This is a genomic window from Laspinema sp. D2d (assembly GCF_025370755.1).
Classification (GTDB): domain Bacteria; phylum Cyanobacteriota; class Cyanobacteriia; order Cyanobacteriales; family Laspinemataceae; genus Laspinema.
This window is the reverse complement of the sequence record NZ_JAMXFC010000013.1, coordinates 115343-155843: the sequence shown is the minus strand read 5'-3', so window position 1 is coordinate 155843 and position 40501 is coordinate 115343. Positions and strand designations below refer to the sequence as shown.

The 40501-nt window shown below is 48.0% G+C and carries 33 protein-coding genes; 11 read left to right on the top strand and 22 right to left on the bottom strand.

The window, feature by feature from the left end; genetic code table 11:
• Positions 1 to 88: 88 nt before the first annotated feature.
• The gene (gene acs / locus NG796_RS11455; protein ID WP_261206783.1) at positions 89 to 2056 is read right to left on the bottom strand and encodes an acetate--CoA ligase; all 1968 of its coding nucleotides are present in this window, start codon (positions 2054 to 2056) and stop codon (positions 89 to 91) included.
• Between the two features lie 160 nt (positions 2057 to 2216).
• On the opposite strand from acs, the gene NG796_RS11450 reads away from it, so the two are divergent.
• Positions 2217 to 3506 (top strand): FGGY-family carbohydrate kinase, encoded by a 1290-nt coding sequence (locus tag NG796_RS11450; RefSeq protein WP_261206781.1) that lies wholly within the window; start codon positions 2217 to 2219, stop codon positions 3504 to 3506.
• 72 nt (positions 3507 to 3578) lie between these two features.
• Here the strand turns inward: NG796_RS11450 and NG796_RS11445 are convergent, their stop codons facing one another.
• The 3 genes from NG796_RS11445 to pcrA form a co-directional block, all read right to left on the bottom strand.
• On the bottom strand, positions 3579 to 4595 hold the full coding sequence (locus NG796_RS11445) for a WD40 repeat domain-containing protein (protein ID WP_261206779.1): 1017 nt from the start codon (positions 4593 to 4595) through the stop codon (positions 3579 to 3581).
• A gap of 88 nt (positions 4596 to 4683) precedes the next feature.
• The gene (locus NG796_RS11440) at positions 4684 to 5124 is read right to left on the bottom strand and encodes a hypothetical protein (protein WP_261206777.1); all 441 of its coding nucleotides are present in this window, start codon (positions 5122 to 5124) and stop codon (positions 4684 to 4686) included.
• 109 nt (positions 5125 to 5233) lie between these two features.
• Entirely contained in the window at positions 5234 to 7567 is a 2334-nt protein-coding gene (gene pcrA, locus NG796_RS11435; RefSeq protein ID WP_261206775.1) for a DNA helicase PcrA, read from the bottom strand.
• 251 nt (positions 7568 to 7818) lie between these two features.
• Here pcrA and NG796_RS11430 point away from each other — a divergent pair, with 251 nt between their 5' ends.
• The 3 genes from NG796_RS11430 (at position 7819) to NG796_RS11420 (ending at position 10361) form a co-directional block, all read left to right on the top strand.
• Positions 7819 to 8364: a hypothetical protein gene (locus NG796_RS11430; protein WP_261206773.1), complete on the top strand. Its 546-nt coding sequence runs from the start codon at positions 7819 to 7821 to the stop codon at positions 8362 to 8364.
• A complete protein-coding gene (locus tag NG796_RS11425) occupies positions 8348 to 9487 on the top strand; it encodes an OmpA family protein (protein WP_261206771.1) in 1140 nt (379 codons plus the stop codon). Before NG796_RS11430 ends, NG796_RS11425 begins: the two co-directional genes overlap by 17 nt.
• 154 nt (positions 9488 to 9641) lie before the next feature.
• Positions 9642 to 10361, top strand: coding sequence for an SIMPL domain-containing protein (locus NG796_RS11420; RefSeq protein WP_261206770.1), 720 nt, complete (start codon positions 9642 to 9644; stop codon positions 10359 to 10361).
• Between the two features lie 24 nt (positions 10362 to 10385).
• On the opposite strand, the gene NG796_RS11415 is transcribed toward NG796_RS11420, so the two are convergent.
• Positions 10386 to 10769, bottom strand: a complete 384-nt coding sequence (locus NG796_RS11415) for a YkvA family protein (RefSeq protein WP_261206769.1) — start codon at positions 10767 to 10769, stop codon at positions 10386 to 10388.
• Between the two features lie 530 nt (positions 10770 to 11299).
• On the opposite strand from NG796_RS11415, the gene NG796_RS11410 reads away from it, so the two are divergent.
• From NG796_RS11410 to NG796_RS11400, 3 genes are all read left to right on the top strand, one after another.
• On the top strand, positions 11300 to 11692 hold the full coding sequence (locus NG796_RS11410) for a hypothetical protein (RefSeq protein ID WP_261206768.1): 393 nt from the start codon (positions 11300 to 11302) through the stop codon (positions 11690 to 11692).
• Positions 11693 to 11905: 213 nt separating this feature from the next.
• On the top strand, positions 11906 to 15355 hold the full coding sequence (locus NG796_RS11405) for a tetratricopeptide repeat protein (protein ID WP_261206767.1): 3450 nt from the start codon (positions 11906 to 11908) through the stop codon (positions 15353 to 15355).
• A gap of 79 nt (positions 15356 to 15434) precedes the next feature.
• On the top strand, positions 15435 to 16637 hold the full coding sequence (locus NG796_RS11400) for a hypothetical protein (RefSeq protein ID WP_261206765.1): 1203 nt from the start codon (positions 15435 to 15437) through the stop codon (positions 16635 to 16637).
• 180 nt (positions 16638 to 16817) lie between these two features.
• Here the strand turns inward: NG796_RS11400 and NG796_RS11395 are convergent, their stop codons facing one another.
• From NG796_RS11395 to NG796_RS11340, 12 genes are all read right to left on the bottom strand, one after another.
• Positions 16818 to 17072: a hypothetical protein gene (locus NG796_RS11395; RefSeq protein ID WP_261206763.1), complete on the bottom strand. Its 255-nt coding sequence runs from the start codon at positions 17070 to 17072 to the stop codon at positions 16818 to 16820.
• Between the two features lie 168 nt (positions 17073 to 17240).
• Positions 17241 to 18413, bottom strand: coding sequence for a M20 family metallopeptidase (locus tag NG796_RS11390; RefSeq protein ID WP_261206762.1), 1173 nt, complete (start codon positions 18411 to 18413; stop codon positions 17241 to 17243).
• A gap of 217 nt (positions 18414 to 18630) precedes the next feature.
• Positions 18631 to 19248, bottom strand: coding sequence for an alpha/beta hydrolase (locus NG796_RS11385; RefSeq protein ID WP_261206761.1), 618 nt, complete (start codon positions 19246 to 19248; stop codon positions 18631 to 18633).
• Positions 19249 to 19363: 115 nt separating this feature from the next.
• On the bottom strand, positions 19364 to 20080 hold the full coding sequence (locus NG796_RS11380) for an alpha/beta hydrolase (protein ID WP_261206759.1): 717 nt from the start codon (positions 20078 to 20080) through the stop codon (positions 19364 to 19366).
• A 652-nt stretch (positions 20081 to 20732) separates the two neighbouring features.
• The gene (locus NG796_RS11375) at positions 20733 to 22604 is read right to left on the bottom strand and encodes a DUF3352 domain-containing protein (RefSeq protein WP_261206757.1); all 1872 of its coding nucleotides are present in this window, start codon (positions 22602 to 22604) and stop codon (positions 20733 to 20735) included.
• Between the two features lie 425 nt (positions 22605 to 23029).
• On the bottom strand, positions 23030 to 24286 hold the full coding sequence (gene metK, locus NG796_RS11370) for a methionine adenosyltransferase (protein ID WP_261206756.1): 1257 nt from the start codon (positions 24284 to 24286) through the stop codon (positions 23030 to 23032).
• Between the two features lie 70 nt (positions 24287 to 24356).
• Positions 24357 to 25097, bottom strand: coding sequence for an HAD family hydrolase (locus tag NG796_RS11365; protein ID WP_261206755.1), 741 nt, complete (start codon positions 25095 to 25097; stop codon positions 24357 to 24359).
• Between the two features lie 371 nt (positions 25098 to 25468).
• The gene (locus NG796_RS11360; protein WP_261206753.1) at positions 25469 to 26575 is read right to left on the bottom strand and encodes a 30S ribosomal protein S1; all 1107 of its coding nucleotides are present in this window, start codon (positions 26573 to 26575) and stop codon (positions 25469 to 25471) included.
• Positions 26576 to 27290: 715 nt separating this feature from the next.
• Entirely contained in the window at positions 27291 to 27884 is a 594-nt protein-coding gene (gene nrdR, locus NG796_RS11355; RefSeq protein ID WP_261206752.1) for a transcriptional regulator NrdR, read from the bottom strand.
• A gap of 316 nt (positions 27885 to 28200) precedes the next feature.
• A complete protein-coding gene (locus tag NG796_RS11350) occupies positions 28201 to 28296 on the bottom strand; it encodes a photosystem II reaction center protein T (RefSeq protein ID WP_261206751.1) in 96 nt (31 codons plus the stop codon).
• A gap of 132 nt (positions 28297 to 28428) precedes the next feature.
• Positions 28429 to 29955, bottom strand: coding sequence for a photosystem II chlorophyll-binding protein CP47 (gene psbB, locus NG796_RS11345; protein WP_261206749.1), 1527 nt, complete (start codon positions 29953 to 29955; stop codon positions 28429 to 28431).
• A gap of 402 nt (positions 29956 to 30357) precedes the next feature.
• A complete protein-coding gene (locus tag NG796_RS11340) occupies positions 30358 to 30699 on the bottom strand; it encodes a hypothetical protein (RefSeq protein ID WP_261206748.1) in 342 nt (113 codons plus the stop codon).
• Between the two features lie 278 nt (positions 30700 to 30977).
• On the opposite strand from NG796_RS11340, the gene NG796_RS11335 reads away from it, so the two are divergent.
• Positions 30978 to 31604 (top strand): hypothetical protein, encoded by a 627-nt coding sequence (locus tag NG796_RS11335; RefSeq protein ID WP_261206746.1) that lies wholly within the window; start codon positions 30978 to 30980, stop codon positions 31602 to 31604.
• An 80-nt stretch (positions 31605 to 31684) separates the two neighbouring features.
• Here the strand turns inward: NG796_RS11335 and NG796_RS11330 are convergent, their stop codons facing one another.
• From NG796_RS11330 to holA, 3 genes are all read right to left on the bottom strand, one after another.
• Positions 31685 to 32251, bottom strand: a complete 567-nt coding sequence (locus tag NG796_RS11330) for a Uma2 family endonuclease (protein ID WP_261206744.1) — start codon at positions 32249 to 32251, stop codon at positions 31685 to 31687.
• 220 nt (positions 32252 to 32471) lie between these two features.
• Entirely contained in the window at positions 32472 to 32927 is a 456-nt protein-coding gene (locus tag NG796_RS11325; protein ID WP_261206742.1) for a DUF4168 domain-containing protein, read from the bottom strand.
• A gap of 141 nt (positions 32928 to 33068) precedes the next feature.
• Positions 33069 to 34067: a DNA polymerase III subunit delta gene (holA, locus tag NG796_RS11320; RefSeq protein WP_261206741.1), complete on the bottom strand. Its 999-nt coding sequence runs from the start codon at positions 34065 to 34067 to the stop codon at positions 33069 to 33071.
• 193 nt (positions 34068 to 34260) lie between these two features.
• On the opposite strand from holA, the gene NG796_RS11315 reads away from it, so the two are divergent.
• The 3 genes from NG796_RS11315 (at position 34261) to cbiE (ending at position 37128) form a co-directional block, all read left to right on the top strand.
• Complete coding sequence (locus tag NG796_RS11315; protein WP_261206739.1) at positions 34261 to 35043, top strand: DUF1868 domain-containing protein; 783 nt, start codon at positions 34261 to 34263, stop codon at positions 35041 to 35043.
• Between the two features lie 48 nt (positions 35044 to 35091).
• Positions 35092 to 35706 carry a cobalt-precorrin-8X methylmutase gene (locus NG796_RS11310; protein ID WP_261206737.1) on the top strand — a complete coding sequence of 205 codons (615 nt, stop codon included), beginning with the start codon at positions 35092 to 35094 and terminating at the stop codon, positions 35704 to 35706.
• 132 nt (positions 35707 to 35838) lie between these two features.
• The gene (gene cbiE / locus NG796_RS11305) at positions 35839 to 37128 is read left to right on the top strand and encodes a precorrin-6y C5,15-methyltransferase (decarboxylating) subunit CbiE (RefSeq protein WP_261206735.1); all 1290 of its coding nucleotides are present in this window, start codon (positions 35839 to 35841) and stop codon (positions 37126 to 37128) included.
• 150 nt (positions 37129 to 37278) lie between these two features.
• Here the strand turns inward: cbiE and NG796_RS11300 are convergent, their stop codons facing one another.
• Positions 37279 to 39651, bottom strand: coding sequence for a tetratricopeptide repeat protein (locus NG796_RS11300; RefSeq protein WP_261206802.1), 2373 nt, complete (start codon positions 39649 to 39651; stop codon positions 37279 to 37281).
• Between the two features lie 254 nt (positions 39652 to 39905).
• Positions 39906 to 40472, bottom strand: coding sequence for an S-layer homology domain-containing protein (locus NG796_RS11295; protein WP_261206734.1), 567 nt, complete (start codon positions 40470 to 40472; stop codon positions 39906 to 39908).
• Positions 40473 to 40501 lie beyond the last annotated feature (29 nt).

Genomic DNA, 40501 nt, shown 5'->3' with positions numbered 1-40501 from the left:
TGCCAAGGGGAGCCTAGATGCAAGTCGGGCTCCCCTCTTTATTGCTTTCGTGTCACTGGCTTAGTCTAAACTCCAGTGGAGGAGGGTTTTAGCCTCCGCTTCTGAGTTTGTCTAGTACACTGCGGTCTTGTAGGGTTGAGGTATCTCCGGCGATTTCTTCACCCGCTGCGAGGTTGCGGAGGAGGCGGCGCATGATTTTGCCCGATCGCGTTTTGGGTAAGTCTTCCGTAAAGCGGATTTCTGTCGGTCGCGCCAGAGCCCCAATTTCATTGACGACGTGCTGTTTTAGGGCTTTTTCCAGTTCTGGACTGGGGTCATATCCGTTTTCTAAGGATACGAAAGCAACGATCGCCTCGCCGCGTACTTCATCGGGTTTGCCTACTACGGCAGCTTCGGCAACGGACTCATGGGAGACTAGGGCAGACTCGATTTCCATTGTCCCTAAACGGTGTCCGGAAACGTTGATCACGTCATCGACGCGACCCATGACCCAAAAATAGCCGTCTTCGTCACAACGTGCGCCATCTCCAGCAAAGTAGAGGTAATGGCCGTCTTTGGGGGCGATATGTTCCCAGTAGGTGCGCCGGAAGCGGTCCGGGTCTCCGTAGACGGTGCGCATCATTCCCGGCCAAGGGTGTTTAATGACGAGATATCCCCCTTCATTGGCGGGGACGGGACTGCCGTCTAGGTCTACAATTTCGGCCAAAATTCCAGGGAAGGGACGGGTTGCAGAACCGGGTTTGGTGGCGATCGCACCGGGTAAGGGGGTAATCATAAATCCGCCGGTTTCGGTTTGCCACCAGGTATCGACGATTGGACAGCGATCGCCACCAATCACATGAGCGTACCAGATCCAGGCTTCGGGGTTAATCGGTTCGCCGACGGTGCCCAATAATCTCAGGGAAGACAAATCCCGGGCGTTGGGATGTTGGTCCCCCATTTTAATAAAGGACCGAATCGCGGTGGGGGCGGTGTAGAAGATGGTGACGCCATATTTTTCGATGACATCCCAGAAACAGCCCGGGTTCGAGGGTCGCGGTGCCCCTTCATACATGACCGTAGTTGCACCGTTGGATAAGGGTCCATAGACGATATAGCTATGACCCGTAATCCAACCCACATCAGCGGTACACCAATAAACATCGGTTTCTTGCAGGTCAAAGGCCCATTGTAGGGTGATATGGCTGTACAGGTTATATCCCGCCGTGGTATGAACGACGCCTTTAGGTTTGCCGGTAGTCCCGGAGGTGTAGAGGATAAAGAGTAAGTCTTCGCTGTCCATTGGTTCTGCGGGACAGTTGGCGGACGCGGTGGGTTGGAGTTCATGCCACCAGCGATCGCGGTCCGGTGTCATGGCGATTTCTTGTCCAGTCCGTTTGACAACCAGAACGTGCTCGACGCTGCTGGCCCCCAGTTCTAGGGCTTTATCAACTTGCTCTTTCAGGGCGACAATTGACTCTTTGCGCCACCCGCCATCAGCAGTAATCACCAATTTAGCTTGGGCATCAACTAGGCGATCCTTGAGAGATTCGGCGCTGAATCCGCCAAAAACTACGGTATGGGCGGCCCCGATGCGCGCACAGGCCAACATCGCAACGACTGCCTCGGGAATCATTGGCATATAGATACCAACGCGATCGCCTTTTTTGACCCCCATATCTTTGATGACGTTTGCCATTTGGCAGACTTCCCGGTGCAATTGGGCGTAGGTGAGGGTTCGGGAGTCTCCTGGTTCTCCTTCCCAAATCAGGGCCGCTTTATTTTTGCGGTGGGTGGTGAGGTGGCGATCGAGGCAGTTATAGGAAATATTCATCTGACCCCCGACAAACCATTTAGCGTTAGGGGGTTGCCAGTCGAGGACTTTATCCCATTTTTTAAACCAGTGCAGTTCTTTCTCCGCAAGCTGTTCCCAAAACTGTTCAGGATTGGCGGCAGCTTGGTCATAAAGCGCCTGGTACTCTTCTAAACTCTTGATGCGAGCATTTTTGGAAAATTCCGCTGATGGTGGAAACTGCCGTTTTTCGTTCAGAATGGATTCAATCGTGGGCTGGGACATTGTTGTTACAGTCTCTAGGTTTGCGCTTATTTATTATTTTTGATCCAGAAGGTCACTTCAAACCTAGAGATTTTTTAAGGGGGGAGTCACGGAAACCTAACCCCAAAGGACCAACAACATCGCCTAAACTAGAGGATGGTAAGCGTTAAGGGGTATTCCTATGACCCTCTATCTCGGCATAGACTTCGGGACTTCTGGTGCTCGTGCAGTGGCGATCGATGACCATGCAGGGATTCAGGCACAGGCGGATTTTCCCCTGGACCGACAAACTCCGGAACTGTGGCAGGAAGGGTTATGGGCGTTACTGGACCAACTGCCTCGGTCTGTACGCCAGTCCATCGGCGCGATCGCCATTGATGGGACATCTTCGACGGTGTTGCTGTGCGATCGCAGTGGGACTCCGGTGGCGGAACCGATTCTCTACAATGATGCCCGGGGGATCACGGTGATGGAGACATTACGGGAAATCGCCCCTCCCAATCATCCGGCGATCGGGGCAACTTCCAGTTTGGCAAAGCTGTTATGGTATGCCCGTCATCCCAAATTGTATCCTGATGCCCTGCATCGGGTGGCGACTACGGGGCTGTTCTTCCTGCATCAAGCAGATTGGCTAAGTTTTCAACTCCACGGACAAATTGGCATCAGTGACTATCACAATGCCCTGAAATTGGGGTATGACCCAGAGCATTTATTTTATCCCGAATGGTTGCGATCGGCCTTGCCGCAACTGTTTACCCAGTTTGTCCCCTATTTGCCTCATGTGGTCAAACCGGGAACTCCCATCGCCCCAATCACGCCCGAAATGGGCGATCGCTTTGGATTACCGGAGAATTGCGTAATTTGCGCCGGAACTACGGACAGTATTGCCGCATTTCTGGCATCGGGTGCCAGGGAACCGGGAGAGGCGGTGACGTCCCTGGGTTCAACCTTGGTACTCAAGCTACTCAGTCGCGATCGCGTGGATGATGCGCGTTATGGGATTTATAGTCATCGTCTCGGCAATTTATGGCTAACTGGCGGGGCATCGAATACCGGAGGCGCGGTCCTGCGTGAGTTTTTCAGCGATCGGCAACTGGCAGAATTCAGCGAAAGCATTGACCCTAACACCGAAAGTCCTCTGAAATATTATCCCCTCCTCAAACCCGGGGAACGCTTTCCTTTAAATAATCCGGAACTTCCCCCACGATTAGACCCTCGTCCTCAGTCCGATGTCGAATTTTTGCATGGATTATTAGAAAGCATGGCCCGCATTGAAGCGCGGGGATATGAACTGTTACAAGAGTTTGGGGCCACGGGACTCAAGCGGGTTTATACCGCTGGTGGCGGGGCAAAAAACCCCATTTGGAGCGCAATTCGCCAGCGTCGTTTAAATGTTCCGGTCACTACGCCAACTCACACAGAAGCGGCCTATGGTGCCGCATTACTAGCCCGGATGCAGGACCGAGTATAAAGGGTGGACACTAGCCCTGTTTTGTAGGGGCGCAATGCTTGCGCCCCTACAAAAACCCCGATTTGTCGTCAATTAACGACCTAATTCCCAAATATTAATCGTATTATCATTCCCCCCAGTCGCCAATCGGCTGCCATCGGGTCTAATTGAAATAGAAAAGATGGATTTTTCATGTCCGGTGAGGGTTTCGATTAATCTGCCACTGGCGATATCCCAGAGTCGGACTGTGCGATCGTCGCTGACGGAGGCAACGGTGCGTCCATCGGGGGTAATGGCAATCTGATACACCGGGAAGGAGTGACCCGTCAGGGTGCGTAACAATTGTCCCCGATTCACATCCCAAATTTTCACGGCATTATCATAACTGCCAGTGACGAGGGTCTGTCCATCGGGGGTAAAGGCAACAGAACTCACCCAATCCTCATGGGCGGGAATAGTGGTGATTAACTCTCCAGTATTCAGGTTCCAGAGTTTGACATTGTTATCCAGTCCCCCGGATGCTAAGGTTGCACCATTGGGACTAAAAGCCACCGTCTCAACCCCGTCCTCATGGGCGCTTAAAGTGCGAATAATTTGCCCATTCTCGACGTTCCAGAGTTTAACGGTGTTATCCCAACTCCCCGTAGCAAGGGTTCGTCCATCGGGACTAAATGCTACGGTTTTCACCCCTTTTGTGTGACCGTAAAGGGTATAAATCAACTGTCCAGTTTCCATGTTCCAAAGGTTAGCGGTGTTGTCATCGCTACCACTGGCGAGGATTTGACCGTTGGGCGAGATATCCAAGGCCCTCACGTCATCTAAATGAACAGAAGCGGTATAGTTCAGTTCTCCGGTTTCGGCATTCCAAAATTTGATGGTATCTTCATTGCTGCCACTGACGACGACTGAGGTTGTCGGACTATAAGCAACGGCAAAAATGGGGAAAGCGCGATCGCCAATGGTTCTTAACAGTTGAGAACTGGGGGTGCGCTGTTGTGCGAGCAATGGGGGGGCGCTGGCGAGAAAATGGAGGTCGATCGCTCCCAGGGTGGCGATTCCAGCTACGGCTAAGGCACTAAATTTTTTCCAGGACGAGGGCTTTAAGGGCATATTGGCTTTATTAGAAAATTAATTGTTCACCTAGGATCTAACACTATTTTAGAGTTTAGATTCACGGATTTTTGAGGAAAAAGTTGACTTAATTCACCGTCCCCTCCTGCCACTTTTGCCACTGTTGTTGTAAATATTTTGTCCATTCCACGGCGATCGCCACTTCGGTAAAGGGAATCTGCACTGACTGTTTTGGGGATGGAAACAAAAATTCTAAGGCAATGGTCTTGGCTTTGAGATTCTCCGGTAGGGCATCGACTGCCACGGGTTGTTGATTCACCAGCAGGTGCAATGACTGTACCTCTTTTAAGGAGAAGGTTTGTACATTCACCGGACCTTTGCGCGTGGGTTTTCCCCAAGTCAGGCAATCTCCCTTCTCTCCTAATACCGCATAAATATCATACTTAGTGCGATCAAACCCCTGGGCCCAAAGCCTATAGGCTTCGACTTTTTGATATTCGTTCCATCCGGCCCAGGCGAGTCCTATAAATAGGGCCAGCAAGGGTAACCACATCAGTCCTCTTTCCATCTCTTTTATCTCTGCGATCGCGATATATAGTCGGGTATGTGAGTCACGCTTCTCCAGTCCAAAATCCAGGCGTTCTTCAGACGGTTGCTTGGATTTTTAGTTCCCGGAATTAATTTAATTTTTGCATCGGGGCCGTTTGCGGGTCAATAATTTTTTGACCTCCTCGCATAAATTTAATCGCTAAGGACATCTTAGTAGCCGATCCAAAAACGTGAGACACTTCCCCAGGACCAAAGGTATCATGAACCACCATATCCCCCACCAACCAAGTCTCCTTAGCGGCTGCCCCTTTTGCCGTTTTTGCCGCCCCGGAACTGCGGCGAGTTTTTTCCTTGGGAACTGAATTTCCTTGTAGTAAATCCCGGGGTAATTCGGCTAGAAATCGTGAGGGTTGAGCGCGTTCATAAGACCCCCACAAGCGCCGTTCTAAGGCATGAGTTAAAAAGAGTCGTTCTTGGGCACGAGTAATTCCCACATAGCAGAGTCGCCGTTCTTCTTCCAAACTACGCGGGTCATTTACACTGCGGAAATTGGGGAATAAACCCTCTTCCATTCCCACCAAAAAGACCACAGGAAATTCTAATCCTTTGGCAGAATGAATGGTTAACAATGATACGGCTTGTTCCCCTTCTTCTAAATTATCTAACTCTGAAGCAAGAGAAGCACTAGAGAGAAATCCCGTTAAAGAATTGTCTTCATTTTCTTCGGCATATTGCATCGTTGCACTATACAACTGCTCAATGTTTGCCATGCGGTTTAAGGCTTCATCGGTGTTTTCCAGTTTCAGGGATTCCATATACCCGGATTCTTCCATAATCCCTTTCAGGACTTCGATCGCCGGTAAGGTTTCTACTTGCCCTTGCCATCGGGATATTAATTGAGAGAATTCCAGAACTTGTTTCACCGATCGCCCTGCGAGGGTTTTCACCGATGTATCATCACTGAGAATTTCCCACAGGGGGACGTTTAACTGTTTTGCTGCTTCATCGAGACGATCTAAGGTCGTTTTCCCGATACTGCGTTTAGGAGTATTAATAATCCGCCGCAAACTAATCGAATCCGCAGGGTTAGCGATCGCCCGCAAATAAGCAACGGCATCCTTGACTTCTTTGCGATCGTAGAACTTCAAACCCCCCACCACTCGATAGGGGACATTCATTTTCACTAACACATCCTCAAACGATCGCGATTGAGCATTAGTCCGATACAAAATTGCAAACGAACCCCAATCCAACTCCGGATGCTGATTTTGCAACATCCGAATTTGATTCACCACATATTGCGCTTCATCTAAATCATTTTCGGTGCGATAACAGATAATCGCTTCCCCTTCCCCCCGGGTGGGACGCAATACTTTATCAATCCGTTCTGTATTATTCTCAATCAGTTTATTAGCAACCTCTAGGATATTTTCTCGCGATCGATAATTCTCCTCTAATTTCACCAAAGTTTGGGTCTCTTCATCCTCTAATCCATCTCCAAAATCTTGCTGAAACTCCAGCAAAATGGTATAATCTGCCATCCGAAATGAGTAAATCGATTGGTCTACATCCCCCACCACAAACACTGAGCGATTTTCCCATTTATCAAAGGATTTTGCAGCTTTTCCATTGGTGACTAACATCCGAATCAAATCATATTGAGTGCGGTTCGTATCCTGATATTCATCCACCAAAATATGCTGAAACTTACGATGCCAATAATCTAAAACTTGAGCATCCTGGCGAAACAGTTCCACGGGAATCCGAATCAAATCATCAAAATCTAGGGCATTATTCGCCGCCAAAGTATCCTGATACCGATTATATACCTCTGCTACCTTGCGATTGCGGTAATTCGTCGGATCACTCGCCTCTAAATCATGAGGAGACCATCCTTTATTTTTCGCCCCGCTAATTTCATACCGTATCTTGCGAGGCTCAAACTTTTTGCTATCCAAATTCATCTGTTTGAGGACAATATCCTTAATGGCTGTTTGAGCATCAGACTCATCAAGGATAGAGAATTTGCGGGTCCATTGCCGCCCATTTTCATCTTTAAATTTTTCAATATCGTAGCGCAAAATGCGGGAACAGAGGGAATGGAATGTACCAATCCACAGGGGTTTAATGCTGTTTCTCCACACCTGCGATCGCACCTGAGTTTGTTCCGCTGGTTCTAAAGCTGAAAACGGTTTATCATACTTTTGTTCCGCCACAGTATCGGCAAAAATCTTCTCAATCCGTTCCTTCATTTCCCGGGCCGCCTTATTCGTAAAGGTCACCGCCAGGATATCGTCAGGATGGACTTGATTACTGCGGATTAAATTAGCAATTCGATAAGTTAGCGCCCGAGTTTTGCCCGAACCCGCCCCGGCAACAACTAACAAGGGGCCACAGAAATGTTCTGCCGCACGACGTTGGTTTGGGTTCAGATGGGCCAGAAAGTCAAGGGTTGAAGTCATGGTTGAACGAGGCAAAAGCGGTAAGGGCTGAGTCTAGGTTAGATTGGCTTTCTAATTTTACCAAATTTGGGGACTGTTAGAACTAATAAAGGCAACAAAGTCACTCTTTCTGCTGACTTGGGCATTTATCTTTATAATTTTCTGTTGGAAAGTTCAAGACCCCAGACCTTAATAATTCTTTAATATTAAACAATTAGCTAATTCCCTCATATCGAGTACAATAATCAATTAATATTCAAAACCGCGTATCTATGAACCTTCGTCTGTTTGCTGCGATCGCCTTCCTATCCTTGGTCTGTGTGGGGTGTGATTCTAACCCCTTGGCACAAAAACTCCCAGGAGGAGGCGCACCCGCCACCACTGAATCCCCTCGCCGTCCCCGCATCCTAACCGAAAGTTATGATGATTTACAAGTGAATGCAAGCGAATTGGTGATGCGCTTGACAGAAATCACCCTAGCTGAGGATAGTACCATCGCGACGGTATCTATCACCAATGGTCGCCGTGAAATTATCAATATTAATACAAAAAAAGAGAATATCATTCTCTATGATGATGAAGGGAATACATATCGTCTAGCCATCCCTCCAGATAATCCACTCATTCAAATTCAACCGGGTACAACTCTTAACGGCAAATTTGTGTTTATTGGTCGATTATCCCCCGAAGCTGCTTATATCAGACTCAAAACAGTAACTTATTACGAAGACCAACTTTATTCTCGCACAAGGGGCATAACATTAGAAATTAAAAACGTTAGAGTTCCTCGGGAGGGGCAAAATGCACCTAGAAATTAAACGGCTACAAGTTGCGATCGCCTCTAGCTTGCTGCTGATTGGCACCGCTTGCCAAAATCGCTATCAAGACTTACCGAAAGTTACCACATTTGAAATTGTCCCCGTTCCTGTCACTCAATTAGAAATAGCAACCGTTGAACAGGTGACTACAAGCACCTTTGATGTTCAATCACCCACCACTACAACCACCACGGTTGATCCATCTATTGTCAGTACAACTCAAACCGAACAAACGGCAACACCTTCGAGTTCTACTTCTGTAGAAACGGCAACGCCTTCGAGTTCTACTTCCGTAGAAACAACACCACAACCGAGTTCAGCAACTACAGAGACTTCCCCTCCGGCGACTTCAGTTCAAGTAGAACCGCCACCGGAACCGACTATAGTAACTTCGGAAGAAGACCCGACTGATTCAACCCGAATTATGGTAGAAACGGTGTTGCCAACGCCAACGGAGGTAGAACAGACCCTCACGGAATTAAATGCGGAAACCACTATTGAAGGGATTAAATTCAATCTTTCCGATAATATTTTATTTGAATTTGATAAATATCACGTCCGGGCGGCAGCTAAACCAACCTTGGAAAAAGTCAATCAAGTGCTGACCCATTTTAAGGATGCCCAAGTCTTGATTCATGGACATACAGACAGCAAAGGAACTGACGAATATAATATAGAATTGTCGCAAAAAAGAGCAGCGTCAGTGAAATATTATTTTGTCAATAACTTTCAAGCGGAACCAACCCGCATCCAAACCAAAGGGTTAGGAAAAAGTCAACCGATCGCCCCGAATACCAATCCCGATGGTTCCGATAATCCCCAAGGACGGGAAAAAAATCGGCGGGTTGAATTTACCATTCAAACCGAAACTCGAACTGTTGAAATTGCGCCCAATTCTGACCCCTTTGGGGAAGCAGTTAAGAAGGCAACGAGTGCAGCAACCTTGACACAAGCAGCCAAAACTCCCGAACAGTGGTTACAAGTCGCCAAACAATGGCAAGAGGCGATCGCCTTCCTGGAGGCAGTCCCCCAAACTAACGCTAATCATGGCATGGCTCAAGTTAAGATTGTAGAGTATCAAAAAAACTTGCAGTATGCTCAAAAAAATGCGGGATTGATTTAATTTCAATCCCAAGCTAAATTCACTTGAATCCCCGAGGGGAGGGGGTTAAAAAAAATTAGTTTCCAAAACGGTAACCAATTCCTCAACTGCTTGTTTAAAGTGTCAGACTATCAATAGATGAATCCAAGAAGAAACTTTACCCATGAATCGATTAATGCCTACAAAACTGAATGTTTGGAGTCCGATCGCCGCTGCTGCTCTCGCTTTGGGACTGTTTAGTATCCCTCCCAGTCTCAATGCTGTTTCTGCCCAGGAACAACCCGCGCGTAATCTCACCGTTACGGGACAGGGAACCGTAGGTATTCCCACCACCTTAACTGAGGTGAGATTAGGGGTGGAAGTGCAGGGAAAAACCGCCCAAGAGGTGCAACAAGAGGTAGCAAGGCGATCGCAAGCCGTGGTAGAACTGTTGCGATCGCGCAACGTGGAGAAACTCCAAACCACCGGCATTCAACTCAACCCGGTCTATCGCAGTAATGACAACGCAGCGCCTACGATTATTGGCTATGCTGCCTCTAATATTGTTAGCTTTCGTCTCTCCACCGATCGCGCTGGAACCTTGTTAGATGAGGCTGTCAATGCCGGTGCAACTCGCATTGATGGAGTCAATTTTATTGCCCCAGATGAAGCAATGGAAACCGCCCGTCAGCAAGCCATTCGGGCAGCGACTCAGGATGCCCTTACCCAAGCAGATACCGTCTTATCAGCCCTCAATTTCACTCGCCGCGAAATTGTGAAAATACAAGTCAATTCTGCTATGCCTTATCCACAAACGATGTACGCGATGAGGGATTCTGCTCCTAATTTTTCCACCCCAGTCATGGGAGGTGAACAGGAGATTTCTGCTACAGTTACGCTGGATATTAGCTATTAAAATAGGATAGCATAGTTACCCCTTTTACGAGTTTAAAAGGCTACCAATCCAGTGGAAGACTAACATTCCCAATAATATCCAGAGCAGGACAATAATGGTAGCAGCTACCCAATTTTCAGGAGTTCCCTGCTGGTTAGCTGCTTCTGCCTGTTCTCGACATTCAGCAATCACCTGGGGAGGAATCATTTTTAGCACAATCCAAATTCCCAGGGGGACTAAAATTAGATCGTCTAAATAACCGAGAATGGGAATGGCATCGGGAATTAAATCAATGGGACTAAAAAGATAGGCAACGACCCCAGCAGCCAGCACTCTAGCATACCAAGGAACGCGGGGGTCTTTACTGGCTAAATACAGGGCGTAGGTTTCGGTTTTGAGTTTATGGGCGAACTGTTTTAAGGACTGCATAGCTTCAGGGTCAGATGGGTTTTTCGTATTATATCTGCGATCGCCCTCACTCGATTGGTTTACCCCTTGCAACCCGCCCGAAATATGAGGGGAATTTCAGGGAAGAACCGCCCAAGGGGTTGAACAAAAAGAGGCGATCGCAAGCAGGGGTGGAACAGTTGCGATCTTATCTGCCCTTAATCTCACTTAGCGAGAAACAGTCAAAATCTAAGTCAATTTAGCCGCACCCTATAGCCGATATTCTCACACCGGGAAGCGGCAACCGATTTTTCCACCCCAGTTGTTACTAAGAACTGAAGAACGACTCAAACCCTTCCTCACACCGGCACTCTATCTCCGGTCCCCCCCTCAAGATATCGGGGAGGGGTAGAAACAGGTCCCCCCAACGGCGGGATTTTTTAAAACCGCATGATAACATATTAAGAACCTGAAATCCGATAAATTTTAATTCTTCATCAGTAATTCGCTATGTTAAGATAACATCATACTGGTTGTCTGCAAGAAAAACAACGGATAGCAGCTAAATTAATATGCCCCAAAACACGCTTACGAAAAATCGCCGGTTAACTCAGGTGGGATTGCTACATTTAGGCCGATACCTGCGTTGGCTTAGACATTATCGGGGTTGGACGTCAGTCCATGACCTGGGGCAGTACATTGCAACCCAAGAATCGATGTTGCTGAAAGAACGAGGGAAGGACCTCTATATCGACCCGGAACTGGTCCCGGGGATATCGGGACCGCAGATTAATCGGATTGAGGGGGGTAAGATTACGCGTCTGGCGATCGATCAGTTGATGTTGCTGATTGATGTGCTCGAACCTGTGCATCCGCAGTCGATGGATACGATGAGTTTAGAAAGTTTGCTGGATATTGCGACAGGAGAGGCAACGATTGAAGTGCCGCCCCTGGGGAGTGATTAAGGCAACGCCTCGGAGAATTTAGGGCAATCTCCGGGGAGTCTTAGGGATTCGTTGGGATTGGTCCTGATTGGGAGATAAACCAGCGTTACGTTACATTGACTCCTGGGCAATGAATTGAATTCGATTGCCACAGGAGGATAACTCCCAGGGTAAAATTGACCGCATATATCAGAAAAATCCTCATACAAACCAAACATCGGCCTCTCCATTAAAATGACTAAGCGAAGTTGGCTAGAAATTCTGGAATATTTATCCGTGGCGGGTTCCGTGGCGGGTTCCGTGGCAGCGATCGCGACGCAGCAAATTGTTTATGCTGCAACGCCGCTTTCCCTGTCGGTGGTCCTCAATTTGGCTAATCGCCGTCGATTAGCGCAGGAACCGTCCATTGGAGGCAATGACATTGAACTCCGGGATAAACTTGCCCGGGAATTAGGGATATTGCGCGAACAAGTGCAGGGATTGCCGACGGATTCGGATTTTAATCATGTTCAGTCGGCAGTATCGAAACATTCGGAAGAATTTGAAGAGGTTAAGCGACAGTTAGAAAAAACTCTGTCCCTAGCGCAAGGGTTAGAGTTGAATCCCTTGCGCCAAGATATTTCGGTACTCCGGGAGAATTATGCCGGGGTCCAGGAAACGTTGGCGGCCCTGAGTGCTCAACTCAGTGGGGGAGACTCTTCCAAAAGTGGACATGGGGTTGAGCGGTTGGAGAGTGCGATCGCCCAGATTAATAGCAAAATTGCCCAATTTCAAAATAAACTCTCGAAATTGGAAACCGGCGGTGGGACTCCAGATTTAAACCCGGTTTTGTCAGAGATTGCTCAAATTGAACAGCGACTGGAAACGGTTCGGGCGAGTGCTAATCAAGCGATTGAGCAGGAAATTGCGGAGTTGCGGGCGGATCTCGAAGCGCGAGTTAGTGCCGGAAATCCCCTGGAATTTGGGGCGGAACAGGTGAGTTCCCTCAGTTCAGAGATTGCCAAATTGCAGGAACGGCAGCAAGCATTAGAACAGGCGATCGCCCCGGTGAGCGAGTTGCGGATTCAATTGGAACAACTGAATCAGAAGGTGGCAGCACAACCGGATTTCGAGCAAGTGGAACGCTTGAGAAACGCCTTATCCCTGGCGATCGCCTTGATTCCTCAACTGGAACAGCAGTTAGATTTAGAACGCCTTGGGGTTTCCGCCCGTGGTAACGAGGAGGCGGTAGATTTAACCGGAGTCGATGAAGCACTCCGGAAAATTGCCGAATCTGTCAGCGAGGCGATCGCCGAAATTGATACGCGGTTAGCCCCCTTAGAAGCGGTGAATCTGCGTCGCATCCAAGAGGATTTGGCCCTGCAAACTCGGGAATTAGAACAGTTAACCAGCGGATTAGCGGCCCTGCAACAAGAACAGGGGTCTTGGCAAACTGCCCTTCTCGGATTACAAGAGAAAATCGACGGATTACCCTTACTCATCGCCCCAGAAGCTCTGGAACCGTTGGAAACCGCCCTCACTACCCTCAAAGAACGGGTGGATCTTCTGGCGGGATTTCCCATTCCCGAACTACAGGACCAGCTTGAACAGTTAGCCGATCGCGTGAATAATTTACCCGAAGCGATCGCCTCACAATCCGATGTGCATAAACTGAATCAAGCACTGCTGGAAGTTACCGCGAATCTAGCACAAGTGCGACAACTCACGACTTCCCTGGAAAACCAGAGTGAAGTGAGCAGTCGCCTCAGTCAACTGGATAGCATGGTAAGCGAACTCAGTTCCCGCCTGGATGAAACCTTGCCCCAAGAACGGGATGCCTTGCGCCAAGAGGTGCAGAGTCTGCGGGAACAACTAGAATGGCAAGGGAGTGGCGTTCCTAATGCGGTCTCAAGTGAGGTAACTCACCAAATCCACGAACTTCTCGAACAGTTCAACTCTCGTCCCGAATTGGAGCAAATCGAGACCCTAAGTGCCAATGTCAGCGAACTGGATCGGCGACTGGAACAACTGCCCAATAGTCCCTCTTCCGCTGAGGAACGGGATGCAGAAGTAATTGATGTCCTCCGGCTGGAAATCTCTGAGTTGCGATCGGCCCTAGCGCAAGTGAGCGAATCCATCGGTCACTTATCCGATGTGACCCCGGAGAGAATCGAACGGTTAGAAGTGGCATTAGGACGACTGGAAGGACAACTGGAACAGTGGCGGAATCGTCCTGGACAAGTTTCAGTGCAGCCGCAAATTGAGCAACTGAGTCAGCAGCTTAAAGCCCTGGCAACCCATCCCGAAGTACCTCACAATACCCCGGGAAGCGGTCATCTGCAATCTCTGATTTCTCCGGCGATCGCCCAGCAACTGTATCAAATCGAATCTTTACTAGAAGGGATTAAAGCCCATCAGTATGAGTTGGTATTTGACCGACCCTCGATTAGAGCACAACTGGAAGAGGCGATCGATACCGCTCAACATCGTCTGATTTTAGTTTGTCCTTGGGTCAGTCGTGCGGGGTTGGATGGTAATCTGCTGCAAAAGCTGGAAGGACTGCTGCAACAGGGTGTTCAAGTCGAAATCGGTTGGGGACATCTGCGGGATATTGAAGCCGGAGAATTCCCGATTCGGATTAATGAACATTGGCAATTAGACCCGATGGCGAAACGCGGGTTATATGATGCCTTGAATGATTTGGAACATCTGCGGACTCAATATGGCGATCGCTTGCAATTGAAAGTCCTCGGCACTCATGAGAACTTTTTGGTGTGCGATGACAAGTGGGCGATGTTAGCCACCCATCATTTCCTGAGTAGCAGTGATGCGCTACCGGAACGGGAAGTGGGATTACGGACTACCGATCCGAAGATTATTCACGGGTTAATTGAGCGCTTTAGCGAACCCTTGCTGAATCCTGCTAATGCCAGCGCCTACTACAATCGCGGATTTGAGCGGTTGGATATTGGCGATTACCAAGGGGCGGTTGAGGATTATACTCGGGCGTTGCAGATTGATGGCAATCAGCCAACGGCGTATAATAATCGCGGATTAGCGAAGTTCCAAATCGGCGATTTTGCCGGTGCGATCGCCGACTATACGCGATCGCTGGAACTGAATGACAATGAAGCGGTGGTATATTTTAACCGAGGATTTGCCCGGTTTAATCAAGGCGATTATACAGGAGCAATTGGCGATTACACTGAGTCAATTCTGAAAGCGCCAGAACAGACAAGCGCGTATTTCTATCGCGGAGAAGCCTACGGACGCTTGGGGAATTATCAACAAGCGGCAGAGGATTATACTCGTGCGATTCAACTGAATCCCCAAGATGCGGTAGCGTATAACAACCGAGGATTAGCCCGGTATAACCAAGCGGACTATGCGGGGGCGATCGCGGATTATACAGAAGCGTTGCGCCTGAAACCCGATGATGCCGTCGCCTACTTGAATCGGGGGGTTGCCCGGTCCGCCGGGGCCGATTATCATGGAGCAATCGAGGACTTTACCCAAGCCCTGAGTCTGAATGAGAAGTATGCCAGTGCCTATAACTATCGGGGTCGGGCGAGGGCAGAAATGGGCGATCGCCAAGGGGCGATCGGGGACTTACAAACCGCAGCAAACTTGTTTTCTCGCCAAGGAGATACCATCCATCACCAACAGGCGATCGCGGCCCTGACGGCGTTGGCGAGTGCAGACTAAACCCTCCCGGTCCCCTGAATCTCAGGGGACCCGAAAGCCGGTTTCTAGCCTAGAGTGATTCCAAATGGATCAAGAGTGAGTGAAGAAACCCCATTGTTTTTCTAATCCTGAAAAACGTCCTAGCGGGAATTTTTATTCCCGCTTTTTTGTGGAAGTGACTATAATTGGTGCAAAACCGGGCGTCCTACCACCAACCATGCAAACGATAAAACCTTCCAGTCAAAGTTTTAGGGGCAATCTTAACTCGTATCCCTGGCAAACCTGGGTTGAAGGCACTTGTGTTGCCGGATCCGCCGTGGGAACCGTCGTGGCAGCCATTTCGGGACAAGTCGTCTATGCCGCAGTTCCTCTCACCTTGGCGTTAAGTCTGAATTTGTCCAATCGAGTGCGATCGCAGCAGCAAACGGCACAACAAACCACATCGGCGATCGCCGATGTCCGTCAAATGGTGGACGCTCTCCAAACTAACATCCGCCAACAACCGCCAGTGGAAAAGGTGAATTTGCATCCCCTGCATCAAGCCATTTCTCAGTTGCAAACTATTACCCAACGCCTCCAAAAAACAGCAGTTCGAGAAGATGACTGGGAAACCGTGAACGTTCGCCTCTTATTAATGCAGGAACAGTTAGACCAACTCTCGACTCCACCCCAGGCAAAATCAGAATTTGTCAACACTCCAGGGACAGAGGAAACCCTTCCTCCCTCTTCTAATTTGCCTGAATTCCAGTTGCAAATTCAAACCGAACTCGAACCCCTAGCCCGTCGCGTTAAAACATTAGAGCAACAAAACAAACAAATTGTCAAGCCCTATCTGCAACGTCTCACCCAAGCCGTTAAAAAGTTGGAACAGACGGATTCTCTCACTGCCTTAAAACGCAACTTAGACCGATTAAGAGCTGAATTTCAACAGCATAACCCGGAATCTGAAGAAATTACCGCTCTTCAACGGGAAATGACTCGAATCAGCGAGGGATTAGCACAGCTTCAGCAGCGTTTTGAAGCCCTACCCCCCTGGAGTAACCTCGACCAACTCGGGAAGATTGAAGCGGCAATTGCTGCATTATTTGAAAAAGTTTCAAGCCTAAACGCACAGATGCAAAGACGGCTAAATTCTTTAGAAAAAGAAGAAGTGGAACGCCTTCATCAAGAGATTGATTTTCAAGCAACCACGATCGCCTCCTTACAAGATGGATACGATCGCCTCTATCATTCCGTCACCGATTTGAGCAGCCGCCTAGAAACCTTGCCGCACCGTGAGCATCGAGAATACGAACATTTCTAGTCCCGTAGGGTGGGCATTTCCCACCCTCTATCCAGAACGGCTAAAAATTGGTGACAGGATGCAGAACTCTTGTTAAAAAACCCGGGTTTCACACTTTTTATCCTATCTCCCACGGAAGTGAATCCCCCCAGCGGCATAAAAGATATTAAAGTTAAAGCCTGTTTGATTAACCCTTGAGCATTATAAATTTCCAGGAGTTTCAGGAGCAATATCAATCCCTCGTCCTTGTTTCATTTCATGCTGAGGGGTAATCAAATCGCTGAGTTCACTAATTTCAACCCCAATATCCTGGCAAGCTGCTTTGAGTTCTTGGGAAAATAGGCTAGTATTCTGCCCATAACCACTCTGTGCCGCTGCTATTGCTAAACCCTGTTCCGCATTGGCTTTGGCACAGTCAATCAGTTCTAGTCCTTGGAGTTGTTTACTTGCTACCATACGTTTAGCCCTATCTCACTCATTCAGATTATTCAATTACCCTAACCAGAACCGAGCCTAAATTCATCCCCCGAAAGGAAGAAGATAATTGATAATTGATAATTGATAATTGATAATTGATAATTGATAACTTTCCATTATCCATTGTCCATTGTCCATTATCAATTATTAAAGCCAATACTTGTAAGCTGCATAAGCAAGAGTAACAATTCCCGTGACGATCGCCGATTCATCGACCTCGAATTGAGGATGATGGAGGGGGTAATTGGGTTTGTCTGGATGTCCCACGCCGAGACGAAACATCATTCCCGATGCTTGTTCGAGATAGAGGGAAAAATCTTCTGCACCGAGGGAGGGTTCAGGAATATAAATGACGCGATCGCTTCCCCACGCTTCTAATGCCGCTGATTCCACTAACTGGGTCATCCCCGTGTCATTTTGCACCGAAGGGACTCCCCGTCGGTAGTTCATTTCATAGCTGCCGCCATGCATCTGACAGACATGAGCGACTATTTTCTCAACCCAACCGGGTAAATCGGCATGGGTTTCGGGATGCAGCGATCGCACGGTTCCAAGCATCTTCACCGAGTCGGCAATCACATTCGGCGCACGTCCTCCATTCAGTTGACCAATGGTCAAAACCACGGGACGTAAGGGGTTTTGAGTCCGAGAAATGGCCTGTTGTAGGGTGGTAATCACCTGCGACGCAATCCAAATCGCATCGATTGCCTCATGGGGACGTGCACCATGTCCGGATTCCCCAATAATTGTAATTTCTAGGTCATCGGCGGCGGCGGTTAATGCTCCCCGTCGAATCCCGATCGACCCCCCGGGAATCGACGGAAAAACGTGCAATCCTAAAATATTGGTGACCTGTTGCATGGCACCATCGGCAATCATCCACCTAGCACCTTGAGCAATCTCCTCTGCCGGTTGGAATAAAAAGCGCACAGTTCCGGGTAAATTCTCCACCAGTTCCGAGAGGATCATCGCGGTCCCCAATCCGACGGTAGTATGCACATCATGTCCACAAGCGTGCATGACTCCTGCCTGCTGGGAGGCGTAGTCTAATCCAGTCCGTTCGGCGATCGGCAACGCATCCATATCCGTGCGAATTGCCAACACCCTCTCATCTGTAACTTGACTCGCCAGTTCTCCAATGACCCCGGTTTTCCCCACCCCCTCGCGCACATGAACCCCACAGGAAGAAAGAACCCCCGCGACATAGGCAGCCGTTTGATACTCTTGACCACTGAGTTCGGGATGACTGTGAAGATGTCGCCGAATCTCAATCAGGCGAGGTGCGAGTTTAGCAGCAATGGTTTTAATGTCAGTGAGCATGGGGGTCCCAGGGTGAGCGTACAATTTTTATTATAGAGTTGGTTGCTCCGGGAACTCTGTGCGACCCGATTGAGGGGCGATCGCCAAAAGCCGACTTTTTCTTAGGTTCAAGAAAAAGTCGGCTTTTGAGAAGGAATTCAATTGTTTAAGAGTTTAGCCTTCTAAAGTTTTGATGGCCCGAGTAGGTAACCGTCATGGGCAAGACAGCATGGATGGCTTAACAAATAATATCCCCTACAGTTTCTCGAACAAATTTGAGGGCTTTTTCGGCTCCTTCCACCAAAAATTCGACCTGTCCATAAGTTTTATTCAGCTTTCTTGCATCAATTTCAACCCGTTGAGCCGGATATTTTTGCAGAAGTTCTAGCAGGGAAAGTCGGCCATCATCCGCAGCCGAAAGAACCAAACTTGAGCGCAACCCTTCAATCCCTTTACGACCCGAAGGCGGATAAATGGCTTGACTGATTTCGTAGAGGAATAATTCTCCTACGATAAAGTTCAAAGAACGGTCTAAAACTCGGACATTCGCCGGAATTTCCTGGGTTAAAACCGTCCGAAATAGATCCCGATCAACATTGGCAATTCCCGTTAAAAATCGGATCACCCGAGACGCTTCTCCGGTTTCCCCAAATTCAACTAATTCCGTCATGGGAATCGCGATTCGTTGGGGACCGTATGTCAGGACCACCACTTGAGAGGCGGTTGCCGGGGAGGGTGTAAACACCACGAATGAAAGACTGGTCAGAAAAACAACGAGGCTGAGGGCTATAAATTTGACCCACTTTTTGGGTAGCTGGCTCAGACTGGTGACAAACGTTTTGATTTTTATTTTCATGGCATCGCTCCTGAAGGATTTCTCACCCTTGTTGCTGGCTTCACCAGACCCAAATTATCGGCTCATGAAGCATGAAATAGAGGCAGTAACGCTGCCTCTATAGATTGAGTTGAGTTTATTTAGACCACCCTAAGTTATTCGCCTTAGAGCCGGTGAAAAGTTGGGGGACGGGTTTGGTATCAAAGTCCGATCCAAACAATCCCTCTTCACAAACGACATCAGATAAATAGGTTTGGACTACTTGGGCGATCGCCAAAACATCCGTCGCTAAGAAACTAATTCGGTCATAGCCTTCTTCTAACAGAGGACCACTGACGCTCAACTGTTGTTCAGGATAATTTTCTAGCAATTCCAGGAGGGTAAAACTATCGTTGGCTGCTGCAGAGACGAAAGCATCAACGACTTGAGTAACATTTTCTTCAACTGCAATACCCAGAACAGGTTCAAGACGAGTGAGGATAAATTGACCAATGGTGCTGTTGAGAATTCGTCTCAAAAATTCCTGGGAAACGGGAATTTCTTGACCCAAGGCAAACCGTAAGGCTTCAATATCGCGCTCGATGATACCCAACCGGGTGCGAAATTCTGCGGGTTCTGTACCTTCGCTCACAAACCGGCGTAAGTCACCGATCGAGATGGTCTCACGGGAATCGCCGTACATTAGAATGATTCTATCTACAGCCATTGCGCTATCACAATTGATGGTAACCGCCGCCGTGACTGCTAAAACCAGTGCCAGCCCTAGGGATAAAGCTCTTTTCCAGATCCCATGAAACTGTTTAACCACGAAGGAGAATCTTTGATTAATATCGAACCCAGAGGTTATGTTCATCCACGTACTCCTGATACAACACTTCAGACTTGTCTGTTTTACAACGTTGACTATATTGATGTTAGAGGATTTTCTCTACCAGTTTTTTGTTCCTGGAAAGATTCCAGAAAATCGACAATCTCTGTGAAAACAGGTCACTCTTATGTTACTACATTTTCTCCCGCATTTTTTACTCATTCTAAAGTTAGATATTTTTAAACTGATAAAATATTTGTATTAGGGATAGTTATTTATCAAAAATTATATTCTTTTCTTAACAATAAACCCATCCAGATTTTTTCCAATCAACCCTTGAGCCTGTGTCCGCTGATTCCGGCTATTTTTTCAGGCGAATTTACTCCCCTGATTTTAGAGTTTATCTGAATCCCGTGATAACAATGGGGAACCTAAAATAGCCAGTCCTTGCCCATTCCCCGCGCAGCTTTAGGGATACTGGACTATCGGCCTGCACTTTTTTCTGAATTATCCCTCATCAGAAATTCCTTCCTTTCATTGGGCTATTCGGATTTTTCCCTCAAAAGTTAAAAAGCCGGTTCCTGGGTGAACTAGGGGATTGAGATTCTACGGCAGAGAATTGCGATCGCACCCTAGGAAATTAAATCTTTTCTCCTTACTTCTCCGACTTTACCCTTCCCACTCATCCCCTATCCGGCTAGGAACGGGGAGATAAAAGCATAAATAAATCCCATTGAACATGAGTGTTTTGAGAAATACCTGTTCCACTTATACTCCGAATTTTACCCAAACTATTTAGAACGATTTGACCTTCCGGTGATGCATTAATTTCCGGGGGAACAAATGTATTCACCCAAGCCAACAAAGACCCCATATTCAGATAACAAGAGCCGAGGTTCGCTTGAGGTAATGGTTCTAAAGCCGCTTGGAAATTAAACGCATTGGTGAGACTCTGATAAGGTTGCGGATAGAGTTCTTGAAACGGTTCTAGTCCCGTGGTTATCATCACCGTATTCTCAGAAATCCATCCATGAGCCAATACACTTTCTGTCCTCCCATTTGGGTTCATAACCTCCCAACTGGTGACTGAGTTTTCATTAATTTGATGACGAGTAATAGTCAGCGCCCCAGACATCTGACTGGCAATCCGTTCATCAAGTTGTGTTAATAGACGTTCCGCACTCGGGCGATCGCTCGTTTCAATCATCGACCCCATTCCCAATTTCATCGTTTCATCTACTGTAGGGAAAAATCCTCGATTGGTTGGAAAAACAAAAGCGGTAATTTCGCCATCCATCCAGGGGAGGATATCTTGTGTCAGATCTAAACCCAGGGTAGATTGAGTTAACTCTGGGATTTGCTCCAATCCGGGCAAAGTGAGGAGGGTTTGACCCAAAATCGGGCCGATCGCCTGCCACAAATTCAGACTGCCGCCACAGGTGAAGTAGGTCGATGCCGGAAGTCTTGCCGCCATTGGTTGCGGAGTCGGTGATACTAGGGTCTGAGGGGGTGGAGTTTTGTAAAACCCCCGAGACTGAGCGCGGATCCCTTGGGGTTCCATCCACACCATCAAATCGATCGCACTGTAGGGCGTCGTCACCTCACCTCCTGCCCGATTGAGATCTCCGGAAGCGGGTAGGGGAACCAAACGGTTTAACAAGGGAGAAGCGCTGGAAAGTTGGGCCAATTGGGGAAATTTGCCATACCCCATCACCAGCGATCGGCCCGATTGCGGATGCGCTAAGGTCCGTTGAAACTGGGGGTCGCTGGCTAAACTATTGCTCATGTCTTTTGTTGCAATCCACCGTTCCAAAGGGGCGCTACTCTGGGCCGCCACCACATATCCGGGAACAATCGCGATCGCCAAACCCGCTGTTCCCTGGACTTCTGGGGCGGGGACTCCAGGAGGGTTCGGGACGGTTTCGGCTGGGGTTCTCGGGGTAGAATCCGGCAAAATTGGCCGCGTCTGCGCCAATACCGGCAACCCTTTGAGCCATTTGCTAGTGTGGAAAGCTGAGAGGGGATTTAAGGCGATCGGGCCGCTTTCTCGGGACTCAGGAGACTTCTGTTGTTTCCTCGCCATAGTTGGCCCCGGCCATTCTAACAGGGTCACCCCCTGAAACTGACGTTCCCGAGGCTGTCCCTGAATCGCACTCAATTGGGCCACAAAATTAGGAATCCGGTTCGGGTCCTCAATGGGAGCCACCATCACCGCATTTTCTTGGAGAGAAGCCTGCCCGTTCCCTTCTGCACCGGGCATTAAGGCGATCGCCGTCCAGTCTCCCAACCAGGGCTGGATATCCCGGGCAAAATTCACCTCTGCCGGAATATAGGGCAAAAATCCCGGCCCAGAAAACCCAGGCGGGAGGTCAATAAATCGATTTAATCCATTCCAGGCATTCGCACGGGTATCAATCAGCAACACCCCGCTGATATCTCCCGGTAACACTGTCGTGACTGGCGGAGGGGAGGTTGGTGCAACCCCCTCCGGTACAGGTTGTGCTTGCAGCACTGAACCCGTTGTCAGAACTAAAACAGAAAGCACTGGTAAGGTGACGCGCTTAAGCACTGAGCCATTTCTCCCTTTTGCGATCCACAGCAAGCGTACCGTATTGAAGAGAGTTTCGCAATTTCAGATCTGCCCCTAGAGGAGAAAAGCAGTGAGGAGTCCCTTTTTTGAGTCGGGAATCCCTCCGCTTCTTAGGTCACCCAAAAAAAGGGGTTAAGGACTAGACAAGGGGGATTGACTCTGTTAAAATTTATTTTATAATGGGAGGCTTGGCAAAAATATTATTAAGCTCACCATTCGGATTATAAATATAATATTGTATCACGTCAAAAAAAGCAACCCCCACACCCCTATAATTTTTACGCTGCTCATTGTGTGAGCCGCCCTTAATTTAGAAGAAACCCGGCTTTTTCAAACCGGGTTTCTCACAACAGGACCGAGGCTATCTCACATTTTTGGAGTGAACAGCGCCTCTAAGTGCAGTCTCACACCGCCGCCACAGCCGGGAGCAACGCATCTTTGAGCAATTGCACCTTATCCGTGGCTTCCCAAGGTAAGTCAAGGTCCGTGCGGCCCAGGTGACCATAAGCAGCGACATCCTGGTAAAAACGACCGCCTCGTTCCCCAGGCAGACGCTGTAAGTTAAAAGTTTGGATAATCCCTGCCGGACGGAGTTCAAAATTCTTCTGAACCACTTCTAGCAACTTATCTTCGTCCACCTTACCTGTGCCAAAGGTTTCAATCGTCAGACTCACCGGGCGGGCGACCCCGATCGCATAACTAATTTGGACTTCGCACTTCTCGGCCAAACCAGCCGCTACAATATTTTTTGCCACATACCGGCAAGCATAGGCCGCACTGCGGTCTACCTTTGTGGGGTCCTTCCCAGAAAATGCACCGCCGCCATGACGGGAATATCCGCCATAAGTATCTACGATAATTTTGCGTCCGGTTAAGCCCGAATCCCCTTGGGGTCCGCCAATGACGAATTTACCTGTGGGATTCACCAAAAAGCGGGTGTTCTCGTCGGGTTGCACTTGAAGGTCTGCAAAACAAGGTTGCACCACCCATTTCCAGACATCTTCTTTGATTTTGGCTTGCACAGCCAGGTTATCAGTAATGTCTCCAATCCCTGGAGTGTGCTGAGTGGAAATCAAAATGGTATCAATACCAACGGGAACCCCATTTTCGTAAATCACCGTGACTTGGGTTTTGCCATCGGGACGCAGATAGGGCAGTTCGCCATTTTTGCGGACTATTGCCAGTCGGCGAGACATCCGATGCGCCAGGGAAATCGGCATCGGCATCAGTTCGGGGGTTTCATTGCAGGCAAAGCCAAACATTAACCCTTGGTCACCGGCACCGATCGCATCAAGTTCTTCTTCACTGATCTGTTCCCGAGTTTCTTGGGCTTGGTCAACCCCTTGAGCGATATCAGCGGATTGTTCATCCAGGGCCACCAGAACCGAGCAACTATTGGCCGAGAAGCCATTTTCGGCATCAGTATAGCCAATTTCCGCAATCTTTTTGCGGGCGACTTCCACAAAGTTTACTTGGGCTTGGGAGGTGATTTCCCCGGTGATCAGAACTAAGCCGGTGTTAACGACAACTTCTGCGGCGACCCGACTTTTGGGGTCCTGGGTCAGCAAGGCGTCGAGAATGGTGTCAGAAATCTGGTCGCAGATTTTATCGGGGTGTCCTTCGGTGACGGACTCTGAGGTAAATAAGTAGCGACGAGTCAACGTTAAGTCCTCCTGGGATCTGGATAACGATCGTTAAACTATCTTAGTCTGAGGCTGGCAACAGGAAGTTTCAAGATTGAATGAGGATTTCGTCTAAAGAGGCGATCGCTACATCCGCACCAGCGAGGCGATCAGAAGACGCCGGACGCCAGCTAATCCCGATACAACCGGCAGCACCAGCACGTTTTGCCATCTGAAAATCAGCAGGGGAGTCCCCCACCATCAGGGTGACCCCCGGTTCGACACCGAGGGACTGGCAAGCTTGTAAAAAAAGAGCGGGGTCAGGTTTACTTGGCCCCGAATCCACGCCCATTTGCAGTTGAAGATAGGTGTCGAGCTGATAATGTTGCGCAAAAGCTTGGACTCGTTCGGTACTGGCTGCGGAGAGAATGCCAAGTTTGAGTCCGGCCTGGGAAAGATTGACGATCGCCTCTAGGGATCCGACAAATAAGGGGGAAGGGGTGGCATTTTTCTTGAAGAATTCATCGGCTTCATCAAATGCGGCCCGAGCAATTTCTAGGGAATCGAGCCAACCACGTCCGGTTTCGGCAATGTAAGCGGCAGCAGCAATTTCGTTTTCGCCTCGGCTACCGACGGCGAGTAAGCCGGTGGGGTCGAGGGTGTTATCGGTGAGGCCAAAGGCCATGAGAAGGGGGTCTGCGGTGCCAGGAACCCGAGCGTCAATGATGCGCGATCGCTTATGTCCCAAGAGTCTTAAAAAATCTTCTGAGTCTTCTAAGGTTCCATCTTTATCAAAGATGACTGCCTCAATATGCTCAAATTTGATATCTCGACACTGAATGGTGGTCAATGTCTTTAGTCTCCTGTAACGGTAAGGATTAAAGGGCGATTGCGAAGCCGCCAGCGCGGATCATTATCATTTCCTTGAAGGGAGGAAAGAAAGAGGGTGCGCTGCTTTGAGATCGTCAGGTATGAACTGGACTGACTGGATCCCTGACCTCAGTTCAAAACTCCCCCCTAGATAGATTGTGTCCATCGGGGCAACTCAAGGGTAATTCTTGTTCCGAAGGATGACAAAGGAGGGAGCGGTGATGAGGGAGCAAGGTTCGGTGAATTAGGGACGGGGGGATTGCTTCTGAATCCAGTTAGAAGTCTAATCCATTACTCCCCGAACCCAGTCTCACCGATTGAAGATCTGGCGATCGCCCGAGTCGGTAAGATCTAGTCTTCGGCGACAGCAGAGACTTCCTCTTGAGCAACTGAAGTTTCCTCTGCTTCTACAGCAGGAGGCACTTCAATGGCGTCTTCTACAGCAGGAGGCACTTCAATGGCGTCTTCTACAGCAGGAGGCACTTCAATGGCATCTTCTACAGCAGGAGGCACTTCCACGGAACTCAAGGAAACTGCGGGCTGCTCTGGTTGTCCTTGCTGCTTGGCTCGCATTTGTTCGCGGAATTTTTGAGCCATTTCTTCAGCGCGATCGAAGACGGACTGCCGGTTCTTCACCATATCCCCGGGTTCCGGTTCGAGTTGCTTGGTAGACAGGGAGATCCGACCCCGTTCTGCATCCAAGTCAATGATCATTACCTTCAGCTCGTCATTGACATTAAACACACTGTGGGGTGTATCGATGTGATCGTGGGAAATTTCCGAAATGTGCAGCAAACCGCTGACTCCACCGATATCGATAAAGGCACCGTAGGGTTTGATGCCACGAACTGTACCGATGACGACTTCGCCGACTTCCAAGCGGTTCATCTTGCGCTCAACCAACGCGCGACGATGAGATAGAACCAGACGATTGCGGTCTTCGTCTACTTCTAAGAATTTGAGGGGGAGTTCTTCTCCGACCAGTTCTTCTTTGGGTTTGCGGGTGCTAATATGGGACCCTGGAATGAAGCCGCGCAAGCCTTCAATGCGAACCAGTGCTCCCCCGCGATTGGTTGCAAACACCTGAGAACGCACGGTGGCGTCTTCAGTTTGCAACTGGCGAACTCGTTCCCAAGCCCGCATATATTCAATGCGGCGGATGCTTAAGGTCAGCTGTCCATCCTCGTTCTCATCGGTTAGGATAAAGAACTCGCGAGTTTCGTTGGATTGCAAGACTTCATCAGGAGCGTCAACCCGGTTGATCGACATTTCCTGAATGGGGATATATGCGGCTGTTTTTGCACCAATGTCAATCAGAGCGCCCCTCGGCTCTAGACTGAATACTGTACCGGCGACGACATCGCCGGGGCTAAAGTGATAGTCATATTTATCGAGAAGAGCTGCAAAATCCTCGTGAGTAAAGCCTACATCTTTGGCGACTGTGTTCTGATTGACCATGCGATTTGATTCCTGGAACTGTTCTCCGTTCGTAGTCGTGTATTTTTTGAAAAGATGTTGTCGATGTTGAGTTTGCAGCCGTAAAACAGCTACAAATCTTGAGCAACTTTGAGTCTAGGCTAACCTGGACCTAAGTGCACCATCACACTCCTTTTCCCTTGGTCGCCTCGGTTGGGCGTCCAAGGTTAAACAAAAAAGTTAGAGTTTAGTGTGGGGCGAGAACACTAGGAGGGAGCGGGTCTGTTCCACAAATTAGGGGTTTAGACTGCTCCCTTGGTTCAGCTTCCCCGCTCACAGGCAAAGGGGAGAGAATAGACTTCGAGCAGTTTCCTGTCAAAGATGCAGCCGTTATTTTTGAAGGCTGGTTCGATTCAACTTCCGGCTTAGCTTGCAAGCGCATTCAGATGACGTCAAAAAGACGCTTCCGTACTATTTTAGACGCTTTCCTTTGGAAAATTTTAAGCCTAGAAAAACTATTATAGCTTGAATGCTCCTTTTTGAACACCGAGCTTTGGAAATTTTTCAAACAATTTTTGTACAATCTCTCGTTAAGACCCTCGATTGGAATCCCTTGTCATTGGTGAACCCGGGACAGATCCATTCCTGCTCAAGGGCGATCGCTGTCGTTGAAGAGAATTTATTTTAAGCAGAGGGTAACGGGTAACGAGTAACTTTGGACCCTTGATTGCCGTCATAACCCAGTCCTAATTTTACGTTAGGCTTGAGCTAGAGAAGAGACCGGGGGAGAATCCTGGGGCGCATCATTGATAGTTAACTGCCCTTGCTCATCAGCAGATTTTCGAGGGGAATTGTCTTCTTCCGGGGTAGGGGAGAGGTCACACCCTTGGCGATCGTTTTGATTTTGCAGGTCCTTTAAAGTTTCCACAAAATCACGAATCCCTTGGAATTGTCGATAAACCGAGGCAAAGCGGATATAGGCTACTTCACTAACCACTTGCAATTGAGAAAGGACCAGTTCTCCGATATCATTGCTCGTAACTTCTCGTCGAGATCGCTGTTGCTGCAATTGAGCTTCGATTTCATCGACTAAATTTTCAATTTGTCCAGCCTCAACCCCAGTTTTTTCACAAGCGCGAACAATTCCGCGTAATAACTTAGAGCGATCAAAGGATTCGCGGGAGCCATCTCGTTTAATCACCGTGATCGGGACATATTCAATCCGTTCATAAGTGGTAAAGCGACGGTTGCACAGGAGACACTCCCGGCGACGCCGGACGCTTTGACCGGCTTCAGCGGAGCGAGATTCAAGCACCCGACTATCAGTATGCTGGCAAAATGGACATCGCATGATTTTTGTCCTGTGAGCGAGAGGAACTCCGAGGGGAAGGCAGAAAGAAATCGGGCAATTATTCAAACCCAAGGTCTGTTTTGATCATTGGAGTTCCCGCGCTTAAATCTTCCTGCCTAAACTCGGTTTAAAGCACAGCTTAAGGCTGGCTTGAGGATGGGGATCCAAGACTGGGGGAAAAATCTGAGTCTATTTATATCCTATTCTTTTAAGGTTTAATGCGATCGCAATGACCGCCTCGCCTTCTTGGCCTTCTTTTCCCAATGGAATGAGTCAGCTAGAGGAATTAATTAACTCAGAAATTACCCCCGGATTGTTACTTGCCAATGCGAGGCGGTTCACGGAAGGCGATCGCAAAGAACAGCACACCAACGGCTAAAGTCAGAATTAAGATGTAAGCGACACTCTGCATAATGATAAATTCCTGATCATCAAGGGTAACACCAGTCTACCAAGCAATAGAAAAAAGGTCTAACAAAATGGACTTGTCTTTTAAGACCAGTCCATTTGTTAGACCTGATAGGAGCGTTAGAGGTAAACCCCTCTAAACTTCTTGTTTGCGGGTGGAAACGTCCCCGACTTTTTGGAACAGACCAAACTCGACTTGCTCTTCGAGATCTGGGTCGATCCCGGCAAACACATCGCGGAAAATTGTCCGAGATCCGTGCCAGATATGACCAAAGAAGAACAGCAAAGCAAAGCAGGCATGACCATAAGTAAACCAACCGCGAGTGCTGGTGCGGAACACCCCATCAGAGTTGAGGGTTTCGCGATCGAACGCAAACGGTTCGCCTAACTGAGCTTTCCGAGCATACTGCTTAACCAGAGTGGGTTCACTAACGGTTTTCCCGTTGAGTTCACCACCGTAGAAGCTCACCGTTACGCCGGTTTGCTCAAAGCTGTATTTTGATTCAGCACGACGGAAGGGAATATCCGCACGCACGATGCCATCAGCATCAGTCAAGACCACTGGGAAGGTTTCAAAGAAGTTAGGAAGACGACGCACCGAAAGTACGCGACCTTCACCATCTTTAAACACGGGATGACCCAACCAACCTTGGGCGAGTCCATCCCCATTGTTCATGGGTCCTACGCGGAACAGACCGCCTTTGGCGGGGTTGTTACCGACGTAATCATAGAACGCCAGTTTCTCAGGAATCTGAGCCCAGGCTCCTTCTAGGGTATCCCCTTGAGCCAGGGAAGTTTGCACACGCCGATCAATTTCCTGCTGGAAGTAATTGCTATCCCACTGATAGCGGGTTGGACCAAACAGTTCGATCGGAGTGGTGGCGGAACCGTACCACATGGTACCGGCGACCACGAAAGCTGCGAAAAAGACGGCAGCGATACTGCTAGAGAGTACGGTTTCAATGTTCCCCATGCGCAGTGCTCGGTACAAGCGCTCAGGCGGACGCACCGATAAGTGGAAAATGCCAGCAATAATGCCGACAATACCTGCTGCAATGTGGTGAGCCACGATACCACCCGGATTAAACGGGTTAAAGCCATCGGGTCCCCACTCTGGCGCAACGGGCTGGATATGTCCCGTTAAGCCATAAGGGTCAGAAATCCACATCCCTGGTCCAAATAACCCGGTAAGGTGAAATGCTCCAAATCCGAAGCAGAGCAGACCCGACAAGAATAAGTGGATACCAAACATTTTTGGTAAGTCCAGGGCGGGTTCGCCAGTGCGCGGATCGGTGAACAGTTCCAAATCCCAATAAACCCAGTGCCAGCAAGCTGCTAGGAACAGCAATCCGGATAGGACAATATGGGCGGTAGCAACGCCTTCAAATGACCAGAAGCCGACGTCCGCTGCGCTTTCGCCGGTAATGCTCCAGCCTCTCCAAGAATCAGTTACGCCCAGGCGAGCCATGAAGGGCATAACGAACATTCCCTGACGCCACATGGGGTTCAGGACGGGATCGCTCGGATCAAAAATCGCCAGTTCATAAAGGGCCATTGAACCGGCCCAACCTGCCACCAGAGCCGTGTGCATCAGGTGAACAGCAATCAACCGACCCGGATCGTTCAAAACGACTGTGTGTACTCGATACCAGGGTAGTCCCATTGACTACGCTTCCTCCTCAGTTTGAGTTATCTATTTGGACGCTATCTTTGAGCCTTTTATAAAGTCAAAGCGTTTTCACTGGGGACCAAGCCTTAAAGCTGGGGGCTTGACAGTGGCTGCGCGATGACTATCGCATCTCAAAAATGAGACAGTATTTAAAGAAGTGTAACTATTGATGGAATCGAATGCAAGAGTTTTGGTTATTGATGTAAAGAAAAGCGATCGCGCTCTTCGGGTGGCGGATGCTGATTTCTGAGAACTGGCTGTATCCGGATTCCCCAGTCTCTCAGGGTTGTACTTCCCTAGAGCGACTGGTTAAAGCCTTTAATCAGACAAATCCCCAGAGAATCGGTCCCTCAGCCGAGGTGACTCCTTCAGGTACGGACCTTGGGAGTTGGGGGTTTAGGTTGCACCCAGATTCGCAAAATTGGGCCGATTAATCTGGCAGTTGGCTTCGGCGGCGGATAAGCGATCAATGACTTGATCGGCACTCATCAGACGCCGCAGCACGACTTGCCCAATTGTGGAGGCTCCACTGGATGAGGGGGAAATTGGTTTAACTTCCACCATGATTACGGAGTCTTCCACCCGATAGAGCCATAATTTTTCGTCATTATTCTCCAAAATGCAAAAATTTATTTTCTCGATTTCAGGTTCGCGTCTCCAGGCGACTGCATTCCACAGTCCTTCCACTCCCCAAACGCGACCCACGGTCCAGCCTTCTGTTAGAAAAAAATATTTCACGCACTCCCCTTGCCATCAGACGAAGAATCTGCTGTTTTAAGATATCGCAAAAATACCCAGGCTTTGAATTTTCCACTCATGAACTCCGGGTTTGGCTCAATCTACATCGTCTCATGCTCAGATTTCCGGTTCTTGTAGATCTGGGTTGGTGCAAAATGGGGTTGAACAAATAGGTGTTTTTTTGTTGATCCTGGGTGATGAAAGACCGTAGCGATCGCCTCACTTTTAGACGCAGGCTGCGCTAAACTCTCAATAATTCCCTGTTCTGGTCAACCTCTATGATTCTCAAAACACCAAGCTCCTTGTTGATTCTTGCCATTGCGATCGCCGCTGCTGTCGGATTACCCGGGCGTGCCACGGGAGAACCTACTGCCATTATGGGAAATTGTGCGGAGTTTGACTGTGTGGAACTGCTGAATGAATTAGAAGCGGGTTTCCCCGAGGCGATCGCCGAAGCGAAATCCCAATGTAGCGAGAATCAATTCATCGGCATGAATATTTGGGAACAGAATGACAGTCGCCGAGTGAGCTTGGCTTGCTGGAACGGAGAAAGAGATAATAATGGGGGGTATCGAGAAGGCGTTTCTTTGGGTCTGTTTCCAGTTCCTGGAGAAGAAGGCAGCTTTGGTAGTTCTTGGGGATGTAGCGATCGCCTCTGCGAGGAACAGGTCAATACTTTAAAAGAAACTTATCCCGAGGAAATGCGAAACCATGAACTCCAATGTGGTTTCCTGGGGGGAGATTTATATCTATTAGTCTCTGAAACTGAGCAACAAGTTGACATTCAATGTGTCTTTTCTGCCGGTGCCATTTTTGTGGACATGGATGACGATGGCGTATCCGATGGCGAAAATAGTCAAGGAACCTTTGTAGATAATATCCTGGGTTCGTTTCCCATGCATTAGGAAATTGGGGGAGAATTAGGGATCATCATTTGGCCTTTTCCAAATAGCACCTTTTCCAAATAGCGCTTTTTTTTACCAGCTTACCAATCCCAGGTTTCAAATAGCTCGGAGACGGCTAGGGAAAAACCTGGGATAATGTCTTCTCCATCGAGCCGATCGCCTGAACGCAAAAAACCATCAGGTTCGGGGGTATGATAAACTAAGACAAACTTTTCATCGGGATGAATCACCCAGACTAACTGAGTTTCATTCTCGAAATATTCTACGATTTTACTATGAATTTCTTCCACAGTATTGCTGGGAGATAAAATTTCAACGGCTAAATCCGGCGAGCCTTGAAAAAATCCTCGGGGGGGTCGGGTTAACCCTTGCAATCGGTTTTTGGAAACAAACGAAATATCTGGGGCACGTTTATTCCCATTTTTTAGGGTAAAGGCTGTACTTGAATCACAAATTGCCCCCAGTTTATTGGGTTTGACTACGGTGATTAAAGCGGCTACTAAAATGCAGGCGATATAGCCATGTTCCATCCCGGAATTTCCCATGTCTATGACTTTTCCATTTACTAACTCGTACTGATTTCCATCTCGGGATAAGGCGATAAATTCTTCATCGGTCCAGTGTTTTTTTTCAGTGGAAACGGTCATAATTTTTCTGGATAATAATCTCTTAAATGGGGGTTTGGATTTTTGAAAAGCTGATGAGGAGGGGAGGTTGGGTTATAGATTTGTGGAATGGGGGAGGGAGATAACGATTGAAGTTGTTACTACGAACTTTGATTTTCATGAACTTCCCTAGGGAAACGACTGAAGTTGTTACTAAGAACTTTGATTTTTCTGAATTTCCCTAGGGAACAAGTATTGATGATTATTGGAGGCGACTGAGGGCTTCTCGGAGTTGTTGTTCGGATTGGGGATTGGTTTTAACGAGTTCGGTGATTTCGTTAAAGCGTTGGATGGTTAATCCGTTACTGGTGACTAAGTTTTTTGAGCCTTCGCAATAGTTGACGACGATCGCCTTGACTTCGCGATCGAGTTGGTTGACTGCATCCGTATTTCGGCAATCAATGGCAGGAACGTAACGGAGGATAGTTTCAACTTCTTCGTAGGCTTGCGATCGCTGTTGTTCGATCGCCAGGATGGATCGGGCGTAGTTCCCCATTTCTTCGGGGGTAATGGTTTGAGCAGAGGCAGAATAGGTCCCAATCCAGTGGGTAGAGTTTAGGGAGAGATGGGGAACGGAACCTGTGAGGATTCCTAAGACGGAAAGTGCGCCAGCGCAGAGGAGTTTCCCTTGGATTCCTTGAACCTGAAAACGGGACATTTTGAACATCATCATAATATCGATAGGGGATGAATTTACTAAGGAAAAAGCTTTTTTTCAGTTAATTTTTAAGCCCATTTAACAAGAAAAAATTTTTTATTTGATAATTTTTGATTTCTGATTTAAGGCTTTACCGAAAGGTTACCGCCTGGAAGTTGGGCGACAGAGTTGACATAGTTCTATGGTTTTGGTTTGGAGGGTAGAGAGTTCTTCTGTCCCTCTTTTGAGGCTGACTTCTAGTTCGAGAAGCAAGGCTAAGATTTGTTCTAATTGGCCCAGGGAGAACGCGCTGACTTCTTTTTTTAAGAAGTAGATTCGTTTAAAATTGCCGATTTCGGCAGCAGCAGCGATCGCCTTTTCGTCGCGCTCCCCACTTTCTATCATGAGTTTAACCCAGAACCAGGTTCTAAACTGCCCGGTGAGGGTGGCGGAAATTTTTAGGGCGGGTTCGTTGCGGTTGATCAAATCGGCGACTAATTCTAATGCGGTTCCTACGTCTCCTTGGCGAATGGCACTGGCAAGCTGTAAGCTGTTTTGAGTCGTTGCGGTGACGAGTTGATCCACGGTGGCAGCGCTCAGGGGTTGCGGTCCGGCACTCAGGGAATACAGGTGCAACTTTTCCAGGGCATTATACAGCGATCGCGTATCATTGCCAACGGATTCGGCCAACAGGTCCACGGCATCCGGGGTGAGTTTGACACCGACTTCTTGGGCGACTTTACGGACCGATGAGACGATTTCATCATGCTTCCAGGGGGGTAAGGGCGAAAATTCCTCGACTGTGGCGTATTTTTGTAATAGTTTGGTAGTTTTGAGCCTGCCATCAGGTTTGTTCGGGGTTGTCAGTAGCAGGACGTTGGTTTCGGGGATCACGGGTAGGGTGCGTTCCATTTCCGCTAAAACTTCGGCGGATGCCTGCTGACAAACGTTGGTATCCACCAACCACACAAAGCGCCCCCCACTGCCAAAGGGTGGGGTGACGGATTGATTGAGGCCCTGAATCACGGCATCGGACTGTTCTGGGGAAATTTTGTCGGCGTTAAAGGTGGCCCAAGCGGGATCCAGGGTGCGATCGCGCAAAGCGTTGATTGCTTTTGTCATAGCAAAGTCATCTGATCCCCAATAGAGGTAAATTGTCATATAGAAGACTATGGATAAGATCCCCGGGTCAAAAACACAGGAGGGTTAACCCTTCCTTTAAGATAAAAGAGATTGGCAATGGTCATACCACTGATCCCCGTTCAGGGCGAAACGCTCAGAATGGAGTCATTCTCACCGCACCTAAGACTAGCGCGAAACCCTTTATAGATACAGACAAGAGAGGCAATAAGAATTGGACGATACTTTACAAACCTATTTGAATCGAGTGGCGCGGATGACCCTAAAAGACGCCTATCAGTCGGGACTCCAGCATATTCAGACTTCTCCTAAATTTCAGGGGACTGAGGGTGGGGCCAGAAAGCCGGTATCTTTTCCAGGGTACACGGTGATTACTCCACCGATGAGAGAAGATGTTGAAAATCAAGAGTTTTATAAAAATATCGAGAGTTGTCAGCAACAACTCATGGAGATGCTGACACCGGGTTTAATGGTGCCGGTCCCTGCGGATAGCTTTCATGTCACTCTAGCGGATTTAATTTGGGACGGCAGCTACCGAGATGCATCGGCGGAAAATCCGAACTATGATGAGCAACTGCGATCGGCGATCGGCCAAAGTTTCCAGCAATCCCAGTCTCTGGCTGGAGGTCCCTCGATTCGCTGGCAGGCCCTCGGGGTGATGTTGCGGACTCGGGCGATCGGGATCTGTTTAGCGCCGAAAAATGAACCTTCATACGAGCAAATCGTCCAATTGCGGAGATCGATTTATCAAAATCAACAGTTAATGGGGTTAGGAATCGAACAGCAGTATCATTTTACCGGCCATATTACCTTGGGCTATTTTGGGGAGATTCCCTCCAGTTTGGACCGGGAACATCTCAGCAGTGTCTTAGCGGACTTTAATGATAAATGGCTGGATAGTCCCCAAGAAATTCTGATTCAAAAAGCCGAAATTCGCAAGTTTGACGATATGACGCGCTACTATCGCGAAGCAGATTGGCCGGTGTTTCAATTTTGACTAGGGGAGTAAGAGAATTAAGCCAGAAGAACCCATGACAAAGAATCAATGACTTCACTGATTCATCCGATACTGCAACAGAGTTTTGCCGTGATTGATGCTGAGATTGGCGAACATTCTTTTACTCCCGCTGAGTATGAAATTGTTCGGCGGGTGATTCATAGTACCGCTGATTTTGAATTTAAAAACTTGATGACATTTAGTCCAGGGGCGATTGAAGGGGCGATCGCTGCCTTGCGTCGAGGGGTTCCCGTGGTGACGGATGTCAGCATGGTGAAACAGGGAATCAGCGGGTTGCTTGCCAAAACTTTTGCCAATCCCTTACACTCTGCGGTAGAACGGGTCCCGGTGGCGACTGAGGGCAAAACCCGCACGGAAATGGGTCTGTTGCAATGCTTTGCGGAATTTCCTGAAGCGATTTATGCGATCGGGAATGCGCCTACGGCTTTGTTAGCCCTGTGCGAGGTCCTCCCCCAGTCCCCAATTCAACCGGCCCTCGTGATTGGCGCGCCTGTGGGGTTTGTTTCCGTGGTGGAATCTAAGGCGGTACTGGCACAGCAGAATGTCCCCCAGATTATCATCCAGGGTCGTAAAGGAGGTTCTCCGGCTACGGCAGCGATCGTTAATGCGTTAATTCTGTTGGCTTGGCAGCTAGAAAATTAAACGCGTAAAATCCCGATATTTTGGATTATTATACCCCTGGCGAGCATCTAGCTCGCTTCCTTTTTAAAAAAACCGCAATATTTTGAAGTTTAATGGTATAAACTCAGTGGCGATCGCAACGAAAATAAACGGATGATTCATGTCATAGGAATTGGGTTGGATGGGGTAGCGGGACTCACGGAACCCGTGCGCCAAATTATCGAATCGGCGAATCTTCTCGTGGGAAGCGATCGCCACTTGAGTTATTTTCCCCTGCATCCAGCCGAACGCCTGGTTATCGAAGATATTGGTCTAACGTTTAAAACCCTCTGCCGTCAGTTAATTCGTTGGAATTCCGGTTCATTAGACAGTCCCCCAGGGCGAAATGTTGTGGTTCTCACCAGTGGAGATCCATTATTTTTTGGATTAGGACGGTTACTATTAGCCGAACTGCCTGCGGACCAGCTTGATTTTCATCCTCATTTAAGCTGTATTCAATTAGCCTTTAGTCGCATTAAAGTCCCCTGGCAAGATGCGCGAATTGTCAGTGCACATGGACGAACCTTAGATGAATTATTAACTGTATTGCGGGAAAATGCCTCCAAAGTTGCCATTCTCACCGATGGTAAAAATAGCCCGAGTACAATTGCGCGTCTGCTGCTGTCATTGGATTTACCCAGCCGTTATGACTTTTGGGTTTGTGAAAACCTCGGCGGTTCCGATGAGCGCATTCAGGTGTTTCCCGTGCAACAAACCCATGATATTATTGCCTTAGAATCTCAAACCTTTTCCTCCTTAAATGTGGTGGTTTTGGTCCGACAATGTGGTAATAATGAAAGATTAGATATTGATAGTTTACCCAGCTTTGGATTACCCGATAGTACCTTTTTAACCTTTAGCGATCGGCCCGGTTTGATGACAAAGCGAGAAATGAGAATTCTTATTCTCGGGGAGTTGGGACTGCAACCCGGTCAAATTGTCTGGGATATTGGGGCGGGAACAGGTTCAGTTTCCATTGAAATGGGGCGATTATTTCCCCAATCTCAAATTTATGCCATTGAAAAAACCGGCGCGGGAATTTCCTTAATTGAGCAAAATTGTCAACGTCTCCAGGTGCGAAATGTGATTTCAATTCATGGTAGCGCCCCAGATATTTTAGATAGACTTCCGGTTCCCCAGCGGATTTTTATTGGGGGAACAGGAGGACAATTGCGGACGATTCTGGGGTTTTGTGGGGGACAATTAGCCAAGGGGGGAACAATGGCGATCGCCTTAGCTACCCTAGAACATTTGAATGAGGCATTAAATTGGGTAAATGAACGCCAGTGGGATTATCGCATCTTGCAGGCGAATTTATCCCGTTCCGTTCCCATTGCGCATCTCACCCGCTTTTCACCCTTAAATCCCGTGACGATTCTCACGATTAATAAGCCGGAATTGTAGCAATTCAGTTCAATTCAAGGGTTGAAAAAACTGGGTTTTTGCAACTTTCTTTAATATTCAGCACAAATTATTGACATTTTGCTAATACCGGGGGGTGACTGAGTTTGGGAAATTCCTGGTAATTTTTGAACCGAACTGCAAAGCTTGACCCTAAACCATGCCTGCTAACTCCATTACCGGAACTAGAGAATTTAAGTTAACATAAATATCTTCAGCCCGAGGGGGGCAATTTACCGGCTTAGGGCGCAAATGAGGATATTTAGTATAGTAATTTTCCTGATTGTCTCCAATCATATAATAATAGTCTAACCCTACTTGATTACTAATAATCCAATAACAATTGGGAACATACCGAGGAGAAAAAATCTCCAGAAGTTGAGTCCCGGGTTGACAGAATAGGGTATTCGTTAATCCTGCCCCATGTGGAGCTATAATCGTTTTAGCGCGAGTCATTAAAGCAATTTGCTCCCGGATAGAAAGGGCTTCTAAAATGACAGTTGTAAACCCCAAGGGTTCTAACAAGGCGCTAATTTCATCTTCATTAATAACTCGACGGACTTTGGCTTTGCGACGGCTAATGTAGATTTTTTCTGGGGTGTCAGAATCCGGGGAATCGGCGAGGGAGGTAAATCTTTCTTGGAGAAAGTTGCAAACCCATTTGGGTGGACCTTCAATAAACGGCCCAAACCATTTTTCCGTACTACTGGTAACCGAAGGAACCCATAACTGAGTTGCCTGAATGTGGGGATAGTCCAGGCTGGTTATCAATTTTTCTGGGGGGATATTTAAGGTATGAATCAGGTCTTGTTGGAAGCGATGGCTAACATTATTAATCACAAATTTATCAATTTTATCCCAATCGATGCCACTCCGGCGCAAGAGTTCAAGTCGCGGAATAATATCTACCCACCAATGATAATAGGTATCCCCTCCAAGGGTTGAAAGAAAGGCGACGGTTCCTTCAATTTTATGAACGGGAGGCAACTTATCTAAGGCGAATAAAAAAGGGACATTTCCCGTAGAAAGATCCGCTAAAAGAGTATTGTGTTCAGACCAAATCACACTGGTATATAAATCACCCCAAGCCCGTCCATTAGGGATACTTGCTAGATAGGTTTCTGGGGAATATCCCTGGGTTTCTGGGAAATAAGTCGGAACTGCTTTATCCTCCACCGCTAGGGTTTTCCCTGCGGTTAAATGAACAGAGATGCGCGGACTTATTTCCACATAAGTGATGTCCGCTGCCGGGTTATTTAATTGAAATTGGGTCGCTAAATGTTGAGTTAATCGACAGATTTTTTTGGGTGAGTTCACCGGAAGTTCCACCAAAGATTGCCGAGGTATTGCTTCTAAATGGGGTTGACCTCGGAAGTAAAGCATCATGAAATCTGCATCATATTTAATCGCCTTTTGGAAACAAGAGATGGACTCTTCTAGTTCCCCTTCCCGGTGTAAAATATTCCCTAGATTGCCATAGGCCATTGCTAAATCGGGTTCTAGGGCGATCGCATGACGGAGAGAGGTTTTGGCTTCATCGAGTTTACCTTGTTGTTCTAAAATGTAGCCTAAATTGCCGTGGGCGAGGGCAAAATTGGGCTGAATTTTAATACAGTCTCGCAAACAAGTAGCGGCGGCTTCTAGCTTGCCTTGTTGCTGCAAGGTGGTTCCCAAGTTGCGGTAGCCTTCGGCAAAATTGGGGTTAATTTCAATAGCTTTTTTAAAATAGTCGATGGCTTCTGCTTCGCGCTTGATTTTTCTTAAAATTAACCCTAAATTATTGTAGGCTTCAATCCAATCAGGTTGATGTTCTATTGTAGCTTGAAAACTAGCGATCGCCGATTCAATTTCATTTTTTTGTTGCAGCAAATAGCCCAATTTAAAGTGACCCGCAGCGAGATTAGGTTGCAGGGTTACTGCTTTCTGAAAACAGGAGATCGCCTCTTTTATTTTTTTCTGTAATTCCAAAAATATCCCTAGATTCAAGTAAGCGGGACCCCAATCGGGGTAAGTCTCGGTAAACTGCTGATAAAATGCGGTGGTTTCTTCGATGGTTGCCCGTTTACTTAACTCTAATCCCACTTGATTGTGCAGGTCCGGGGGAAACTGACTCGGATTGAGGTTTAAAGCGGTTTTCTGATACTCTATTCCCTCATCGACTCGTCCTTGTTCCTTAAAAACTTTTCCTAAATTCCAATAAACCCCAGCCCAATTTGGCTGAAGTTTTAAAGCTTTTTGATAGCAGAAAACCGCTGATTCTAAATCACCGATTTGATAAAAAATTGTCCCCTGATTGGCATGAACTTCGGCAAATTCCGGATTAAGAACTAATGCGCGATGGTAAGCCCGCATTGCTGCATCTAGTTTACCTTGAGCTTGTAAACTATTCCCCAAAGTTTTATAAATTGGAGAAAAATTGGGCTGAATTTGAATCAGTTGATGGCAGAGGGCCACTGCCTCGGTCCACTTTCCATCTTGATAATAGCGTTCAGCTTGTTGATTGGTTGCAGTCGCCTCAATATGCATCACGGTTCCACTTTTTTCGCTTGTCTGGTTATCCCTATACAGTGATGACCAACGGAAACAGTTCAAAGGACGGGGATATTATATCATGAGCGTCGCCCCAATGGAAAAGGGGTGCAGTCAAAACTACACCCCTTGGGATTGATTAAGGGAGATGAATTCAGGAAGACTACTAAACGGGGAGGATTCAGGTCAAAACAACCTCATGAAACTCTAGTTCAATCCCCTTACATACGGGGAATTGTTTAGAGATAATCCTAAATAAAGGCCGGATTTTGTTGCTTTTCCAAATATTGGATTAAGGCATAGGCCAGGTCGGCCCGAGTCATGGGTTCTAAAGGACGAATAGCTTGATTACTATTGGTATTAACAAACCCTTCTTGTAAGGCGGTTGCCATTGCTTGTTTGGCCCAATTGGGAATATTTAGGGCATCGGGATGGTCATTTAACAGTTCGGTGACGGCATCCTCAGATAGCTGAAATACCCCATAAGCTTGGGCAAAAATTGCTAATCCTTCGGCGCGAGTTACCGGGCGATCGGGAAAGAATCGGCCTTGACTATCCACGGTCATTGTGCCAGTTTTTAAGGCAATTTGAATGGCAGCATAATCTGGGCGATCGCCTGTCATATCTTGAACGTAAATTTCGGGATTTTCCGCTGTACTGCGTTGGCTTAATTTAAAGGCTTTTCCCAAAACTTGGGCCAGTTCTGACCGAGTAACCGACGCGGTGGAATCAAGGGTTTTATCCTCGGTAGGATGAGACATCCAACCCATAGATAACACTCGTTCTATCGGGGTTTGGTTCGATTGAGTTTGAGGCATTATTGTCCCTGGTTATATTGTAGGTTAGG

What these genes read in the sequence shown, in the direction of transcription:
- NG796_RS11450 (WP_261206781.1), top strand. Translation starts at nt 2,217, where the DNA reads ATGACCCTCTATCTCGGCATAGACTTCGGGACTTCTGGTGCTCGTGCA.
- NG796_RS11310 (WP_261206737.1), top strand. Translation starts at nt 35,092, where the DNA reads ATGACTTCACTGATTCATCCGATACTGCAACAGAGTTTTGCCGTGATT.
- NG796_RS11295 (WP_261206734.1), bottom strand. Translation starts at nt 40,472, where the DNA reads ATGCCTCAAACTCAATCGAACCAAACCCCGATAGAACGAGTGTTATCT.
- pcrA (WP_261206775.1), bottom strand. Translation starts at nt 7,567, where the DNA reads ATGACTTCAACCCTTGACTTTCTGGCCCATCTGAACCCAAACCAACGT.
- NG796_RS11330 (WP_261206744.1), bottom strand. Translation starts at nt 32,251, where the DNA reads ATGACCGTTTCCACTGAAAAAAAACACTGGACCGATGAAGAATTTATC.
- NG796_RS11390 (WP_261206762.1), bottom strand. Translation starts at nt 18,413, where the DNA reads ATGCTCACTGACATTAAAACCATTGCTGCTAAACTCGCACCTCGCCTG.
- cbiE (WP_261206735.1), top strand. Translation starts at nt 35,839, where the DNA reads ATGATTCATGTCATAGGAATTGGGTTGGATGGGGTAGCGGGACTCACG.
- NG796_RS11415 (WP_261206769.1), bottom strand. Translation starts at nt 10,769, where the DNA reads ATGCAGTCCTTAAAACAGTTCGCCCATAAACTCAAAACCGAAACCTAC.
- NG796_RS11335 (WP_261206746.1), top strand. Translation starts at nt 30,978, where the DNA reads ATGATTCTCAAAACACCAAGCTCCTTGTTGATTCTTGCCATTGCGATC.
- NG796_RS11445 (WP_261206779.1), bottom strand. Translation starts at nt 4,595, where the DNA reads ATGCCCTTAAAGCCCTCGTCCTGGAAAAAATTTAGTGCCTTAGCCGTA.
- holA (WP_261206741.1), bottom strand. Translation starts at nt 34,067, where the DNA reads ATGACAATTTACCTCTATTGGGGATCAGATGACTTTGCTATGACAAAA.
- acs (WP_261206783.1), bottom strand. Translation starts at nt 2,056, where the DNA reads ATGTCCCAGCCCACGATTGAATCCATTCTGAACGAAAAACGGCAGTTT.
- NG796_RS11385 (WP_261206761.1), bottom strand. Translation starts at nt 19,248, where the DNA reads ATGAAAATAAAAATCAAAACGTTTGTCACCAGTCTGAGCCAGCTACCC.
- NG796_RS11430 (WP_261206773.1), top strand. Translation starts at nt 7,819, where the DNA reads ATGAACCTTCGTCTGTTTGCTGCGATCGCCTTCCTATCCTTGGTCTGT.
- NG796_RS11410 (WP_261206768.1), top strand. Translation starts at nt 11,300, where the DNA reads ATGCCCCAAAACACGCTTACGAAAAATCGCCGGTTAACTCAGGTGGGA.
- NG796_RS11350 (WP_261206751.1), bottom strand. Translation starts at nt 28,296, where the DNA reads ATGCAGAGTGTCGCTTACATCTTAATTCTGACTTTAGCCGTTGGTGTG.
- nrdR (WP_261206752.1), bottom strand. Translation starts at nt 27,884, where the DNA reads ATGCGATGTCCATTTTGCCAGCATACTGATAGTCGGGTGCTTGAATCT.
- NG796_RS11425 (WP_261206771.1), top strand. Translation starts at nt 8,348, where the DNA reads ATGCACCTAGAAATTAAACGGCTACAAGTTGCGATCGCCTCTAGCTTG.
- psbB (WP_261206749.1), bottom strand. Translation starts at nt 29,955, where the DNA reads ATGGGACTACCCTGGTATCGAGTACACACAGTCGTTTTGAACGATCCG.
- NG796_RS11440 (WP_261206777.1), bottom strand. Translation starts at nt 5,124, where the DNA reads ATGGAAAGAGGACTGATGTGGTTACCCTTGCTGGCCCTATTTATAGGA.
- NG796_RS11395 (WP_261206763.1), bottom strand. Translation starts at nt 17,072, where the DNA reads ATGGTAGCAAGTAAACAACTCCAAGGACTAGAACTGATTGACTGTGCC.
- NG796_RS11405 (WP_261206767.1), top strand. Translation starts at nt 11,906, where the DNA reads ATGACTAAGCGAAGTTGGCTAGAAATTCTGGAATATTTATCCGTGGCG.
- NG796_RS11300 (WP_261206802.1), bottom strand. Translation starts at nt 39,651, where the DNA reads ATGCATATTGAGGCGACTGCAACCAATCAACAAGCTGAACGCTATTAT.
- NG796_RS11360 (WP_261206753.1), bottom strand. Translation starts at nt 26,575, where the DNA reads ATGGTCAATCAGAACACAGTCGCCAAAGATGTAGGCTTTACTCACGAG.
- NG796_RS11420 (WP_261206770.1), top strand. Translation starts at nt 9,642, where the DNA reads ATGCCTACAAAACTGAATGTTTGGAGTCCGATCGCCGCTGCTGCTCTC.
- NG796_RS11325 (WP_261206742.1), bottom strand. Translation starts at nt 32,927, where the DNA reads ATGTCCCGTTTTCAGGTTCAAGGAATCCAAGGGAAACTCCTCTGCGCT.
- NG796_RS11380 (WP_261206759.1), bottom strand. Translation starts at nt 20,080, where the DNA reads ATGAACATAACCTCTGGGTTCGATATTAATCAAAGATTCTCCTTCGTG.